This window comes from Acetobacter sp. UBA5411 (assembly GCF_002409645.1).
In the GTDB taxonomy this organism is placed as follows: domain Bacteria; phylum Pseudomonadota; class Alphaproteobacteria; order Acetobacterales; family Acetobacteraceae; genus Acetobacter.
Window position 1 is genome coordinate 29409 of the sequence record NZ_DHNR01000028.1, and the last position, 57671, is coordinate 87079.

46 protein-coding genes and 2 tRNA genes (1 of these 48 only partly in view) are annotated in these 57671 nt (G+C 58.1%); 13 read left to right on the forward strand and 35 right to left on the reverse strand.

The window, feature by feature from the left end; genetic code table 11:
• Positions 1-223 precede the first annotated feature (223 nt).
• The 24 genes from B3759_RS08740 to B3759_RS08855 form a co-directional block, all read right to left on the reverse strand.
• A complete protein-coding gene (locus B3759_RS08740; protein WP_291365573.1) occupies positions 224-1873 on the reverse strand; it encodes a ribonuclease J in 1650 nt (549 codons plus the stop codon).
• Between the two features lie 9 nt (positions 1874-1882).
• On the reverse strand, positions 1883-2698 hold the full coding sequence (locus tag B3759_RS08745; RefSeq protein ID WP_010667116.1) for a type III pantothenate kinase: 816 nt from the start codon (positions 2696-2698) through the stop codon (positions 1883-1885).
• The gene (locus B3759_RS08750; RefSeq protein ID WP_291365574.1) at positions 2682-3488 is read right to left on the reverse strand and encodes a biotin--[acetyl-CoA-carboxylase] ligase; all 807 of its coding nucleotides are present in this window, start codon (positions 3486-3488) and stop codon (positions 2682-2684) included. Before B3759_RS08750 ends, B3759_RS08745 begins: the two co-directional genes overlap by 17 nt.
• Positions 3481-4905 carry an NADH-quinone oxidoreductase subunit NuoN gene (nuoN, locus tag B3759_RS08755; RefSeq protein ID WP_291365575.1) on the reverse strand — a complete coding sequence of 475 codons (1425 nt, stop codon included), beginning with the start codon at positions 4903-4905 and terminating at the stop codon, positions 3481-3483. Before nuoN ends, B3759_RS08750 begins: the two co-directional genes overlap by 8 nt.
• A 46-nt stretch (positions 4906-4951) precedes the next feature.
• Positions 4952-6895: an NADH-quinone oxidoreductase subunit L gene (nuoL, locus tag B3759_RS08760; protein ID WP_291365576.1), complete on the reverse strand. Its 1944-nt coding sequence runs from the start codon at positions 6893-6895 to the stop codon at positions 4952-4954.
• A 5-nt stretch (positions 6896-6900) separates the two neighbouring features.
• Entirely contained in the window at positions 6901-7224 is a 324-nt protein-coding gene (nuoK, locus tag B3759_RS08765; RefSeq protein WP_010667120.1) for an NADH-quinone oxidoreductase subunit NuoK, read from the reverse strand.
• Positions 7221-7946: an NADH-quinone oxidoreductase subunit J gene (locus B3759_RS08770; RefSeq protein WP_099347277.1), complete on the reverse strand. Its 726-nt coding sequence runs from the start codon at positions 7944-7946 to the stop codon at positions 7221-7223. Before B3759_RS08770 ends, nuoK begins: the two co-directional genes overlap by 4 nt.
• A 60-nt stretch (positions 7947-8006) precedes the next feature.
• The gene (gene nuoI, locus B3759_RS08775; RefSeq protein WP_010667122.1) at positions 8007-8495 is read right to left on the reverse strand and encodes an NADH-quinone oxidoreductase subunit NuoI; all 489 of its coding nucleotides are present in this window, start codon (positions 8493-8495) and stop codon (positions 8007-8009) included.
• Positions 8495-9517: an NADH-quinone oxidoreductase subunit NuoH gene (gene nuoH / locus B3759_RS08780; RefSeq protein WP_010667123.1), complete on the reverse strand. Its 1023-nt coding sequence runs from the start codon at positions 9515-9517 to the stop codon at positions 8495-8497. The genes nuoI and nuoH overlap by 1 nt, the downstream gene beginning before the upstream one ends.
• Before the next feature lie 4 nt (positions 9518-9521).
• A complete protein-coding gene (nuoG, locus tag B3759_RS08785) occupies positions 9522-11558 on the reverse strand; it encodes an NADH-quinone oxidoreductase subunit NuoG (protein WP_291365577.1) in 2037 nt (678 codons plus the stop codon).
• Between the two features lie 5 nt (positions 11559-11563).
• Positions 11564-12898, reverse strand: coding sequence for an NADH-quinone oxidoreductase subunit NuoF (gene nuoF / locus B3759_RS08790; RefSeq protein ID WP_291365578.1), 1335 nt, complete (start codon positions 12896-12898; stop codon positions 11564-11566).
• Between the two features lie 15 nt (positions 12899-12913).
• Positions 12914-13543: a complex I 24 kDa subunit family protein gene (locus B3759_RS08795; protein ID WP_099347275.1), complete on the reverse strand. Its 630-nt coding sequence runs from the start codon at positions 13541-13543 to the stop codon at positions 12914-12916.
• Positions 13540-14832, reverse strand: coding sequence for an NADH-quinone oxidoreductase subunit D (locus B3759_RS08800; protein WP_291365579.1), 1293 nt, complete (start codon positions 14830-14832; stop codon positions 13540-13542). The genes B3759_RS08795 and B3759_RS08800 overlap by 4 nt, the downstream gene beginning before the upstream one ends.
• Positions 14833-14845: 13 nt before the next feature.
• A complete protein-coding gene (locus B3759_RS08805; protein ID WP_099347274.1) occupies positions 14846-15502 on the reverse strand; it encodes an NADH-quinone oxidoreductase subunit C in 657 nt (218 codons plus the stop codon).
• Entirely contained in the window at positions 15495-16067 is a 573-nt protein-coding gene (locus B3759_RS08810) for a NuoB/complex I 20 kDa subunit family protein (RefSeq protein WP_010668904.1), read from the reverse strand. Before B3759_RS08810 ends, B3759_RS08805 begins: the two co-directional genes overlap by 8 nt.
• Positions 16068-16120: 53 nt before the next feature.
• On the reverse strand, positions 16121-16486 hold the full coding sequence (locus tag B3759_RS08815) for an NADH-quinone oxidoreductase subunit A (protein WP_010668905.1): 366 nt from the start codon (positions 16484-16486) through the stop codon (positions 16121-16123).
• 361 nt (positions 16487-16847) lie between these two features.
• Positions 16848-16922, reverse strand: a tRNA-Val gene (locus B3759_RS08820).
• Positions 16923-17058: 136 nt separating this feature from the next.
• Positions 17059-17343 carry an HU family DNA-binding protein gene (locus B3759_RS08825; RefSeq protein WP_010668906.1) on the reverse strand — a complete coding sequence of 95 codons (285 nt, stop codon included), beginning with the start codon at positions 17341-17343 and terminating at the stop codon, positions 17059-17061.
• Positions 17344-17495: 152 nt separating this feature from the next.
• Positions 17496-19988 carry an endopeptidase La gene (lon, locus tag B3759_RS08830; protein WP_291365580.1) on the reverse strand — a complete coding sequence of 831 codons (2493 nt, stop codon included), beginning with the start codon at positions 19986-19988 and terminating at the stop codon, positions 17496-17498.
• Between the two features lie 243 nt (positions 19989-20231).
• Positions 20232-21497, reverse strand: coding sequence for an ATP-dependent Clp protease ATP-binding subunit ClpX (gene clpX, locus B3759_RS08835; RefSeq protein WP_018308322.1), 1266 nt, complete (start codon positions 21495-21497; stop codon positions 20232-20234).
• Between the two features lie 123 nt (positions 21498-21620).
• The gene (gene clpP, locus B3759_RS08840; RefSeq protein ID WP_010666849.1) at positions 21621-22259 is read right to left on the reverse strand and encodes an ATP-dependent Clp endopeptidase proteolytic subunit ClpP; all 639 of its coding nucleotides are present in this window, start codon (positions 22257-22259) and stop codon (positions 21621-21623) included.
• A gap of 257 nt (positions 22260-22516) precedes the next feature.
• Positions 22517-23848 (reverse strand): trigger factor, encoded by a 1332-nt coding sequence (gene tig / locus B3759_RS08845; RefSeq protein ID WP_291365581.1) that lies wholly within the window; start codon positions 23846-23848, stop codon positions 22517-22519.
• 120 nt (positions 23849-23968) lie between these two features.
• A tRNA-Leu gene (locus tag B3759_RS08850) sits at positions 23969-24053 on the reverse strand.
• Between the two features lie 159 nt (positions 24054-24212).
• Positions 24213-25646, reverse strand: a complete 1434-nt coding sequence (locus B3759_RS08855; protein ID WP_291365582.1) for an NAD(P)H-hydrate dehydratase — start codon at positions 25644-25646, stop codon at positions 24213-24215.
• Positions 25647-25785: 139 nt separating this feature from the next.
• On the opposite strand from B3759_RS08855, the gene B3759_RS08860 reads away from it, so the two are divergent.
• The 5 genes from B3759_RS08860 to B3759_RS08880 all read left to right on the forward strand — a co-directional run bounded on the left by B3759_RS08860 (position 25786) and on the right by B3759_RS08880 (position 31980).
• Positions 25786-26235, forward strand: coding sequence for a hypothetical protein (locus B3759_RS08860; RefSeq protein WP_291365583.1), 450 nt, complete (start codon positions 25786-25788; stop codon positions 26233-26235).
• Positions 26236-26408: 173 nt separating this feature from the next.
• A complete protein-coding gene (locus B3759_RS08865) occupies positions 26409-28619 on the forward strand; it encodes a DEAD/DEAH box helicase (RefSeq protein ID WP_349679296.1) in 2211 nt (736 codons plus the stop codon).
• Positions 28603-29979, forward strand: coding sequence for a class I SAM-dependent RNA methyltransferase (locus tag B3759_RS08870; protein ID WP_291365584.1), 1377 nt, complete (start codon positions 28603-28605; stop codon positions 29977-29979). Before B3759_RS08865 ends, B3759_RS08870 begins: the two co-directional genes overlap by 17 nt.
• Before the next feature lie 185 nt (positions 29980-30164).
• Positions 30165-30479 carry a hypothetical protein gene (locus B3759_RS08875; protein ID WP_291365585.1) on the forward strand — a complete coding sequence of 105 codons (315 nt, stop codon included), beginning with the start codon at positions 30165-30167 and terminating at the stop codon, positions 30477-30479.
• Between the two features lie 166 nt (positions 30480-30645).
• Complete coding sequence (locus tag B3759_RS08880; protein ID WP_291365586.1) at positions 30646-31980, forward strand: hypothetical protein; 1335 nt, start codon at positions 30646-30648, stop codon at positions 31978-31980.
• 222 nt (positions 31981-32202) lie between these two features.
• On the opposite strand, the gene B3759_RS08885 is transcribed toward B3759_RS08880, so the two are convergent.
• From B3759_RS08885 to B3759_RS08895, 3 genes are read right to left on the reverse strand one after another with little or no spacing between them, the layout of a single operon-like run.
• A complete protein-coding gene (locus B3759_RS08885) occupies positions 32203-33573 on the reverse strand; it encodes a c-type cytochrome (protein ID WP_291365587.1) in 1371 nt (456 codons plus the stop codon).
• Positions 33566-35200, reverse strand: coding sequence for a GMC family oxidoreductase (locus B3759_RS08890; RefSeq protein ID WP_291365588.1), 1635 nt, complete (start codon positions 35198-35200; stop codon positions 33566-33568). Before B3759_RS08890 ends, B3759_RS08885 begins: the two co-directional genes overlap by 8 nt.
• A 21-nt stretch (positions 35201-35221) precedes the next feature.
• Positions 35222-35866, reverse strand: a complete 645-nt coding sequence (locus B3759_RS08895) for a sorbitol dehydrogenase family protein (protein ID WP_291365589.1) — start codon at positions 35864-35866, stop codon at positions 35222-35224.
• A 354-nt stretch (positions 35867-36220) separates the two neighbouring features.
• Here B3759_RS08895 and B3759_RS08900 point away from each other — a divergent pair, with 354 nt between their 5' ends.
• From B3759_RS08900 to B3759_RS08935, 8 genes are all read left to right on the forward strand, one after another.
• Positions 36221-37453: a multidrug effflux MFS transporter gene (locus B3759_RS08900; protein WP_291365590.1), complete on the forward strand. Its 1233-nt coding sequence runs from the start codon at positions 36221-36223 to the stop codon at positions 37451-37453.
• Between the two features lie 126 nt (positions 37454-37579).
• Positions 37580-38275 (forward strand): 2OG-Fe(II) oxygenase, encoded by a 696-nt coding sequence (locus B3759_RS08905; protein ID WP_291365591.1) that lies wholly within the window; start codon positions 37580-37582, stop codon positions 38273-38275.
• Between the two features lie 243 nt (positions 38276-38518).
• Positions 38519-40150, forward strand: coding sequence for an electron transfer flavoprotein-ubiquinone oxidoreductase (locus tag B3759_RS08910; RefSeq protein ID WP_291365592.1), 1632 nt, complete (start codon positions 38519-38521; stop codon positions 40148-40150).
• 116 nt (positions 40151-40266) lie between these two features.
• Complete coding sequence (locus B3759_RS08915) at positions 40267-41016, forward strand: electron transfer flavoprotein subunit beta/FixA family protein (protein WP_291365593.1); 750 nt, start codon at positions 40267-40269, stop codon at positions 41014-41016.
• 2 nt (positions 41017-41018) lie between these two features.
• Positions 41019-41954, forward strand: coding sequence for an FAD-binding protein (locus B3759_RS08920; RefSeq protein ID WP_291365594.1), 936 nt, complete (start codon positions 41019-41021; stop codon positions 41952-41954).
• 200 nt (positions 41955-42154) lie between these two features.
• The gene (locus B3759_RS08925; protein WP_291365595.1) at positions 42155-44512 is read left to right on the forward strand and encodes an EAL domain-containing protein; all 2358 of its coding nucleotides are present in this window, start codon (positions 42155-42157) and stop codon (positions 44510-44512) included.
• Between the two features lie 254 nt (positions 44513-44766).
• Positions 44767-45990 carry an S-methyl-5-thioribose kinase gene (gene mtnK / locus B3759_RS08930; RefSeq protein ID WP_291365596.1) on the forward strand — a complete coding sequence of 408 codons (1224 nt, stop codon included), beginning with the start codon at positions 44767-44769 and terminating at the stop codon, positions 45988-45990.
• Between the two features lie 81 nt (positions 45991-46071).
• Positions 46072-47802, forward strand: coding sequence for a tetratricopeptide repeat protein (locus tag B3759_RS08935; RefSeq protein ID WP_291365597.1), 1731 nt, complete (start codon positions 46072-46074; stop codon positions 47800-47802).
• 393 nt (positions 47803-48195) lie between these two features.
• On the opposite strand, the gene B3759_RS08940 is transcribed toward B3759_RS08935, so the two are convergent.
• The 8 genes from B3759_RS08940 to purD form a co-directional block, all read right to left on the reverse strand.
• Positions 48196-48741: a gluconokinase gene (locus tag B3759_RS08940; RefSeq protein ID WP_291365598.1), complete on the reverse strand. Its 546-nt coding sequence runs from the start codon at positions 48739-48741 to the stop codon at positions 48196-48198.
• A gap of 92 nt (positions 48742-48833) precedes the next feature.
• On the reverse strand, positions 48834-49523 hold the full coding sequence (gene rpiA / locus B3759_RS08945) for a ribose-5-phosphate isomerase RpiA (protein WP_291365599.1): 690 nt from the start codon (positions 49521-49523) through the stop codon (positions 48834-48836).
• Positions 49520-50275, reverse strand: coding sequence for a 6-phosphogluconolactonase (pgl, locus tag B3759_RS08950; RefSeq protein ID WP_291365600.1), 756 nt, complete (start codon positions 50273-50275; stop codon positions 49520-49522). Before pgl ends, rpiA begins: the two co-directional genes overlap by 4 nt.
• 148 nt (positions 50276-50423) lie before the next feature.
• Entirely contained in the window at positions 50424-51290 is an 867-nt protein-coding gene (locus B3759_RS08955) for an HAD family hydrolase (RefSeq protein WP_291365601.1), read from the reverse strand.
• A 29-nt stretch (positions 51291-51319) separates the two neighbouring features.
• Entirely contained in the window at positions 51320-52315 is a 996-nt protein-coding gene (gene gnd, locus B3759_RS08960) for a phosphogluconate dehydrogenase (NAD(+)-dependent, decarboxylating) (protein ID WP_291365602.1), read from the reverse strand.
• A gap of 22 nt (positions 52316-52337) precedes the next feature.
• A complete protein-coding gene (locus B3759_RS08965) occupies positions 52338-55193 on the reverse strand; it encodes a bifunctional transaldolase/phosoglucose isomerase (protein ID WP_291365603.1) in 2856 nt (951 codons plus the stop codon).
• Between the two features lie 93 nt (positions 55194-55286).
• Positions 55287-57377, reverse strand: a complete 2091-nt coding sequence (tkt, locus tag B3759_RS08970) for a transketolase (protein ID WP_291365655.1) — start codon at positions 57375-57377, stop codon at positions 55287-55289.
• A gap of 244 nt (positions 57378-57621) precedes the next feature.
• Positions 57622-57671, reverse strand: partial view of a phosphoribosylamine--glycine ligase gene (gene purD, locus B3759_RS08975; RefSeq protein WP_291365604.1) — the final stretch only. Its footprint extends 1231 nt past the window's final position; the window shows 50 of its 1281 coding nt (coding positions 1232-1281); its start codon lies beyond the right edge, outside the window; its stop codon occupies positions 57622-57624.

A 57671-nucleotide genomic window follows, 5' to 3' on the forward strand; every position in this document is an offset into this window, starting at 1 on the left:
GCATCCAGAATATGACCTGTCATATTCTGCCGCAAAGACCCCGCGGTCCGGTTTCCGTCTTTCTGCCGCATTGAATTTTCTGTCTCTTGAACCCTGTGACTTTCGCCCGACGATTATGTCACCCGGTCATTGACCGCACATGACCACGGCATTTCGAAACGTATCATCTGCCACGTTCAGGAACAGGCAGGCACTCTCATGATGGTGCCTGCCGACCTGTGCATCAGACGCGAAGGACGTGAACGTCCACGAGCGGACGCTTCTGAAGCTTGCGCCCCAGAGCGCGACGCAGCGCCGTCTTGGCAGCTTCCCGGAAGGAAACATCGTCCATGCGCAGCTCGTCCGGAATCTCGTCGATCGCGTTGGAAAACTCTTCCTGCACGCGGATGCTTTCCGGCTCGCCTGCTTCCAGCAGACCGGGCGCGCTGATCTTCGGCTCACCGATGACGTAACCTTCATCATCCACCGCGACACTGGCGATGATGATGCCATTGAACAGCATCTTGCGACGAGCGGACAGAACATCACCATCCATCGCCAGCAGACGATTGCCGTCCACAGCCAGACGTCCCGTCGGCGCTGTGTCCACCACCTGCACCGCACCGGGAGCGAGGTTCAGGATATCGCCGTCTTCCAGCAGGATGGAGGCGATGCCCTTCTCCTGAGCCAGTGCGGCATGGGCTGTCAGGTGACGCCATTCACCATGCGTCGGCACGGCATATTGCGGACGGATCAGGTCATACATCATCCGCACGTCATCAGCCGTGGCATGGCCGGAACAGTGGATCATGTACCCTTCCTTGTCCGTGATCACACGGACACCGTTACGGGTCAGATTGTCCTGCACCTGCATGATCGCGCGCTCGTTGCCGGGGATCATGCGGCTTGAATAGATGACCGTATCCCCTTCTCCGAGCGCCACGCTCTGATGCGTGTCCGAGGCGATCCGCGACAGCGCCGAGCGGGGCTCGCCCTGGCTGCCGGTGATGATCATGACGATCTTGTCGTCCTCGACATTGTTGATCTCATATTCCGGCAGGAACGGCAGCACGCCCGAGAGGTAGCCGCACTCACGCGCTGCCACATCGAGATTGCGCAGGGAGCGTCCGACCAGCACCACAACGCGACCGGCAGCCTGCGCCGCCATGGCGATGGTTTCCACACGGGCAACGTTGGACGCAAAACAGGTGACGGCGATGCGGCCCTTGAGCGTTCCCATCAGTTCCGTCAGGCCCTGACGCACTTCCGCTTCAGAACGCGAAGCTCCGGGTGTCATCACGTTGGTGCTGTCACACACCAGCGCCAGCACGCCTTCGTCGCCGATCTGCTTCAGACGCTCGATATCGGTCGGCGGCCCAACCAGCGGCGTCGGGTCGATCTTCCAATCACCGGTATGCACCACCACGCCCTGCGGCGTGCGGATGGCCATCGCCTGCGCTTCCGGCACTGAATGGGTCACCGGGATGAACTCGATGTCGAACGGGCCGACATTGAAGCGTCCACCGCAGGGGATCACATGGATCTTCACCTGCTGGTCGAGGCGCGCCTCACCGAGCTTGCGACGCAGAACTGTCGCAGCGAAAGGCGTCGCGTAGATCGGGCAGCCAAGGCGCGTCCAGAGATGCGCGACTGCGCCGATATGGTCTTCATGGGCGTGCGTGATGACCAGACCAGCCAGCTTGTCCCGACGTTCCATAATGTAGGTCGGATCCGGCACCAGAATTTCCGCTTCCGGCGTATCGTTGCCGGAGAACCCGATTCCGCAATCCACTGCGAGCCACGTCTCCCCCAACCTGTAAAGGTTGAGGTTCATACCGATCTCGCCCGTTCCGCCGAGTGGCAGAAAGGCCAGACCGCTATCCTTTTCTGTCATGTCGTATTGTTATCCTTCTTCCTGTGTACTGTCTGTGATGGTGTGTAATGGCGGCTCCGGGTTTCGTTCGAACAGGAACCGCAATCCGTTGATGGTCAATTCAGGGTCGATATGGTCGAAGACCTGTGTTCCTTCAGAAAAGAGCGGCGCGAGACCACCGGTCGCGAGCACCTTCATGGGTGCTCCGAATTCCCGTTTGATCCGCTCGACAAGCCCTTCGAGCAATCCGACATATCCCCAGAACACGCCTGACCGCATGGCCATGTTTGTGTTCTTGCCAATAACAAGGCCGCCTTCCGGGCGACCAATTCCAATCCGCGGCAGGCGCGCCGCGGCCATATGCAGGGCTTCAACCGAAAGGTTGATGCCGGGGGCAATGACGCCCCCAAGATAGGTTCCGTCTGCCGCCACGACGTCGAACGTGGTGGCTGTGCCAAAATCGATAACCACCAGAGGGCCGCCATAAAGCCGCTGGGCCGCAAGCCCGTTCAGGAGACGGTCAACACCCACTTCCGTCGGGTTGTCCAGAGCGATCTGAAAACCCCAGTCCAGACGCGGCGAGGCCACCAGAGGCTCGACATTGAAATACTGACGACAAAGCTGGCGAAGATGGTAGAAGGCAGCAGGCACAACCGTGCCAATAGCCGCACCGGTAATGTCTTCTGGCGCAATTCCCTCATTCTGCAGCAGTGTCAGCAGCCAGACGGCGTATTCATCGCTGGTGCGCTGCGTCTGCATGGAAATGCGCCACGTCCCACGCCATTTTTCTCCGTCATCGACAGCAAAAACAGCGTTGGTGTTGCCTGCGTCAATGACCAGCAGCACGACCGGTTTCCAGCGCGTTCACCTTGGGATCACCATAAAGCACTTCACCCGTAATCACTCTCTCGACCCTCCCATTACAGTCGAGGAGCAACTCACCATCCTCACCAATCCCTGCAAATCTACCTTCAGAATAGTGTCCGCCGCCGTTTACTACAAGGGGCGCTCCCAAAGGCAGCGATCGGTCAAGCCATGCGCGCCTTATTGCAGCAAAGCCCCCATCCCTGAAAACCTGCCGCCAATGCGTCAGAGCAGCGAGCACACGCTCCGCGACAGCACGTGGCTGACAGGAGGCTGTCCATTCCGCCAGACAGGCCAGTTTCCGGCCGGGAATAGCAGGAGAGGCCACAAGATTGGCCCCGAAACCAATGACCAGCCAGGGATCGCCACCCCCTCCGGCTTCAACAAGAATACCGCCCATCTTGCGACCATCGAGCACGATGTCATTCGGCCATTTGATCCGCAGCCGGGAGCTTGTCCGCCCCGCAGCAACGCCATCATGAAACGCCAGAGCTGCTATAAACGCCCATGCACCGGGCTGTTTTCGTTCGGTTTCATCGGGTCGCAAAAGCACTGAAAGAGCCAGACTGTCGCCGGGGTCGGACCAGAGACGCCCGCGACTACCGCGCGGGCTGGTCTGATGAAAGGCTAGAGCAGCGAAACCATCTGCCTCACCTGCCTCCGCTTTTTCAAGACAGAGGTCAGATGTGGAAGGCAGTTGATCGAAGCATGAAAGACGCCAGCCAGCGGGCTGATCCGGGACGTGACCCTGCGGCGCGACCGGCTCAGCCAATGAGAGCCTGCGCCGCAGCCTGAGCAGCTTCACTGATCGGACCCAGACCAATCAGGAACAGCACCGTCGCCAGTCCCATCGCGATGGACACGAACGACACAGACGGAGCCGGACGATCAAACGCCGGAGCCGCTGGATCAAAATATGCCACTTTCACGATGCGCAGGTAATAGAACGCACCGACCACAGCCGAGACCACACCAATGGCGATCAGCGGATACAGACCCGCATTCCAGGCAGCGGCGAACACCATGAATTTACCGAAGAACCCGGCCAGTGGCGGCACGCCGATCATGCTGAACATGCAGACCGCCAGCACCAGAGCCAGTCCCGGATTGGTGCGACCGAGCCCGGCGATGTCGGAGATTTCCGTGACCTCACGTCCCTTGCGACGCATGGCGGTGATCACGCCAAACGTGCCTGCGTTCATGATCAGATAGGTCGTTAGATAGACCAGTGTGCCGGTCGTGCCTGCCGGAGAAGCAGCGGCAAGGCCCATCATCGCGTAACCCATATGACCGATTGAGGAATAGGCCATCAGACGCTTGATGTTACGCTGGGGAATAGCGGCAAAGGAACCGAACAGCATGGACAGAGCTGCAATCACCTCGATCAGCAGCTGCCAGCGCGGCGACATCGCACCAAATGGACCGGCCATCACGCGCAGGATCAGAGCGAAAGCTGCGAATTTCGGCGCGCCGGCCATATAGGCTGTTACCGGTGTTGGCGCACCCTGATAAACATCCGGCGTCCACATGTGGAACGGCACAGCCGACAGTTTGAACGCCAGTCCGACGAGAACGAACACCATGCCAATGACAAGGCCAATCGGAAGGATACCGGCACCGTTGATCTCGGCCGCGATGGGGGCGTATTCCATCGTACCCGCATAGCCATAGACCAGCGACACGCCATAGAGCAGCAGGCCAGACGCCAGCGAGCCAAGGATGAAGTATTTCAGACCGGCTTCAGCAGACCCCAGACGATCCCGCTCCATGGCGCACAGCACATAGATGGCCAGAGAGGACAGCTCCAGCCCGACAAACAAGGTCATCAGGTTGGCGGACGACGCCATGACCATTGCGCCGAGCGTCGAGAACAGGACGAGAATGGGCATTTCGAACGGCAGTTCGCGGTGCTCGTTGGTGTAGCCCACCGAAAGCGCAATCGCGACTACGCCACCGACAATAGCCAGCAGCTTGATGAAGCGGGCGAACGCATCGACCACGAACAGCCCGTCATACCCCACGCCACCCTGTGACGTCGCCACAAAGAAGCCCGTGACCACGAACGCCGCGATACTCAGCGTCGCCGACGGCAGGAAGGCATGGCCCTTCTTCGTGAGCACGCCCACCGATAGGATAAGGAGACCGCTGACTGCCAGAACGATTTCCGGCAACGCAATAACCCAGTTCATCGTCCATTCTCCCCGGCGATGACGTGCAGGATTTCAGAAAAGCCGCTCATTGGAAAAACACCACAGTGGTGACGAACACAACGAGCCCGACGAGCATGGTGAACGCATAGATCGCGATGGACCCCGTCTGCGTGCGGGTAGCAGTGACCGCCGTGCCGCGTGTCGCCTCGGCAAGACCGACGGGGATCTTCTCGATCACACCCTCGTCCACGCCATGCCACAGGGCACGGGCAATGGCGCGATAAGGCTTCACGAAGATCACGTCATACAGCTCGTCGAAATACCATTTGTTGAGCAGGAACTGATAAACCGGACGGAAAGACGTGGCGATCTGTCCCGGCAGCTCCGGCTTGGCGATATAGAGAACATAGGCCAGCGCGATCCCCAGCAGACCAACAATGCTCGGCATCAGGCCGATCAGTGTCGGAACATCCTCAAGCGAGGCCATAACCGTGTTACCCGGCGCATTGAAGATCGCCCCGCCCCAGAAGCCTTCCTGCTTGCCGCCGATATAAAGCGGAGCCAGCACTGCACCAGCGACCAGAGCACCGACCGACAGGATCAGCACCGGACCCAGCATGACAGCCGGGCTTTCATGCGCGTGATCGAACGCATGCTGGTCACGGGGCTTCCCGTGGAACACGAGGAAAATCAGACGCCAGCTATACAGCGCCGTAATGAAGGCCGTGACCGTGCCGAGGATCCAGCCATAGGTCCCCATACCGGAGTGGGAGACCCATGCCGCGTTCAGGATGGCGTCCTTTGACCAGTAACCGGCGAAGGGGAACACGCCCGCCAGCGCCAGACTTCCAATCCACATCATGGCGTAGGTCACCGGAATCTTCTTCCACAGACCGCCCATGCGGAACATGTCCTGCTCGTCATGCATGGCGTGGATCACGCAGCCTGCGCCAAGGAACAGCATCGCCTTGAAGAAAGCGTGGGTCGTCAGGTGGAACACAGCCGCCTGATAAGCCCCGACACCAATGGCCATGAACATGTAGCCAAGCTGCGAGCAGGTGGAATAGGCAATCGTGCGCTTGATATCCGGCTGCACCAGACCAACGGTTGCAGCGAAGAAGCAGGTCGTCGCCCCGATCAGCACGATGAAGATGCGTGTGTCAGGTGCGAACTCGACCAGCGGTGACATGCGCGCCATCAGGAAAACACCCGCCGTGACCATTGTGGCGGCGTGAATGAGCGCTGAAACCGGCGTCGGGCCTTCCATCGCGTCCGGCAGCCAGGTGTGCAGGAACAGCTGCGCCGACTTGCCCATCGCGCCGATGAACAGCAGCGTGGCGATCACCTCAAGCACGGAATGGGTCGAACCGAACAGGTAATAACCCGTCTGAACGTGATCCGGGACTGTGGCGAAGATGTCGTCATACTGAACCGTGCCGAACACCACGAAGATCAGGCCGATGCCGACAAGGAAGAACAGATCGGCAATACGGTTGACCACGAAAGCCTTGATCGCGGCGGCGCAGGCGCTGGGCTTCTGATACCAGTAGCCAATCAACAGATAACTCGCGAGACCGACGCCTTCCCAGCCGAAGAAGAGCTGGATCAGGTCATTGGATGTGACCAGCATCAGCATGGCGAAGGTAAACAGCGAGAGATACGAGAAGAACCGGTAACGCGGCATCGTATCGTGCGCCATGTAGCCAATGCTGTAGATATGCACGAGCGTCGAGACAGTCAGCACCATCGCCACCATGGTGGCCGACAGCGTATCGAACCGCAGCGCCCAGTTTACATGGAAGGAACCGGCATCGACCCAGTGCGCCAGCAGGGCCACGCTCGGCATACCGCCGCCCATGAAGCCGCCCATCAGCGCGCCATAACTGCACAGTGTAGCGATGAGCATGCACAAGACCGTCACAGCCTGCGCCGCACCGTCACCGGTGCGACGTCCGAACAGTCCCGCAATAGCCGAGCCGCACAGTGGAGCCAGCGTTGCGACCGAAAAGAGGATGAGTGCTGCCTGCATGATGCTCAGCCCTTCATCGTCGCAACGTCCTCGACCTGAATCGAGCCACGGTTGCGGAAATAGACAGTGAGGATAGCCAGACCGATGGCAGCTTCAGCAGCCGCGATGGTCAGCACGAACAGCGTCAGAACCTGCCCCGAGAAATCACCCAGAACAGAGGAGAACGCCACCAGATTGAGGTTGGCGGCCAGCAGGATCAGCTCCATCGACATCATGATGATGATGATGTTCTTCCGGTTCAGGAAGATCCCGAACACGCCGAGCACCAGCAGCGCCGCGCTGACCGTCAGGTAGGGACCAAGCCCGATCTGGGCGATTGCCGTGTTCATTCTGCGTCTCCTTCACCCGGCTCGCGCTTTTCTGCGGCAGGGACTCCGTAAGAGCCCGGAACGGCTGTCACGTAATAGGAATCGTTGGGGCGGATAAAGCCGCCGTTGGCATCCGTGCCCTGCCCCAGCGGCACGTTCATCATCTCGAGCGTGTCGGCGCGCTTGCGCTCATGCTGACGGGAGATGATCTGACGACGGCCCATCGGACGGTCACGCAAGGTCAGGGTAATCGCGCCGATCATGGCGACGAGCAGCACGAGACCGCAGAGCTGGAACAGCAGGATGTAGTGTGTGTAGATCAGGTTACCGAGCGCGCCGGTGTTGGTCGCGGCCCCTCCGGGCTGGCCGAGGCCACCCGTGATCGGTGCGGGCATGACCGGGGACATGCCCCAGTGAACACCCGCCATCACCAGCTCAACGAACAGGATACAGCCGACGACACCGCCGATCGGTGCGTAACGCTGTAGGCCTTCCCGCATCTTGGTGAAGTCGATGTCGAGCATCATCACCACGAACAGGAACAGCACGGCGACCGCACCGACATAGACGATCACCAGGATCATCGCGAGGAATTCAGCCCCGGCAACAAGAAACAGACCCGCCGCGTTGAAGAACGCAAGGATCAGGAACAGAACCGAATGGACCGGATTGCGTGCGCTGATCACCATGGCGGCGGAACCGACCAGAATGGTGGCGAACACATAAAAGACGAGCTGGACCATCAGACACAGCCTCCCCTGAAACAGGCGGCGGACACGGCTACGGACATAGCGTAGGGCCGATCAGCGATAAGGCGCATCAAGCTCGAGCCTCCGTGCCAGCACGCTCTCCCAGCGGTCGCCGTTCGAGAGCAGCTTTTCCTTGTTGTACATAAGCTCTTCACGGGTTTCCGTGGCGAACTCGTAGTTCGGACCTTCGACAATCGCATCCACCGGGCAGGCTTCCTCGCACAGGCCGCAATAGATGCACTTCGTCATGTCGATGTCGTAGCGCGTGGTGCGGCGGGAGCCATCGTCACGCGGCTCGGCCTCAATCACGATCGCTTCCGCCGGGCAGGTCGCCTCGCACAGTTTGCAGGCAATGCAGCGTTCCTCGCCGTTCGGATAACGACGCAGCGCGTGCTCACCACGGAAACGCGGGGAAAGCGGCCCTTTTTCATAAGGATAGTTGATGGTGACTTTCGGCTTGAACATTGTCTTGAATGTCGAGGCCATGCCGGAGATGATCTCCGTCAGCAGAAAAGCCTTCAGCGCACGATCCATGCCAGCCATCAGCTTACTCCCTGCGGCAGAAGACCCGTTGCAAGCAGGAACCCAGCGGTCGCAATCATCCAGAGCAGCGAGAACGGCAGGAACACTTTCCAGCCAAGCCGCATGAGCTGGTCATAACGGAAACGGGGGAACGTTGCGCGGGTCCAGATAAAGACGAAAAGACAGAACAGGATCTTGGCAATCAGCCAGAGCGGGCCCGGAATCCATGTCAGCGGCGCGATGCCGAGCGGCGGCAGCCAGCCACCGAGGAACAGGATGCTGACCATGCCGGACATGAGAATCATGTTGGCATATTCGCCAAGAAAGAAGAGACCGAAGGAGAGCGAGGAATATTCGACGAAGAAGCCCGCTACCAGCTCACTCTCGCCTTCCGGAAGATCGAATGGTGCGCGGTTCGTCTCGGCCAGAGCCGAGATAAAGAACAGGATGAACATCGGGAACATCGGCACGCAGAACCAGACATGACGCTGCGCCAGCACGATGTCGTTCAGGTTCAGGCTTCCCACCGCCAGCAGCACGGAGACAATCACCAGACCGATGGAAACCTCGTAGGACACCATCTGGGCGGCGGATCGCAGGCTGCCGAGGAAGGCGTATTTGGAGTTCGACGCCCAGCCCGCGATGAGCATGCCGTAAACACCAAGCGAAGAGATCGCCAGCAGGTAGAGGATACCCACATTGATGTTGGCGACCGCCAGTCCGTTGCCCGTGGGGATGACTGCCCATGCTGTCATGGCCAGTGAGAAAGTCAGGAACGGTGCGAACAAGAACAGAAAACGGTTGGCCCCGGCAGGGATGATCGTTTCCTTGGTGATCATCTTGATCGCGTCGGCGAAAGCCTGAAGCAGACCGAAGATGCCGTTCACGTTCGGACCACGACGCAACTGCATCGCCGCCATCACCTTACGTTCCATAAGCGTAAGGTAAGCCACGGCGATCAGCAGCGGCACGAGAACCGCCAGCGTCTCCAGCACCATCAGAATGAGCTGGCCAGCAAGCGTATGGAAGAAAAAGTCAGCCACGTTCCTACTCCGCCGCTACAGCCACACTCGGCGCGTAGACTTCCGCGCACTCGACCATGGTCGGACTGGACCGGCTGATCGGGTTTGTCAGGTAATAACTCCGGGAGGACGCCAGCAGCGGCTTGGCCTGAATGGCGTCGACGCCCGGCTCGTCCGCCGTTTCACCTGCTGCCGAGGACACGCCAAGTTGAAGTCGCTCACGCAGCGCTTCGATCGTGTCGTAAGGCAGCTTCGCGCCCAGCACTTCCGAGGCGGCGCGGATGATCTTCCAGTCTTCCTTCGCCTCGCCCGGCGGGAAAACTGCCTGGAAACTGCGCTGGATGCGGCCTTCCGTGTTGACCCATGTGCCCGATTTCTCGGTGTAGGCCGAACCCGGCAGGATCACGTCGGCACGGGCCGCTCCCGCATCGCCGTGATGGCCCTGATAGATCACAAATGTTTCGGGGCTGATGGCGTTCACGGAGAACTCGTCCGCTCCCAGCAGCCACAGCACATCCACGCCACTGCTCAGCATCCCGCGCAGGCTGCGGCCACCGTTCCGTGGCACAAAGCCCAAGTCGAGCGCCGCAACGCGTGAGGCCGCCGTGTGCAGGATGTTCAGGCCGTTCCAGCCCTCCGTCAGCGCGCCGACCGATTCCGCCAGAGCGCGACAGGCTTTCAGAATTGCGTCAGAATCCTCGCGGGTCAGCGCTTCCTGACCAACGATGATCATCGGCTTCTTGGCGGCCTTAAGCTTTTCGACAAACTCGACTGTGCCGCTCAACAGACCGTTCACCGAGACCGGGTTGCTGCCCAGATCCTCGTAAGCCCATGTAGGGTCGGAAGTCAGCGTGCCGATGACACCAATCGGCAGACCGCCACGTCCCAGCGATAGATAGCGCTTGCGGATACGGGCGTTCAGAACCGGGGCATCCAGACGCGGATTGGCTCCGACCACGAGGATCGCGTCCGCCTCGTCAATGCCGACGATACCGCTGGCGAATGTATAGCGCGAACGATCCGACAGATCGTATTTCGCGCCATCCTGACGACAGTCGAGATTGAGCGAACCGAGCGACCACATCAGGTCACGCAGCGCCATGATGCTCTCGGCGTCACACAGATCGCCGACAATCGCGCCAATCCGGCTGCCCTGCACGCCTTCAAGCCGCTTGGCGATGGCGACAAAAGCATCCTGCCAGCTTGCCGGATGCAGCTTGCCATGCACCCGCACCCACGGACGATCGAGGCGACGACGCTTCAGCCCATCGACGGAGAAACGGCCCTTGTCGGACAGCCATTCCTCATTCACCTCGTCATTCACGCGGGGAACGATGCGTTTCACCTCGCCGCCACGCGCCTGGATCTGGATGTTAGTGCCGACCGCATCCATCACGTCGATGGCGTCGGTCTTCCGCAGTTCCCACGGACGAGCCTGAAAGGCGGACGGCTTGGAGGTCAGCGCGCCGACCGGGCAGATATCGATCAGATTACCGGACAGTTCCGACGTCAGCGCTTTCTCGACATAGGTGGTGATCTCAAGGTTCTCACCACGCGAGATACCACCCAGTTCCGGCGTGCCCGCCACTTCCGCGCTGAAACGGACACAGCGCGTGCACTGGATGCAGCGCGTCATCACCGTCTTTACCAGCGGACCAAGGTTCTTGTCGGTAACGGCGCGCTTTTCCTCGTGATAACGGGAAATGCCGCTGCCATAACCGTAAGCCTGATCCTGCAGATCACACTCACCGCCCTGATCGCAGATCGGGCAGTCGAGCGGATGGTTGATGAGCAGGAACTCCATCACCGCACGACGCGCCTTGCGGACCGTTTCCGTGTCCGTGAAGATCTGCATTCCCTCGTTTACGGGGAAACCACACGAGGCGACCGGCTTCGGAGCGCGTGCGACCTCAACGAGGCACATGCGGCAGTTACCCGCGACAGACAGGCGTTCATGATAGCAGAAGCGAGGAATTTCCTTACCCGCCGCCTCACACGCCTGAAGTGCTGAGGAACCGGGAGCGACATCGACAGGCGTGCCGTCAACAATGACTCTGACCATCAGCCTTACTCCGCCGCAATCGCTGCTGCGGGCGTTCCCGCAGGCACCTGCACCTGCTGGGAGCCGCCATGCCGCCGCTTGTAGTCGCGAATACGTTCTTCCATGACCGGGCGGAAATGCCGGATCAGCCCCTGAATAGGCCAGGCCGCCGCATCGCCGAGCGCACAGATTGTGTGACCCTCGACCTGCCGGGTGACCTGCTCCAGCATGTCGATTTCCTCGATTTCGGCACGTCCTTCGACCATGCGGTTCATGACGCGCATCATCCAGCCGGTGCCTTCACGGCATGGCGTGCACTGACCGCAGCTTTCATGTTTGAAGAACTGTGAGAACCGGGCGATCGCCTTGATGATGTCGGTGGACTTGTCCATGACAATCATGCAGCCCGTGCCGAGGCCGGACCGCTCCGCCCGCAGGCTGTCATAGTCCATCAGCACCGTCTCGCAGATATCCTTCGGCAGCAGCGGCACCGAGCAGCCGCCCGGAATGACCGCCAGCAGATTGTCCCAGCCGCCACGAACACCGCCACCGTGCTTCTCGATGATTTCCTTCATCGGAACACCGAGCTCTTCTTCGAACACGCACGGTGTATTCACATGGCCGGAAATGGCCATCAGCTTGGTGCCAGCATTGTTCGGACGACCAAGGCCGGAGAACCATGCCGCCCCGCGTCGCAGGATTGTGGACGCCGACGCGATCGACTCAACATTGTTCACCGTCGTCGGGCAGCCATACAGACCCGCGCCAGCCGGGAATGGCGGCTTCATGCGCGGCTGCCCCTTCTTGCCTTCGAGGCTTTCCAGCAGAGCCGTTTCCTCGCCGCAGATGTAAGCGCCTGCTCCGCGATGCAGATAGAAGTCGAAATCCCAGCCCGTGCCTGCGGCGTTCTTGCCGAGTAGCCCGGCTTCGTACGCTTCATCGATGGCGATCTGGAGATGGCGGGCCTCGTTATAGAACTCGCCGCGCACGTAAATGTAGGACGCATGCGCCCCCATCGCGAAAGAGGCGATCAGTGCGCTCTCGATCAGCTTGTGCGGCTCATGACGCAGGATCTCACGATCCTTGCAGGTACCCGGCTCGGACTCGTCGCCATTGATGACGAGGTAACGCGGCGCTGGTCCATCACCTTTCGGCATGAAGGACCACTTCACACCGGTCGGGAAGCCTGCCCCACCACGACCGCGCAGGGCGGACGCCTTCATCTCGCTGACGATCCAGTCCCGCCCCTTGTCGGTGATCGCCTTCGTATCATTCCAGTCACCACGGGCGCGGGCACCAGCCAGTCGCCAATCATTCTGACCATACAGGTTGGTGTAGATCCGGTCCTTATCGCTCAGCATCGTCGCAGATCTCCCTCAACCCTGACCGGAACCGGTCTCTTCGAGCAGCACCCGACGGCCACCCTCCGGTTCCGCACCATGACGCCCGTTGGTCGGACCGGGCTCCGGATACTCTCCACGCTTCAGCGCCTCGATCAGCGCTTCCGTGCGCGGGCCGTCGAGATCTTCGAAAAAGTCATTATCCACCTGAAGGATCGGCGCATTGGAGCACGCCCCAAGGCACTCGACCTCACTCAGTGTGAACAGGCCGTCCTCGCTGGTCTCGCCAACATTGTGGATGCCGGCCGCCTTCTTGCAGGCGGACAGCACATCATCGGAGCCACGCAGCCAGCAGGATGTCGTCGTGCAGACCTGAAGGTGATACTTCCCGATCGGCTTGGTGTTGAACATGAAGTAGAAGGTCGCGACCTCGTAGATACGGATCGGAGCGACTTCCAGCCTTTCAGCCACAGCATCCATCGCCACGGTCGGCACCCAGGCACTGCCTGTCTGACGCTTCATCTGATTCTGCGCGACATAGAGCAGCGGCAGGGCCCCACTCGCCTTCCGCTCCGGCGGATACTTGGCGAGGATCGTCGCGATTTCGCCTTCGCTGATCTCATCAAATTCGAAGTGATCAGGCTGCACGTTTGAAACAGTGCTCATCGGTCCACCTCACCAAAGACGAGATCCAGCGAGCCTATGATCGCCACGGCGTCAGCCAGCATGCCTCGTCGAGAGAGTTCATCAATCGCCTGCAGATGCGCGAAACCGGTCGGCCTGATCTTGCAGCGATACGGACGGTTGCTGCCGTCAGCCACGAGATAGACGCCGAATTCACCTTTCGGCGTCTCAACCGCCGTGTAGGTCGCACCCGGCGGCACATGATAGCTCTCGGTAAACAGCTTAAAGTGATGGATCAGTGCTTCCATCGACCGCTTCATCTCGGCACGTGGTGGCGGCGAGAATTTGGGGTCCTGCACCTTGATCGCACCAGGTTTGATCTGTGCCAGACTCTGCTTGATAATCTTCACGCTCTCGCGCATTTCGGCCACGCGGACGAGATAGCGATCATAACAATCGCCATGCCGTGCCACGGGAATTTCGAAATCGACCTTGTCGTAATTGTCATACGGCTGCGAGCGACGCAGATCCCACGGCACGCCAGAGCCACGCAGACACGGCCCGCTCCAGCCCCAGGCAAGCGCCTGTTCGCTGGTGAACACGCCGATACCCACCGTGCGCTGTTTCCAGATACGGTTTTCCGTCAACAAGCTTTCGAGATCATCGATCCAGGCCGGGAACTCTTCGGCCCATGCCGCGATTTTCTCTTCCATCCCGGCAGGCATGTCGCGTGCGACACCGCCTGGACGGAAGTAATTGGCATGGAAACGCGCGCCGGAAACCGCCTCATGAAACTCAAGCAGCTTTTCGCGCTCTTCATATCCCCAGAGAGCCGGTGTCACTGCGCCGCAGTCCAGCCCCATCGCCGTGAGGTTAAGGATATGATTTAGAACGCGGGTGATTTCTGCAAAGATCACCCGGATCCACTTGGCGCGATCCGGCGCTTCAATGCCCAGAAGCTTCTCGGTCGCCAGCGCGAAAGCGTGTTCCTCGCACATCGGCGACGCGTAATCGAGCCGATCAAAATACGGCAGCGCCTTGGGATAGGTCTTGTATTCGATCAGCTTTTCCGTGCCGCGATGCAGCAGACCGATATGCGGCACGGCACGCGCCACAACCTCGCCTTCCATTTCCAACACAAGACGCAAAACGCCGTGGGCTGACGGATGCTGCGGACCGAAATTCAGCGCGTGACTGTCAATTTCGACAGTCCGACGCTCCACTTCCTCCTCAGCTACCGGCTCCGGCAGCAGGGTCTCAGGCAGCGGACCTTCACCCAGACTGTCATGCAGACCGAGAAGGTTTACGTCCTGTTTCAGGGCCTCTGTCATGCTCCGGCTCCTGTCACTGTATCTTTTTCATGATCTGGCGCAGCTCATGCGCCCGCTCGTCACCCGGCAGCGTCAGAACGCCCTCCCAAGGAGACACAAAGTCGAAATCACGGAAATCCTGCGTCAATGTCACTGGCTCGCGCACGATCTGACGACGCTCCGGATCGTAGCGAACCTCCGTGTAACCGGTCAGAGGGAAGTCCTTGCGGAGAGGATGCCCCTCAAATCCGTAGTCGCTGAGGATGCGGCGGAGGTCCGGCTGACCTGAGAACAGAACGCCATACATGTCGTAACACTCGCGCTCCCACCATGTGGCGCAGGGCCAGATCTGATGCACGGAAGCGACTGGCGTCAGCTCATCCGTCGTCACGATCACCCTGACACGCTGGTTCAGGCTTACGGACAGAAGATTGTAGACCACATCGAACCGTTCGGGACGTTGAGGGAAATCAACCCCACACAGATCCATGAGCTGTTCGAACCGAAACCGCGGGTCATCACGCAGAAGCATCATCAGCGGGATCAGACGATCACGATCCGCCCGCACCACAAGCTCCCCGCCCTCAATGGCAGCGGACGAGATACCCGGCAGTGACGTGGAAAGCGTAAAGGCGAGAAAAGAGAGGCAGGAATTGCCTCTGGCGACGGGTGCAGTGGATTGATCAGCCACGGAGAATCGTCCCTGTCCGACGGATTTTCTTTTGCAGCAGCATGATGCCGTAAATCAGCGCTTCGGCGGTCGGCGGACAGCCCGGCACATAGACATCAACCGGCACGACACGGTCACAGCCACGCACAACCGAATAGGAATAATGATAGTAGCCACCGCCATTCGCGCAGGAGCCCATTGAGATCACCCAGCGCGGTTCAGCCATCTGGTCGTAAACACGGCGCAGGGCCGGAGCCATCTTGTTGGTGAGCGTTCCGGCGACGATCATCACATCGGACTGACGCGGCGAACCACGCGGGATGATGCCCATCCGGTCGAGATCGTAACGCGGCATATAGGCATGAATCATTTCAACAGCGCAGCAGGCGAGACCGAATGTCATCGGCCAGAGACTGCCTGTGCGTCCCCAGTTCACGAGCTTGTCGAGACTGGCGACCACAAAGCCTTTTTCACTGATCTCGCCCGTGATGCCACGAACGATAGCGTCCTGTTCCGGCCCCGCCGGCACCGCATCACGGTTCCAGACGATATTGGCGTCCGAACCCACAGCATTATCACCGCTCATTGCGTGTTCTCCACCCTTACTGCCGTTGCAGTCACGTCCGTCAGCACCACGGATCAATCCCAGTCCAGCGCACCCTTGCGCCATTCATAGAGGAAGCCGATCCCCAGCACGCCAAGGAACCCCATCATCGACAGGAAGCCATAGAAGCCTATCCGTGACAGGCTCACTGCCCACGGGAACAGAAAGGCCACCTCAAGGTCGAAGATGATGAACAGGATCGAAACGAGATAGAAACGGACATCAAAACGACGCCGCGCATCGTCGAATGCCTCAAAACCGCACTCATAGGCTGTCAGTTTTTCCGCATAGGGCTTCTGATGCCCACACACGAGGGACGCGCCGAGCATGGCTCCCGCGATCACCACGGCGAGAATGCCGAAGATGAGAACCGGAAGATAATCGTTGATCACCGACGGCATCGCGCCCTCCGTAATGATTTTCCGGATCCGTGCCGTTACGCCCGAACCGAGAGATAATGCGGCCAAACTATGCCCGGAATGTTCCTGTGGCCACCCTCATACCGGCGCGACTCAGAAACTTTCCCGTGAGGAGTTCAGTATATTGAACAGGATTCATCGAAATGAATTTCATGTCGCAGACGCCTTATCCGGACAGCATACCTTCTGCTGACAAACGTTTCCGAAGCATATCTATATACAAACCAATATAGATATACGCGTCAAACGCATAGCCAGACATTCGCTGACCGCATGACAACAGCCGCAAGGGAATGACAGGCAAGGACCAGCCACACATTACGCGATTAAATTGTAAGGAAAATGGTGGGCGATGACGGGATCGAACCGCCGACCCTCTCGGTGTAAACGAGATGCTCTACCGCTAAGCTAATCGCCCGCCGCATTGGATAGACAAAACCCGGCGATCAATCAAGCCCCGATATGCAGGAATATTGAAAAAGCCCACATAAAAAAACAGGCAAGACGGTGAAAACCATCTTGCCTGTCTGCAAAGCACTCAGTGATGCAGTGTCTTAGCTGACTGCGTCCTTGAGGGTCTTGCCGGGCTTGAAACGTACAGACGTTGAAGCCGGAATGTCGATTTCTTCGCCTGTGCGCGGGTTACGACCCTTGGTGGCCTTACGGTGAGCCGTAACGAACGAGCCGAACCCGACGAGACGGACTTCCTGTCCACCCTTCAGAGCCTTCTCGATGGCTGAGAACACAGCGTCAACCACTTCGCCAGCCTTCGCCTTGGGCAGGTCTACATCATCTGCAACAACCGAGACGAGTTCCTGCTTGTTAAGCGGCTTGTCCATACATACGCCTTTCTATGTTCAAGTCTCCCGTACGGCTCGGTGCCGCCAGAGACATTCCGCGGCGCACTATGAAGCCGTTTTCGGCCACGTCAACAGCCAGTGACGGCGGCAGGGGCGCAAAAATCGCCTCCCCTGCCTTTTCGTCACATCTGTCAGTGAGCGACCGCGATGGTTGTTCCCGAAGCCGCAATCGGCGCAACCAGATCGCTTTCGTCTTCCCATTCAATCGGCTGCGGGACCCTGACAAGGGCGCGGCCAATCACCTCATCCACATGGGAAACAGGGATCAGTTCCAGATTCTTCTTCACAGTTTCTGGAAGTTCCGCAATGTCCTTCTCATTGTCCTTGGGCAGGAAGACTGTCTTGATACCGGCCCGCAGGGCCGCAAGCAGCTTCTCCTTCAGACCTCCGATCGCGAGCACACGGCCACGCAGGGTGATCTCACCCGTCATCGCCACGTCACGCCGAACAGGAATGCCTGTCAGAACGCTGACAAGCGACGTCGCCATGGCGATACCAGCCGATGGACCGTCCTTCGGAGTCGCCCCTTCGGGCACGTGAACATGGATGTCACGCTTCTCGAAGAGTGTTGGTTTGATCCCGAAATAGGGCGCTCTGCTCCGCACGTAGGACAGTGCTGCGGACACACTTTCCTGCATGACATCGCCGAGTTTGCCAGTCTGCTTGATGTTGCCCTTACCCGGCACCATCACGCTTTCAATCGTCAGGATCTCACCGCCGACTTCCGTCCATGCCAGACCTGTCACCATACCGACCATATCGGTGGCTTCGGTCTCGCCATGCGAGAAACGGCGCACACCAGCGAACTTCCCAAGATTCTTCTCGGTGATGGCCACCTTCTTCGCCTTGCCGGTGACAATCTCCTTCACGACCTTTCGGGCCAGATTGGCGATCTCACGCTCAAGATTACGAACACCTGCCTCACGGGTATAGAAGCGGATAAGGTCCATCAACGCCGCATCGGAAATCGACCATTCCTCAGGCTTGAGGTTATGCGCCTCACCCTGCTTGGCGATCAGATGCCGCTTGGCGATGTTGAGCTTTTCCTCTTCCGTGTAACCGGACAGACGGATGATCTCCATACGATCCAGCAGAGGCTGGGGCATGTTGAGGCTGTTTGCCGTTGTGACGAACATCACATCCGACAGGTCGTAATCGACCTCCAGATAATGATCCGAGAAGGTGCTGTTCTGTTCCGGATCCAGCACTTCAAGCAGCGCTGAAGCCGGATCGCCACGCCAGTCGACGCCAAGCTTGTCGATCTCATCAAGCAGGAAGAGCGGATTGGAGACCTTCGCCTTCTTCATGCCCTGAATGATCTTGCCTGGCATTGCGCCGATATAGGTCCGGCGATGGCCGCGAATCTCGGACTCGTCGCGCACGCCACCGAGCGACATGCGGACATAATGCCGTCCCGTGGCCTTGGCGATGGCGCGCGCCAGCGTGGTCTTGCCAACGCCCGGAGGCCCGACAAGGCACAGGATCGGTCCCTTCACCTTCTTTGAACGGCTCTGGACTGCGAGATACTCAAGGATACGCTCCTTGACCTTCTCCAGCGCGTAATGATCCTCGTCGAGCACCTTTTCGGCCGCATCAAGGTCGTTCTTTACCTTGGTGGTCTTTTTCCAAGGCACGCCCAGCAGCCAGTCGAGATAGTTGCGCACAACCGTCGATTCGGCGGACATGGGGCTCATGCCGCGCAGCTTCTTCAGCTCGCCAACGGCCTTTTCCCGCGCTTCCTTGCTCAGCTTGGTCTTGACGATCTTTTCTTCGATTTCGGCGGTTTCATCCTTGCCGTCCTCGCCCTCGCCAAGCTCCTTCTGAATCGCCTTGAGTTGCTCGTTCAGATAGTACTCGCGCTGCGTCTTCTCCATCTGCCGCTTCACGCGGTTACGGATGCGCTTCTCGACCTGCAGAACACCAATCTCGGCTTCCATGTGAGCCAGAATCTTCTCAAGCTGCTTCGTCACGGACGGCAGTTCGAGAATTTCCTGCTTCTCGGAAATTTTCAGGCTGAGATGGCTGGCAATCGTGTCGGCAAGCTTGGACAGATCACTGATCTGGTTCAGCGACACCAGCACTTCTGCGGCGATCTTCTTGTTGAGCTTTACATACTGCTCGAACTGTCCGACCACGGCGCGCGCCAGCGCTTCCGCTTCTTCCGTCTCAACCGGCGCATCCGTCACGAATTCGACATCGGCTTCGAAATGCCCGTCAATATCGTGAAGCGCGACCACACGGGCACGCTGGTTCCCCTCGACCAGCACTTTCACCGTGCCGTCTGGCAGTTTCAAAAGCTGCAGAATGGTTGAGGTCGTGCCGAAACGGTAAATGTCGTCCGGGCCCGGATCATCCACCGTCGCCTCTTTCTGCGCGACCAGAAGGATTTTCTTGTCATCCTTGGTGACGGATTCAAGCGCCTTCACAGATTTCTCGCGGCCAACAAACAGCGGCACGATCATGTGAGGGAACACAACGATGTCACGCAGCGGCAGAACCGCCACACGCTCTGTCGTCGGAGCGGCAACCTTTTTCGTTGCGGTCTTCTTTGCCGGCACAGTTGTCGTATCGGCAGTCTTGGTGCGCTTGCGGCGCGGCGTCGGTGTTTTGGTTTTTTCTGTCATGATGCCGATCTCCTGAATGGACGATCCAGCGATGCGCGCCCATTCAATGGCACACACATCACCCATCCGCCCCGGCAACGGGTGGATTTCTCCGGATAGCGCCTTAAGGCACCCATTCCGGAGCGGTCGTTTCTTATGATGAATATCGGAATGATTTTCGGCACTATCAAGAGCCGGTCGCATGAATCAGGTGGCACCGCTCAAACGGAGCCACCTGCATGTCATGGTTTCGTGCGAAAGCGGTCAGGCTGACTGCTCCGCTGGTTTTTCCTTGGCCTTCCCGTAAACAAAGACCGGTGAGGCTTTTCCTTCAGCCACATCCTTGTTCACGACAACCTCGTCCACGTTTTCGAGACCGGGAAGCTCGAACATGGTTGTCAGCAGAATGCTTTCCATGATCGAGCGCAGCCCACGGGCACCGGTTTTCCGTTCAATCGCCCGATGAGCGATCGCCTTGAGCGCATCTTCCGTGAAGGTCAGCTTCACGTCTTCCATCTGGAACAGCTTGGCGTACTGCTTGACCAGCGCGTTCTTCGGCTCGGACAGAATCTGCACCAACGCTGTCTCGTCGAGATCACCCAACGTAGCAACGACAGGCAGACGACCAATGAATTCGGGGATCAGACCAAACTTGATCAGATCTTCCGGCTCGACGCCTTTCAGAATCTCACCTGTCCGACGATCTTCCGGAGCCTGAACGTCTGCTCCAAAGCCGATACCCGAACCCTTACCGCGTGCCGAAATGACTTTTTCCAGCCCGGCGAACGCGCCACCGCAGATGAAGAGCATGTTGGTCGTATCGACCTGCAGGAACTCCTGCTGTGGATGCTTGCGTCCACCCTGTGGCGGAACGGAAGCAACCGTGCCTTCCATCAGCTTCAGAAGCGCCTGCTGGACACCTTCACCACTGACATCACGCGTGATGGACGGGTTGTCCGACTTGCGAGAAATCTTGTCGATTTCATCGATATAGACGATGCCGCGCTGTGCCCGTTCGACATTGTAATCGGCAGCCTGCAACAGCTTGAGAATGATGTTCTCGACATCCTCACCGACATAGCCCGCCTCGGTCAGAGTCGTGGCATCTGCCATCGTGAACGGCACGTCGATAATGCGGGCGAGGGTCTGCGCAAGCAGTGTCTTACCCGAACCGGTCGGACCGATCAGAAGGATGTTCGACTTCGAGATTTCGACATCATTGTTCTTCTGGGCGTAGGCGAGGCGCTTGTAGTGGTTGTGCACCGCTACCGAGAGCACCTTTTTCGCTTCGAACTGACCGATGACATAATCGTCGAGAATCTTGCAGATCTCTTTCGGTGTCGGCACGCCATCACGAGACTTCACCAGAGTCGTCTTGTGCTCTTCACGGATGATATCCATGCAGAGCTCAACGCACTCATCACAGATGAACACCGTCGGTCCCGCAATCAGCTTGCGGACTTCATGCTGTGACTTTCCGCAGAACGAGCAATACAGCGTGTTCTTGGAATCGCCGGACTTTGCGTTCATCTGCAGTCCCCTAATCTTGGCTCCATCCGGAGCCGCCCGGTCATATTACCGGGCAAAGCGAAAATCGTAACCGGACCAGCAAGACGCATCAAGTGATAGTCAGGCATGACGTTGTCTGAAGGCTCAGGCCTTCTCGCCGGACTGGGCCGGATGTTTCTTGATAACTTCATCCACAATCCCGAAGGCTTTCGCCTCATCGGCGGACATGTAGCTGTCGCGCTCAAGCTTCTGCTCGATATCTTCAAGCGTCTGACCTGTATGTTCGCGATAAATCTCGTTGAGACGCTGGCGAATCGTGAGGATCTCACGCGCCTGAATCTCGATATCGCTGGCCTGCCCCTGCGCACCGCCTGAAGGCTGATGCACCATCACGCGGGCGTTGGGCAGAGCGAAGCGCTTCCCCTCGGCGCCACCAGCCAGAAGCAGCGAGCCCATGGAAGCTGCCTGACCGATACAGACAGTGCTTACCGGACTGCGGATATACTGCATGGTGTCATAGATCGCGAGACCAGCAGAAACCACACCACCCGGGCTATTGATATAAAAGGAGATTTCCTTGTTCGGATTCACGCTCTCCAGATAGAGAAGCTGCGCCGATATAACGGAAGCCACCTGATCGTAAACCGGCCCGGTCAGGAAGATGATCCGCTCCTGCAGAAGACGCGAATAGATATCGAACGCGCGCTCCCCGCGGGAAGTCTGCTCGACCACCATCGGCACAAGAGCGTTGTTAAAAATCTCTACGGGGTTCGAATCCCTCATCACATCATTCCCGACTTGTATGCCGCTACGCCGTGTATCCTGCCCCGTCCCCTGCCCGCCGGACAGGATAGGTTCAACCCAGACAGAACGCCCGGTCTGCTTAAGATAGAGATAATCAGACCCAGCGCCACCCCATAGGGTGAAAATCCTGCATTTCCGACCCGCTCATCGCAGCAGGCCACATAGACAAACGGCACTTCCCTCCCGAAAAAGAAGAAAGTGCCGCATTATCGCTTACTGTAAAAACAGTGAGACTATCAGACGTTGGCCGCTGGCATGTCAGCCAGCTCTTCCGGCGTCACGTCCTTGTCTTCAACCTTCGCCAGCTCGGTGATGTAGTCGATTACCTTGTTTTCGAAGATCGGGCCACGAAGGGACTCGGCAGCCTGCGGGTTCTTCATGAAGAAGTCGAACACAGCCTGTTCCTGACCACGGTAGCGCATGGCTTCCGCACGGATGGCGCGGGCCATCTCATCCTGTGTGACCGTGATACCCTTCGCACGACCGATCTCGGCGAGCAACAGGCCCAGCTTCACGCGGCGCTCGGCGATCTTGCGATAATCGGCCTTGAGCGTCTCTTCGTCCTTGCCCTGATCTTCTTCATCCAGCTCGCCGGATTTGCGATCAGCTTCAACGCGCGCCCAAATCTGCTCGAACTCGGCCTCAACCATGCTTTCCGGAGCCGGGAAGTCGGTCTTCTCGGCAAGCTTGTCCAGCAGGTCACGCTTCAGACGCAGACGAGAAAGCTGCTCATACTCGTCCTCAACCTGCTTCGTGATGACTTCACGAATCTTGTCGAGGTTCTCGAAGCCGATCTTCTTGGCGAGATCGTCGTTGACCTCAACCTCGACCGGCTTCTTCAGCTCTTTCGCCTTGATGTCGAAGGTTGCGACCTGACCGGCCAGTTCCTTCGCGCCGTATTCCTCAGGGAAGGTCACCGTGATGATCTTCTCTTCGCCCGGCTTCATGCCTTCGAGCTGCTCGGCGAAACCGGGGATAAACCCTTCTCCACCGATCTCGACGCTTACGTCTTCAGCCGTGCCGCCCTCGAAAGGAACACCATCACGCTTACCAACAAAATCGACGACCAGAGCGTCGCCCTGAGCAGCAGGACGATCTTCTTCAACGACCACGAAATCGCGCTGGCGCTTCGCAATGTCGTTCAAGGCCTTGTCCACTGTCGCTGCATCAGGCGTTGCCTTCAGGCGAACCAGAGACACGTCGGACAGGTCCGGCTCCTTGATTTCAGGGAGAACTTCCGTCTCGACCTTCAGCTCAAGATCATCCTTGCCGTCGCCACCGGACACAACGTCCACCTTGGGCTGCTGCGCCGGACGCAGGTTACGTTCCTCAAAGAGGTTACGCAGCGCGTCATTGACAGCCTGCTCCAGCACTTCACCCTTTACGGATGCGCCGAAACGCTGACGGATCACGGACAGCGGCACCTTGCCCGGACGGAAACCGGGAAGATTGGCGGACGCGCCGACTTCCTTGAGGCGCGCCTCTTCCTTCTTCTCGAGTTCGGCCGACGGAACGACCACGGTGAAGGCGTGCTTCAGGCCCTCGGAAAGCGTCTCAGTAACCTGCATATGCCCAGGCCATCCTCTCGTGCGAACTCTTCAATACACAGCGGTCTTCACCGACCGCCAAAACTCTTCCGGCAGAATAATTATGGGATGCAAACCCAGCCGCTGTCGCAGTGACAGGGCTGGTACGGGTGGAGGGACTTGAACCCCCACGACTCTCGTCACCAGAACCTAAATCTGGCGTGTCTACCAATTCCACCACACCCGCGTGGCCTATCAGCGCAACCCATAACGCCGAGGGCGCACCGATTACCGCAGTCTCAACCTTACGGCAAGGTCACTCCGGCCCGCATCCTGCAATTAAGGTGATTTCCGACGCCTTCGAGAGTGACTTCACCGGAATGTCACAGAACTTCACCCACTGCTTTCACGGTTCGGCCTGAAGCCGTGTCGCCTTGTCCCGCGCCTTCCCGAGATACCGGTCAAGATCTTCCGCAACCAGCCAGTTTCCAGCCTGAAGGGCTGCCTCCCCATGCAGCCACACACCTGCGCATGCGGCATCCCACGGCTCCATACCCGCCGCTAGCAAGGCTCCGATAATGCCAGTCAGCGTATCGCCCGAACCTGCGGTGCCAAGCGCCGATGTGGCGTGCGTATTCAACGCCACTTTTCCATCGGGCGACGCAATCACGCTGGTCGCACCTTTCAGAACCACCACCGCATTCACCTGTTTGGCTGCGGCCCGCACCGCCGCCAGAGGGTCTGAGCCCGGCGCACCAAAGACCCGGGCAAATTCTCCGCCATGCGGCGTCAGGACAGCCGCCCCCCGCAGACGGTCCGGTGCGCCCGCCGCCCATGAGAAGGCACCCGCGTCGGCAAGAATCTGCCGATCCGCTGCAACCAGTTGCGGGAACACCTGCTCCACCTCTTCCGGGAGAAGACCCGGACCACAAATCCACGTCCGACGCCGATGATCTTTCAGCAGATCCGCCAGCGGCTCCTCATCGATAATGAGCCCTGGCTCGCCCAACCGGAACGCAGGAGCCGCCTTGCCCGCCGCGATCCGGACAAGCCCTGCTCCTGTGCGCCGCGCCGAGGCCGCCGCCAGACGTGCAGCACCGGGCATCGCCTCCCCAGCACACAGACTGACGACACCACGGGAATATTTATGCGCTTCAAGACCAAGAACAGGCAGCTTCCAGAGACCGGGTTCATTCTGCCAGCTGGTAACGGTAATTTCTTTCAGGGTCTCAGCAGGAATCCCGATATCCCTCACCTCGAACTGTCCGAGATATTCACGTCCCGGCAGCAGCAGATGACCGGGTTTGGCCCGAAAAAAAGTCACCGTCAGGTCGGCAGCGCGGGCGTATCCACGCACCAACCCGGTCGCCCCATCAATGCCGCTAGGCATGTCGATGGCGACGACGCGCTTTGCAGCAGCCAGCACAGACGGAACCGGCTCCTGCACATCCCGACTAAGCCCCGCCCCGAAGACGGCGTCGATCACCAGATCAACTCGCGCAGCCTCCTCGGGAGAAAACGGCACACGCGGACCGTGAAACCTTGCCGCGACAGAGGCCGCATCACTTCCCTCGCGCGGCTCGGTCAGCGCGGCAACGGCGACTGGCCATCCCATGTCAGCGAGATGACGCGCCGCGACATAACCATCGCCGCCGTTGTTGCCGGGACCGCACAGCACCAGCACACGGCAAGGTTTCGTAAAATGTTTTATGGCCAGCGCCACTGCCCGACCGGCGTTCTCCATCAGGGTCGCCACAGGAATGGTGCGGGATGCAATATGATCAATACTGCCCATCTCCTTCGAGGAGAGGACGGCAAATCTGTCGGACTGGCCGGACATGACGAGTGCCTCCGTTATGACAATGCGGCGAAACGAGTCCGCCTGAAACTGGCTCCAGAAAACAGTGAGCCTTGCGTTCGACGCTCTGATTGGCGACACAGCTTACGACCGTACAGCCGATCTGTCCGATGGAGTTCGCATGCCACATATTCTCTGGAGTCTTGTTCTGACACTGCACATCGTCGGGATGGCGGTGTGGGTAGGTGGCGCAACCTATGCCGTAGCCATCCTGCGCCCGAGCCTGTCCCTGCTGGACAAGGCCCAACGCAGCGCCGTGCATCTGCTGACGCTGAAGCGTTTTCTGCGCGTCATCTGGCATATCATGCCGATCGTGCTGATTACCGGATGGCTCATGATCATGCATGAGGGCGGCTTTGCAGCGATCCCCTGGACCACCAACGTCATGCAGGTTCTCGGCCTGATCATGGCTGGCCTGTTCCTGCGCGTGTTTTACGGCCCCTATCAGAAAGCCCGCCGCGCCATTCGTCCGCAGCCACAGACATTCGATTCCATCCGCAGTCTGATGCTGGGTGTTGTCGCTTGCGGTGTGCTTGCCATCCTATGCGCGTCAATTGGACATGGTCTTTAAACTTTCTTGAGTGCCTGACGGTTATTCTGCCGGAAAACCCTTGTGATCAGTCCGAAACCAAAACGGCTGCCGCTTGATTTTTCGTGCAGGACGGCCTACCGACAGGCACCGGTTTTTTCCGGCCCCTTCTGTGCGCCCCGCCTTTGCGGCGACCGACCTAATCTGAGAGCGACTTGAGCCCCAAAGCTTCCGACACGACCGAGAAAAAGCCGCGTAAAGCGGCCCCCCGCACTCGCACCCGCAAGGCCGCGACGACCGGCGACGCGGTGACGACAGAGTCTGCCGTGGTTGAGGGCGAAGCCTCATCTGCGCCTGCTCCGAAGCGCGCGACAACACGACGGAAGAAAGCGGTCGAGGAAACTGTAGCAGCAGAAGTGACTCCCGTCGCCGAAACTGCAGCGCCGAAGAAGCCCACACGGACTCGCCGGAAAAAGGCTGAGACTGCTGAAGTGGAAACTCCGACTGCCACGAATGAGGTCGCAGAGGCCAAGCCAGCTGCGAAAACACCACGCCGCACAACGCGTAAAAAAGCTGAACCTGCCGTAGCGGATAAAGAGGAAGCCGCGCCGGCAGAGGTCGTCGCTGAGGAAAAGCCGGTCAAAAAGCCGCGCACGCGCAAGGCCGCTGCTGCGAAAAGTGTGGACACGGAAGCTGCTCCTGCGCCCGTAGCCAAAAAACCAACGCGCCGTCGCAGCACAAAAACGGAAGCCAAATCTCCGGATGAGGCTACAGTCGAAAATGCGCCTGAAGCCCACCCTCTTCATGTCGGTGGCGCTCTGGACGGCATCGTCGAGCCGGAAGCCGAGATTCATCCGCCAGTAGCTCCTGAGGCCGCCGCAGAGCCTGTCAAAAAGGATGCTGCTGAAGAAAGCAGTCAGATCACATTTGCGGATCTGGGACTTTCGGAACCAATTCTGCGTGCCGTAACCGAGATGGGCTACGTCCATCCGACTCCCATTCAGGCACAGGCCATCCCCGCCGTTCTGCATGGTCAGGATGTTCTGGGTGTTGCCCAGACCGGCACGGGCAAGACGGCGTCCTTCACGCTGCCCATGCTGGAAATTCTCTCCGGCTCCCGCGCCCGCGCTCGGATGCCACGCTCGCTGATCCTTGAGCCGACGCGTGAACTGGCGCTTCAGGTCGCCGAGAATTTCGTCAATTACGGCAAGCATCTGAAACTGACGCATGCCCTTCTGATCGGTGGCGAAAGCATGGCCGACCAGAAAGAGGTCCTGAACAAGGGCGTCGATGTTCTGATCGCCACGCCGGGCCGTCTGCTTGATCTGTTCGAACGCGGTGGCCTGCTGCTGACGCAGACGCGGATTCTCGTGATTGATGAAGCCGACCGCATGCTCGACATGGGTTTCATTCCGGACATTGAGAAGATTGTCGGCCTGCTACCGGCGAATCGTCAGACGTTGTTCTTCTCTGCAACGATGGCGCCTGAAATCCGTCGCCTCGCCGATGCGTTCCTTCATTCGCCCAAGCAGATAACGGTCAGCCGTCCTTCGACTGTAGCCACGACCATCGAAACAGGCCTGATTGTCGTTGACGAAGACGACAAACGGAAAGTCCTGCGTAAGCTGCTGCGGGCTGAAAACCTTCAGAATGCGATCGTTTTCTGTAATCGCAAGCGTGATGTCGATGTTCTGCTCAAGTCACTTCTGAAGCATGGTTTTTCAGCCGGCGCCCTGCACGGTGATCTGCCGCAGTCCGTCCGTTTCCAGACACTTGAAAAGTTCAAATCCGGCGAACTGAAGATTCTGGTCTGCTCTGATGTTGCCGCACGAGGCATCGATATCGGTGGACTGTCTCACGTCTTCAACTTCGATCTTCCCTTCCATGCCGAGGATTATGTCCATCGCATCGGTCGGACAGGACGCGCTGGAAAGGAAGGCAAGGCCTACAGTCTTGCTACGCCTTACGATCGTAAACTCGCGGAAGCGATCGAGACGCTGACAGGCAAGCCCATCCCCCGCTTGGAGCGTGACGGAATCACGCAGCTTGAATGGGTGAGCGAAGAAGAAGCGCGCGGTAATCGCGGAAAGAAAAAACGCAACAGCCGCGGATCTGACCGGGAGCGCGATTCTTCTGAACGACCGAAACAGCCAGAAGCACCTGCCCGCAAGAAAGAAGCCGAGAAAACACCGGCTCCTGTAGACGCTGCCCCTCAGGCCACAGTGCGTGAGGACCGTCGGGCACCGCGCAATGATCGGAACGACCGTAACCGGCGTGACGATAATCGCCGTCGCGGTTCGGAAATTGCCGATGCACCGAATGAGAATGTTCTCGGCTTTGGGGCGGACCTTCCCAACTTTATGAAGCTTCCCCGGCGTGTGCCGGTCGCAATCGAAGCAACGGGCGAGGATGGCACGGAAAACTGAAGGGAGAGGCCGTCGTCGGCCTCATTCTCGTCAGGCTCCCGCTCCTGCCATCGACCCGACACCCCGGCGCTATCGCATTAAAGCGCTCGGTGTCAGTGGTGATGGTATTGGCCGCCTGACAGATGCCGGAGGCCAGCAAGCGGCTCCCGTCTTTATCCCTTATACGGCACCCGGCGATGAGGTTCTTGCCCGAAGCACGGGTAAGGATCGGGCGACCATTCAGGAAATCTGCGTTGCTGCGCCAGAGCGTGTGACGCCGCCCTGCTCCCTGTTCGGAACCTGTGGGGGCTGCTCTCTTCAGCACCTCGGCCCAGAATGGATACTGAAGTGGAAAACGACTGAGGTTCTGACGGGATTACACCGTGCCGGTGCGGTTGATCTCCCTCCGGCTGCATCATTTCAGACGCCGCCCGCCTCACGTCGTCGTGCCGATCTTGCTGTAAAACGCAAGCATGATGGCGTCATCCTTGGCCTGCACCGACGTGGTGGCGATGTTGTCGATCTGACGGAATGCTCGCTGCTGCATCCGGATATCGTCAGGCTTCTCCCTGCGCTTCGTACAGCAATGGAACGTCTGGATCTTTTTCGCAGAGAAGCAGATCTGGTCATCAACCTCCTCGATTCCGGACCGGATCTCCTGCTGGCGTCTGACGCGCCGCCCAGCACGGCTGACCGCACAAAACTTGCCGCATTCTGTAAGAGCCACCGTATTTCGCGCCTGTGCTGGAAGGAAAAAGCCTCGCAGGAGAATCCGGAAATCCTCGTGCAGCTGGCACCTTCCGTCATCGCATTCGATGGCGTGACGACAGAGCCGCCTTCCGGCGCTTTTCTTCAGGCGAGTCGCGAAGGGGAAGTGGCAATCCGTACAGCTGTTCTTGACGCTCTTCCACCTTCAACAGGCCGAAAAGCAAAAATCATAGAATTGTATGCTGGCTGCGGCACTCTGACTTTTGGTCTATCCACGCATGCCCGTGTTGAGGCTTACGAAGGGCATCCGGGTGCCATAGAGGCCCTCACTCGCGCATCAGCCGGGCGCAATATCACGCCCCATCTCAGAGACCTGAACAAACAGCCTGTCGAAGCGAAAGAACTGTCTTCAGCGCTGGCCGTGGTTCTCGACCCACCCCATGCCGGTGCTGGTTTGCAGATGGATGGCATTCTCGACGCCCGGCCCGGGGTCATTATTTATGTCAGTTGCAACCCACGCATTCTTTACCGGGATACTGAGCGCCTTCTGAAAGCTGGCTATCGGATCGACGCCCTGACGATCATTGACCAGTTTCTCTGGTCAGCCGAGACAGAGGTCGTGTGCCGCTTTTCTCACAGTTTAAAGAAGCGTGAGAAAACAAATAATAAGTAATTATAGTACATCTATAATCGAAATTATTAACGACTTATTTCAAAAACAGTATCCAGTTGTGCTTTTAGAATCCTTTCAAAATAATTTAGATAAAGTTATTGTCGCTAGACGAGAAGCCTTTGAGTTTCTCCCATGCGGCTTTTTCTTGTGAGAGAGCATGCACCTTATCACGGAGAAATCTTACCATGCGTGAACTCACGATTTCTGAACTGAACGAAATTTCCGGGGGAGCCGGTCTGGACTCTCTGGTTGGCAATGCCCTGATCGGCGCAGCCAATACGTTTAACTCTTTTCTTGACGCCATCGGCCCGATCGGCGTTGCGCTGACCTATGCTGGCGGTCCTGTCGTTGCCGCACTGCACGAATTCAACGATTACGTTGTCTATGAAGGCTCGAAAGCCATCGATACCGTCGGCCAGGCACTCGGCGGCACGCTGACCCCGGACTACCATTATGTGAATGAGTGGACAGGCAATGGCGCTCTGAGCAAGTATTTCTGAATCTGAAGTAATAACTCAGATTCAGGCCGAGCCTATATAAACAGGGTTGTATCCACATCAGGATACAACCCGCCAAAATCAAAAAACCAATAAAGTAAAATGAGAGCATTCATTTTACTTTTAGTGCAACCATTCTGCACCGCAGAAAATTTTTCTGGATGAAAAAATGCTGGAGTCTTCGTCGACTTCTTCACCTCTGACTCTGACTGAAGAGCAGATCGAAAAGCTTCGTACCGACACGGATAACGGTACAGCCAATCCGCTGAAGGGCTATCAGGACATGATATCCTTTCTTGACGCCGCGAATGCTGCGGGCACGGATACGCTCGATGATGCAAGTCAGTTCTGGTATCAGCAGGCCATTACAGTAAACGGTGACGATCCCACCAGTTTCGGCAATATCTTTATCCATGCCGCCACAGCGTATGGCGCTGCCTGGGACGGAAAAACCGTTGATTTCCAGTCGCTGTCTGACAAGATCGGCCTTGCTGTCATCAACGGCACAATAGAAACCGGCACACTACAGAGCATCAATTCGATGCTTGAGGACGATATCGGAACATCGCTTTCCTATGGTGGCATGACAGTCGGCGGTTGGGGCGGCTCCTTCTATTACTGGAACACCCCGTTCGAAGGCACGGAGACTGTGGGTCAGGCCATCATGGCAGATCCGGAACATTACGATAAATTCATTGCCACAACCGCAAACGCCGTTGTTGTCACAGGCAATACAGCGATTGAAGAGCTGGGCCTGACCTTCAATTCCGGTTCGATCACCAATGAAGTCGATCAGTTCCTGAATATTCTTCAGGTTGGCGTGCCCACCATCGTCGATGCAAGCGTACAGACAACTGTGAAGGCAGAAGTCATCGCGCGCGCTTTTGAGGAAGACGTTCTGGGACAGAGCGCCGCCGGCAATCCCAATCTGATCAACGGCTATGAGTATGTCGGCAAAAGCTGGTTCGGCAACAGTGAGTGGATCGCCACTCCGAATGCCGGCATCAGCTCAGTCAATGTCACCAACTCCACGGAACTTGACGCTCTGCGCGCCACGCGTCTTGAAGAGCAGGACACAAAATCTGGTGATGCTGTCACCAATATTTATTCTGCACTTGCCAAAGCTGCGGACGCAGGCATCACCGGCAGCATGACGCTTCCTTCCGAGCTCCAGCTTCCGGCAGGATCAACGCTCACAGCAAGCGACATGACGGCTTCAAAAGTAACGCTGAGCCTTCCCGCTCTTCCGACGGATCTGGTGACAGACACCATCAAGGACGTCATGGCAGACATCGCTCCGGCGATTTCCGCTGACTTCCTTGCGCCTGTCGTCTCCATCGTCGGAACAGGTCTTACGGACGCCCTGAACTTTGCAGGCAATATCCTGACCGATCTGACAGGCGGCTCTTCCTCTGCATCGTCTTATGGCGCAAGCCTTGCGACAACGCAGACAAACACTGCTGCCAGCAGCCATCAGGATCTGTTTGCATCACTGTTTGCGTGATCTATACCGTCCTGACCTTTTTATAAGGTCAGGACAGAGCGCTCTCATTTACGCTTCGTCGTAACACGACGTATTTCAAAGACAATGAGCGCTTCCAAATGTCGTCTTTTCAAAAAGGGCGACATCTCCGAGGCTTTCCAAGCAAAGCCCTCTCAAAACTTCCCTACACGTGATCCGCAGCTAACGCCTCACACACTGGCAAGGCGTTAGATTCTCTGAGCGTCACTGCTTTCTGAATTCCGCAACCTTTTCAGGCGTGACATTCACGGAGCCCGAACCGAATTTTTCCATCAGGAAATTCACGAGACTGGCGATTTCCGCATCGCTCAGACGTTCAACCTTAGACTTGTCATCGAACCCATGCATGAACGCATGATGATCACCAGCTTTCCGGTCAACACCATTCAGGATCACCATAATCAGGTTATCCGGACGGGCTGTTCCCACCGCCGAATTGGAAAACAGCGACGGAACGGAATGATCAGCTGTTCCAGCGCCATTCCGCCCATGACAGGCGGCGCAGTTATCATCAAAGATCTGCAGAGCGCTCATCTGGTCCAGATTATCGATCCGTTTCGGAGCCTCTGTCCGGATGTCGGGATCGTTCATTGGCTGGCCGAAGCTGTCACGCGGCTTGTGATCCACATCGTCATCAAGAGCTGGAACCTGCTTGATGTAGGCAGCCAGCGCATGCAGATCCGGATCGCTCAGCTTGCTCGTGCTGAAAGAGACGACTTCTCCCATGGAACCGGCCGCCTGGGCGCGTCCATGAGCCTGACCGGTCTTCAGATAGGAGACGATATCGTCTTCGCTCCAGTCCCCGATGCCGCCTGTTTTGCTGGACGTGATATTGGGCGCATACCATCCGGCCAGCTCAGCGCCGCCAAGATAACGATCCGTCTTCTCACCCAGCATGAAGTTACGAGGTGTATGACAGGTTCCGCAATGCTCCAGTGCATTGGCGAGATATTTTCCGCGTCTCAGAGTGTCGAACGTCATGGAGTCACCCGTCTCGGGTGTTTCAGACGTCGCCAGCATGTTCCACACCTTCATGGCGGATCGCACGTTGGCTGGAAATGTCAGAGCTGTTTCGGGAGGCGTGCTCGCAACGGGCTGCACGCGGTGCATGAACCACGCATACAGCGCCTTCAGGTCCTGATCGGTCATTCCGGCATAGGACACATAAGGCATGACCGGGTAGAGATTGGCCCCATCAGCGCGAATACCGTGACGCACGGCTTCGTCGAACTGGGCCTCCGTATATTTCCCGATGCCATGCTCGGGGTCTGGCGTGATGTTGGTTGAGATGACATTCCCCATCGGGGTTGCAATCTTCAGGCCGCCAGCAAATGGCTTTCCATTCTTTGTCGTGTGACAGGCCATGCAGTCGGCACCAAGCGCGACGTCCGCACCGCGTTTGAGCAGAGCCTCATCATCCGCAGCCGGTGCGGCTGGGGCCGGAGCCGGAGAAGCGGCCGCAGCCTTGCTGTCCTCCGCCTTTTCATCTGCCGCCTGAACGGGTGCTGCATGCAATGCACCGAGAACACTGCCCGCAATCAGAAAAGAACGGAATGTCTTGAAAATATCAGGCATGGTTCAGCTCTTTTTTCAGCGTGTCGGCGACGCGCAGAGCCAGTGCCGCAACCGTCAGGGTAATGTTGCCGGTGCCCACCGTTGAAAAGACGGAAGAACTGGCGATGAACAGGTTTTCATGGTCGTGCGTGCGACAATGACCGTCCACAACGGAATCTTTCGGATCCACGCCCATAATGGTGCTGCCTGAGGGATGGTCCTGTGGAAAATAGCCGGGCGTCCACTGCTCATCCGTGCCGTGCATGAGCCCGATCAGCTCACGGAACACCTTGCGGGTATGCTCACAGCTACGCACCGTATATTCCGGCAGTTTGTAGTAAACGTCCGGATGCGGAATCCCGAGAACATCCTTGCGGGTTTTACTGAGCGTCAGACGGTTGTTCGGATCGGGCAACGCCTCGTTATGGCTGAACAGACGCACTGTGTGCGCGGCCAGATAACGGATACGCTCTTCGAGTTCACGTCCGACATAACCTTTGGCGATGGCCATCTGGGTCGCGAGATCGACCTGATTATCATCCACCATGTGCACCAGATAGGCACCACGCTCCTTCCGCCACTCACCATCGCGGAAGTTGTCGATCACATTGGTTTCCAGCGGACCACGGCCCGGCCACAAAGCCTTGTCGCCACTGATGAAGGTCACCTGCACGCCCGTGTGATCCATCATGTTGCGACCAACCTGATCGGAACTGTTGGCGACGCCTGTGGGGCTTTTTTCGTCAGCCGCCACAAGCAGGAGCTTGGCCGTCTCGATGCAGTGCGCCGCAATGACGAAGTATTTTCCGGTGACGCGATGGGAGCCCTTGTCCGGGTCGAGATAATGCACCGCGGTGACGAGCTTGTTCGCCTCGTCACGCTCAATCTTGTAGACAACAGCGTTGGGAATGAACTTCGCGCCAGCGGCCTCGGCATCGTAAACCGAATAACTGCCGTTATACATCGCCCCGATCGGACAGATCGGCATGCAGTTGTTGTGACCTTCACAGGTCGGACGGTTATCGTATGGGCGTGTGTTACGGGCCTGCGGCTCATGCACCACGCGCCACGGCGTCTTTTCATCAATCAGCTTGCGGAACTGCTGCGCGGCATAGGAAATAGGCAGCGCGTCCATCGGGTACGGCTGCTTGCGCGGCGAACCGAGATCCTCAACGGCGGGATCGGGGCCGCAGACACCCATCATCACTTCAGCCTGATAATAGAACGGCTCGAGATCGTCATATTTCAGAGCCCAGTCACGGCCCTGACCAAAGCGGGTTTTCAGCTCGAAATCCGAAGGCAGATAACGCCAGGCACACCCGGCCCAGTGCCAGGTCGTCCCACCGATCATCCGCAGGTAGACCTGCTGATAGGCTTCGGCGTCCGGCCCAGTCGTGTGCAGATATTCGTTGGGGGTACGCTGATCGGGCGGATGGGGCGCCCAAGGCACGGAGGGGAACGGCTCCTGATAGGACGGCTTGTTTTCCAGATTACGGAAATTTTCCACAAAATGCTGGCGGTCTACACGCGGGCCTGCTTCCAGCACGATGACGGAAATACCCGCACGCACCAGTTCGTTGGCGATCGAACTACCCGCAACACCGGACCCGACGATGACGACATCGGCGGAGAGATTTTCTGAAGACATAAGGATTATACTTTTCTGTTTTCAGGTCGGTTCGACGACGAATTTCGACGGAGACAGAGCGGGCTGACCTTTCGGCGGGTCAACTTCTGGCGGTTTCGACGTCCAGTAGAACGGTCCACCAGCAGCATATGTCTTCGGATAGACGGCATCCTTGGTGATATCGAACATCAGGGCCGAGCGATAAACCACGACCTTTCCGTTGGCGACGCCACGATACCAGCCCGCCATAATGTCATGGATCACGTCTTTGAACGCTGGATCGTGTTTTTCCGCAGCACGTGCAAAGTCGGACGCGGAGGCGAACTTGCCGCCTTCAAGCAGGGCATGCATTCCCTGAAGCTGCTCTTTCCGCTTTGCATCAGACTGCACGATGTTTGTGCAGAGCGCCGCAGCGATCCACTCATCCAGAGCGTCCCGATCCGTCAGGCGATGCGACAGGTCCAGAAACTGTTTCACCAGAGGATCATTGACCGAAAGCAGCGATGGCTGCCCCGGCACATTCGACCCGTGTGCATCCGGCTCCGCCGCTTGGGCGGAGACAAGGCCTCCCGCTGCGACCGTCCCCATACCGCCCAGCAGAACATCGCGCCGCGACATTCGCAGCAATCTGCTCAAACGCATTCTGTTGGGAGAAACCATCCAGAGCGATGAAGAGTTTTCTGCCATTCTCCTGAACAGCTCCTTGTCGATATTCGTTGCGCCACCAAAAGATCGCACAACATGAATTTGCCATTTCATAAGGTCGTAGGCCGTGAATTATGTTCACGCAACCATCAAAGATTGTAAAATAACATATTGGATGAATGAGATTTATTTGAAAATTCTTTTAAAACATCTTGTGAAACATTTCTGTGCTTCAAAAACATCTTTCTCACCCAACCTCGTCTCACATTCGTCATCTTGCGTTGGACGGATGCAAAACCCATCCCGTCAGATGCAGGACACCATTCACAATCCGGCATGGACAGCCCAGCCCCAAGACGGCATAGCCGTTCCTCCTTTTCAGGGCGGGTGCCAGACATGTCAGGCAAGATGTCAGTAGAGACGATGCAGGCCAGTCAGCGCCTGCCCTTTTACCTTGTGGCCCTGCTGGGACTGATTACAGCGCTCGGCCCCCTGTCCACCGACATGTACCTTCCCGCCTTCCCGATTCTGGATCAGGAACTGGGCGGCGGCCCCGGTTCGGCGCAGTTCACTCTTGCGACATGGTTCATCGGACTGGCGGTGGGACAGTTCTCTTGCGGTCCGTTGTCAGACCGTTTCGGCCGCCGCGGCCCGTTGGTCGCGGGGCTCGCACTCTACACGCTGGCCTCGATCGGCTGTGCGATGACATCCGACTACCGGCTGTTCTGCCTGTTCCGCTTTTTCGCCGCCCTCGGCGGTTCGGCTGGCGCTGTCATCCCCCGCGCCATGATCCGCGATATCGCAACTGGCAGAGCCGGGGCGCATATCATGACCCAACTGACCCTCGTCTTTGGCGTAATGCCGATCCTCGCCCCTTCCATCGGCGGCCTAATTCTGGAAATCGCGACATGGCGCTGGATGTTCTGGGTGGCCGCCCTTTACGGTGTCGCGGCCATTGCGGGCGTCTGGTTCGTGTTGCCGGAGACCCTGCCCCTCGCACGCCGACTGCGCCTGCCCGTCAGCACGATTCTCACGCGCTATGCGATGATTGTCCGGGAGCCGCACTTCTTTCTGAACGCGCTTATCGCCAGCGCCTCGACCTTTGTGATGTTCGCCTATCTCGGTGGCGCGCCCGTGGTGTTCGAGCACCTAATGGGATTTTCTCCACGGAACTTCGCCATTTTCTTCGGCGTCAACGCCGCCATCTTTATTCTCTGCACCCAGATCAGCGGCAGGCTGGTGCATCGCGTGCGTCTCGAGACCCTCATGCAGTTTGGTATCGGCTGGTGCGCCTTTGCCGGAGCCATGAACGTGCTGCTGACCACCACGCATGTCATCACGGCCCAGACACCCGTCTTCGTTGTCATGATGATCATGTTCATGACGGGCTCACTCGGATTTATCGGCGCGAACGCAACAGTGCTCGCCTTCCATCATCACGGCGCTCATGCGGGAAGCGCCTCCGCGCTGCTGGGCACGATGCAGTTCAGCATCGGCGCTGTCAGCGGCCTGATGATGGGCTATATGCCGACGGATTCGATCATCCCGACGGCCTGCGTGATGGCGGTCGGCGCAGCGATGATGGTGATCGCCAACATCTTCCGCATCCTCCGCTGCGCCGAAACCTGACGTCTCGCTCGCCATCCTCTCACCTTTTTGCTAGACAGGGCGTCCCTTGTCGCGAACGCCTCTCCTGCTGTCGCGTTACAGGGTCTGATCGCACCGGCCTTTCTTCCGCCGCGCGCGAAAAGGATGATGATGACACACAGCACACGGACATCGGCATTGGCTTCAGACCGCACAGCCTGTGAGGCCGCCATCGCGGGCCTGCGTAACTCTCTCGACACGGCGGAGTGTTCGACCACCCCGTTCCGGCACTGGACGCTGTCCAACATCCTGCCGCAGGAAGCGTGCGAGGCTCTCGTCGCGTGGGAACCGGAAGCTAATGCCGTTGCAGGCGATACCGGCGGTCGCCGTGAGACGCGCAACGGCTCCCGTGTTTTCGTAGAGCCGGAAGCCCGGGCGCGGGATGCACGACTGGATGTGCTGGCTCATATGTTCGACAGCCCGGAAGGACGTTCCGCCGTGGAAGCGCTCTGCGGCACGAAGCTTGATCACACGGCGCTTCGGCTGGAACTCAGTCTCGATACAGACGGTTTCTGGCTGGAACCGCATACCGACATCGGCGCGAAGAAACTGACGCTGCTCATTCCGCTGTCCACCCATGATGACGCCGAGCAATGGGGCACGGACCTGATGAACGCAGAGGGAAAAACCGTCGTCCGCAGCAGTGGCCGTTTCAATACCGGCACCCTGTTCGTGCCGGGCGACGACACCTGGCATGGCTTTCAGAAGCGGCCCATTAACGGCTTGCGACGGGGGCTGATCGTCAATTTCGTTGATTCAACGTGGCGCGCAACGCAGGAACTGGCTTTCGGCCCGGCGCAGTGAGGTGATGTCGCCTGACCAATAAAGCGCGAGACTTTCTGACCTGACACCAGACATCAGTGAACCAACAGTTTTTCTGCCACACTTACTTCTGAAACGCCCCTATTCAGGCCTTTCAGAAAGATAAACAGCCTTGGCAAACCGGGACGAACACCTTACCCGGACACTTCAATTCATAGACAGCCCGCGAGAAAGCGCCATTCTGCCTTCTCGCCCACGGCATTTGACGATGAGGAACGAGGACCGATGAGCGAACGCGAGGCGATGGAATTTGATGTCGTCATCGTGGGTGGCGGCCCGGCGGGTCTGGCAGCAGCCATCCGCCTGCGTCAGCTTAACCCCGAAGCCAATGTCTGCCTGATCGAGAAAGGCAGCGAGATAGGCGCACACATCGTCTCCGGTGCGGTGATCGAGCCGCGCGCTCTTGAGGAACTGTTCCCCGACTGGCTGGAGCGCGGCGCTCCCCTGAAGACCCCGGTGACCGAGGAGGAAATGTATTTCCTCACTGAGAAAAAGGGCTTCAGAATTCCGGCGCTCGACCGCGTGATGCCGCACCTCGCCAATCACGGGAACTATGTCGTCAGCCTCGGCGATGTCTGCCGCTGGCTGGCCGAACAGGCGGAAGCGCTCGGCGTCGAGATCTATCCCGGCTTCGCGGGCGCGGAAGTGCTGATCGAGAAAAACCGCGTGGTGGGCGTGGCGACCGGCGACATGGGCATCACCCGTGACGGCGAGAAAGGTCCGAACTACCAGCCCGGCATGGAGCTGCGCGCGAAATACACACTGTTCGCGGAAGGCTGCCGTGGCTCCCTCACCAAGCAGGTGATGGAACACTACAACCTGCGCAAAGGCGTCGATCCGCAGACCTACGGCCTCGGCATCAAGGAAGTGTGGGAAATCCCCGCCGAGAACCACCGCCCCGGTCTGGTCGTGCACAGCTTCGGCTGGCCGCTCGACGACAAGACCTATGGTGGCGCGTGGCTCTACCATTTCGGCGAGAATCTCGTCTCCTACGGCTTCGTCACGGGTCTCGATTACGAGAACACATGGCTGTCACCGTTCGACGAGATGCAGCGCACGAAGCTGCACCCGGTCTTCCGCAAGCATTTCGAAGGTGGCCGACGCCTGATCTACGGTGCACGCGCCCTGTCCGAGGGTGGTCTCCAGTCGATCCCGCGCCTCACCTTCCCCGGTGGCGCACTGCTCGGCGATTCGGCAGGTTTCCTCAACACGCCGAAGATCAAGGGCACGCATACCGCGATGAAGTCCGGTATGCTGGCCGCAGAAGCCGTGATCGACGCGATGAAGGCCGACCGGGTTGAACCGGCCGCCTATACGAGCCTTGTACGTCAGTCCTGGCTGTATGACGAGCTGAAATCCGCCCGCAATGTCCGTCCGGCCTTCGCCCGCTGGGGCTCCAAGCTGGGCGCGCTTTATGCCGGGTTCGACGCGATGGTTCTGCGTGGCAAAGCCCCGTGGACCCTGCATTTCAAACATGCGGATAACGAAACGCTGAAGCCGGCCTCTCTCTGCACGCCAATCGCCTATCCCAAGCCGGACAACAAGATCACCTTCGACAAGCTGTCGTCCGTGTTCCTGTCGAACACCAACCATGAGGAAGACCAGCCGGTTCATCTGAAGGTCCGGAACATGGGCCTGTGGAAGACAGTGAACTGGGACGTGTTCCGCTCACCTGAAAGCCGTTACTGCCCGGCGGCGGTCTATGAAGCGGTGGATACGGACACTGAAGCACGGCTGGTGATCAACTCCCAGAATTGCGTCCACTGCAAGACCTGCGACATCAAGGACCCGACGCAGAATATTGACTGGTGCACACCAGAAGGAGCCGGCGGTCCGAATTACCCTGCGGGTATGTGATTTTTGTCGATAGTACGTTAAGGCAGCCGTCAATTCCGGTGGCCCGATCGCCGGGCGTGGTTCCTGCGCCCACGTCCGCGCGCGCCACCACCTGCGGGTAGTATGCGAGAGAGACGATGAAGATACTTGTCCCGGTAAAGCGGGTTGTTGATTACAACATCAAGGTTCTCGTCAAATCGGACGGCACCGGCGTTGAGACGGCTGGCCTGAAGATGTCGATGAACCCCTTTGACGAGATTGCCGTCGAAGAGGCCGTCCGTCTGCGTGAAAAAGGCTCTGCGACCGAGGTGATCGCCGTGTCCATCGGTGTCCAGCAGGCGCAGGACACCCTCCGCACGGCCATGGCGATGGGTGCCGATCGCTCCATTCTCGTCCTCTCGGAAGAAAGCCCGGAGCCTCTGGCCGTCGCCAAGGTGCTGAAGGCGATCGTCGAGAAAGAGAAGCCGGACCTCGTCTTCCTCGGCAAGCAGGCCATCGACGACGACATGAATGCGACGGGCCAGATGCTCGCCGGTCTGCTCGGCTGGGGTCAGGGCACCTTCGCCAGCAAGGTCGAGATCGTGGACGGTCGTGCGGAAGTCACCCGTGAGGTCGATGGCGGCACGGAGACAGTGTCTCTCAGCGTTCCAGCCATTGTCACGGCTGACCTGCGCCTCAACGAGCCGCGTTATGCTTCGCTGCCTAACATCATGAAGGCCAAAAAGAAGCCGCTTGAGACGATTCAGGCTACGGACCTCGGCGTGGACATGACCCGTCGTCTGACGACGGTTTCCGTGGCTGAGCCGCCGACCCGCAAGGCTGGCATCAAGGTCGGCTCCGTGGCCGAACTGGTCGAGAAACTGCGCAACGAAGCGAAGGTGATCTGATCATGACCGTTCTTGTTCTTGTCGAGACCGAAGCCGGTCAGATCCGTCAGGCTTCCCGTTCCGCCATTACCGCTGCCACCAAGCTGGGCGATGTCCACGCTCTGGTCGTAGGCAATGCAGCCGACGCCGAAGCGGCAGCTACTCTCGCCGCCAAGGTGCCGGGCGTGGCCAAGGTGCTGAAGGCCGGTGCCGACGTGCTGGCCCATGAACTGGCCGAGCCTGTGGCCGACCTGATCGTCTCGCTGGCTGGCGATTACAGCCACATCGTCGCCGCTTCCACGGCTGTCGGTAAAAACGTCCTGCCCCGCGCGGCCGCGCTGCTCGACGTTCAGCCGATCCCTGACGTGATGGCTATCGTCGATGCCGATACGTTCGTTCGTCCGATCTATGCGGGCAACGCGCTGGCGACGGTAAAGTCCTCGGATGCGAAGAAGGTTCTGACCATCCGTGCGACCAACTTCGACCCGGCTCCGGCTGAAGGCGGTTCCGCTTCTGTCGATGCGGTCAATGTGACGGTTCAGGACACGGTTTCCCGCTTCGTTTCCGAACACACACCGACCAGTGACCGTCCGGAGCTCGAGTCGGCTCGCGTGATCGTTTCCGGTGGTCGTGGTCTGGGTAGCGCCGAGAATTTCCAGTCCGTGCTCACGCCGCTGGCCGACAAGCTCGGAGCCGCCATTGGCGCTTCCCGCGTGGCGGTCGATTCCGGTTACGCCGAGAACGACTGTCAGGTCGGTCAGACCGGCAAGATCGTCGCTCCTGAGCTGTACATTGCTGTCGGCATTTCCGGTGCGATCCAGCATCTCGCCGGTATGAAGGACAGCAAGGTAATCGTGGCGATCAACAAGGATGCTGAGGCGCCGATGCTTCAGGTTGCGGACTACGCCCTTGTTGGCGACCTGTTCGAGGTCGTGCCGGAGCTGGCCAAGGCTCTCTGAAAGCCGGTCAACTTCCTGATATTTTATGAAAGCCCCATCCTTTGTCCGGTGGGGCTTTTTTTATGGGCGTATGAACCAGAGCGAGGGGAAACAGTCGATAAAAACCGGCTCTTCCCGGCCAAAATCAGAGCAACTTGTTAACGGGTGATTGACTTCGACAAGGCAGACTGACGGCAGTTCCACAGGATCAGCCCGGCGTCATGTCTGAGAATCTTCCAGAATTTACTGGCTACAATTTCACCTTCGCGGTTGGTGCGTTAATTCTCTGCACCCTTACCATGCTGATCGCAGTGCGGATGATCTGTCGCGCCGCTATGGTGAAAGGCCGCTCGCATCAGAAAAGGCTGCTTTTCAGCGCCTGCATAGCCGGAAACGGTGTATGGGCCACGCATTTCGTGGCCATGCTGGGCTGCGCCAACAGTCTGGCGACAGCCTATAATGTACCGCTGACGATACTCTCCATGTTCGTCGCTACGGGACTGTTTCTCCCGACATGGTGGAGTGAATGCCGGACGCTTAACCAGTCACGCTCCCCCCGGACGGCGCTTCTCATGACCATAACGGTCGGAAGCATGCATTATATCGGCATAGCCGCCATGGGAGGCGCAGAGGTGGAGTCTATTCCGCCCCTCAGGATTATTCTCTCCCTGACAGTCGGTTTCGTCTTTTTCTACGCGGGAACCCTTCTGCTGCGCCGGCAGCGTGGACGTAGAAGATCCCTTGCTGCGATCGCATGGGTTCTCGGCATATGCTCGCTGCATTTCATGGGCATGCCACATGCGTCTCTCGCCCATGAAGCAATGAGAGGCATGCCACAGCATATCGCCTCTCTTTCCCTTGCTGGAATGGTGGGCGCAGGCGCGTCGACTTTTCTTGCTCTCGCCAGCATTTTTCTTCTGCTTGAATATCAGGCGGCAAAGCGGAAAATCGAGGACAGCACACGCGCCCGCAGCTTTGCCGATGCTGCTTTGGAAGGACTCGTCGTCACAACGGGGAACGTGATCCTTGATGCCAACAGCGCCTTCTGGAACCTTGCCGGAACAAAATCCAGAAGCACATATCAGCTGAAAACCTTTTTTCCTGTTCTGGTGACAGAAGACATCATTCAGAAGCTGATCAAAGAAGAAACTCCTCGTGAAATCCAGATGATACGACACGATGGAGAACGCATTCCCGTTGAAATTTATGCTCGGGAAAGCTCCTGGCGCGGCAAGGCACGCACTATTCTCGCGATTATCGATCTCCGCGCACGCAAGGAAACTGAAGCGACCATCAAAGAGTTGGCCATCACGGATATGCTGACCGGGATCGGCAACCGTTCCTTCTTTGTCGCCAGCCTTACTGACCTCCTGCAGGATAAGACAAGAAATTATCCGGTCGTTGTCTTTCTCATTGATATTGATCGTTTCAAGAGCATCAATGAGACCTGTGGGCATGCCATGGGCGACAAGGTTCTTTCCCATATCGCCAAACGCCTCCAGCTTCTCGTGCCGCAGGACGCCATCATGGCGCGTATTGCCGGTGACGAATTTGCCGTGGCCTGTGTGCTCAGCCCGGACGACGTGACGGATTTTGCTTCCTACCTTGCTCTGGAACTGAAAATTCCATTGCCGGATGGCCATGATGAACTGCCGGTTTCCGTCAGTGTTGGCTTTGCCGTATCCGACGACGACATGCAGGATGGAGGGCAGCTTCTGCATTGTTCAGGCATTGCGCTCTTGGCTGCAAAACAATCTGGCCGCGGAAATGTTCGCGAGTATGACAGCTCCTTTGACAGCGCGATTCAGGATCGCATCCGTCTTGAGCGCGAAATTCAGCTCGGCCTCGAACGCAATGAATTCTTTCTTGAATATCAGCCGATCATGTCCACCCATGATCGTAGACTGGTCGGATATGAAGCTCTGGTTCGCTGGCAGCATCCTGAGCGGGGACGGGTCCCACCTGACCAGTTTATCGGCATTGCAGAAGAGTGCGGGTTGATCGCACAACTGGGCGGCTGGGTCGTGCGCAAAGCCTGCCGCGATGCCGCCGGATGGAAAAATGGACTGAATGTCTCGGTCAATGTTTCTCCCATTCAGTTTACAACCTCAGATCTGCCTGATGTCATCAAGTCCGCTCTTGACGACGCCGGACTTGAACCGCACCGCCTCAGTATTGAAATCACGGAAAGCACATTCCTTATCGGCAATCAGATCATTGATATTCTAAAGAGGCTGCGGGCTCTTGGTGTCGGTATCGTCATGGATGATTTCGGCACGGGATACTCCAGCCTCAGCCACATCCGCGATTTCCAGTTCGACAAAGTGAAAATCGATCGTTCCTTTATCTGGGATATGATCAAGCGTCCCCACTCGGCTGCTATCGTGGACGCAATTCTTTCTCTTGGTCGCGGTCTCGGTATGGATATTGTCGCTGAAGGCATTGAGACAGCGGAACAACTTGCCTATCTGGAACAGCGCTCGTGCTCACTCGTGCAGGGATATTTCATTGGCAAACCAAGCCAGACGATTGCCGAGCAGCCCAGAACCGAAGTTCTGGAATCCCCTGTTGCAGCCTAATTTTTCCAGTCGATATTCTGGAGAGAGATGCGGTCTTTCTCATTGCTCTACTATTTTCTCAACGACGCGAGGGCAAAGAGTGCCTGCCCGAGAAAGCATCCTCTGAAAAGCGCATGATATTCTTCTATTCCTGCCTCAGAAGTCCTTTCTCAAGGCAGGGCGTGGGGAACATCATCCGGCCAAACAATAGGAATTCGACTCAACAGAGTCTTTGCGTAGTATGATGGCTAGTGTGGATCACACAGACCAGAGACATGACTTTGATCAAAGACACGCAGTATCGCACCCTGAACCTCGATAGTCTTCGGCAGGTTCTGGCGGATTTACCTTCTCTGGAATCGCGCCTCGGTGGAGATGCATCTGACTGGCGTATTCGCGAAGTCAGCGATGGCAATCTCAATAGTGTCTGGCTTGTCCACGGTCCTTCTGGTTCTCTCTGCGCCAAGCAGTCTCTCCCCCATGTGCGGGTCGATCCTTCATGGAAAATGCCGCTTGACCGAACGACTTTCGAAGCCCGATGGCTACAGGCTGTTGCACCATTAGTACCGGAAATGGTTCCGGAATTCCTTCATTTTGATCCTCAGCTTTTCCTGCTGGTGACAGCCTGTCTCGATGATCACGTCACTTTTACCGAAGCTCTTGCGAAAGGCGTAGACCCGGCCCCAATAGCGAGTCAGATCGGTCGTTTTGTTGCTCAAACTACTTTTCATACCTCATGGCGCGGTGGGCCTTTTGAGAATATGGCGCGTCTCGAAGGGGTTTTCTCGGGCAATACAACGCTGACCCGTATTACAGTCGATCTGGTGCTGACAGATCCCTATCACGATCACCCTCGAAACCATTATCACCCAGCGCTAAAACCACTGGTGGAGCAGCTTCATACCGATCCAGCCATTCATCGCTCAGTCTGCCACATGCAGTCGCGGTTTTTCACAGCCCGTGAGGCTCTGCTTCATGGTGATCTGCACAGTGGCTCCGTCATGGTCGACCGCAACGATGCGTCCGTGATTGATGGTGAATTTTCCTGCATCGGACCGATCGGCTTTGATTGCGGTATGTTTGTCGCCAGCCTGATACTCGCTTCTTTTGCTGCCCCGACCGAAGCACGATGTGACCAAATCCGTCAGGCAGCCTCCATCTTCCATCAAAGTTTTCTCAAAGACTACTGTGACGATTGGCTTCACAGTGACACAAAAACCGACCTCGCTCCGGCTTTTCTAACTCGTGATGATGCTGCTGAAATCCAACGCCAGCAACGAGAAGAATGTGATCGCATCACCACTGATATGGCCGGGTTTGCAGCTATGGAAATCATTCGCAGGCTGACCGGATATGCTCACACTTCTCATTTCGACAATCTGCCGGAAATAGAAAAAGGTCAGAAGCAATATCAGGCTCTTTCTTTTGCAATACAGCTTCTTTCCGATTTGAAGGCAGCGCCAGAAAACCTTTTTCCGAGCGAACAGACAACCCTTTGAAGAAAGGCAGGGCAATCTCTCCTGTCGCAACAGGCTTTTAACCAGCTTTCGGTAAGAGAAGACTCATAAAAGGAGTCTGCCATGCCCGCTCTCGATGCCCCTATGCCAGCGATGTCTCAGGAACTCGCGGCCTGCCTTGCTGAAGCGCGCGCATTCGAGAAACTGGGCGATATGGCAGGAGTGAGAAAAACTGCCCTGACACATCTGGCGCGCTTTCCACGCGAACCGGCTGTTCTAGCTCTTCTGGGACGCGCTGAATTACTACTTGGTCGTCCCGCACGCGCGTTGGCTCCTTTAGCTCGTAGCGCCCGTCTGACCAACCATTTCATTTTCTACCTTCTGCAAGCAGACTGTTTAAAAAAACTCGGCCGCCTTCAGGAACAGCAGGAAACTCTTGAGCGAGCTGCCCTGTGGATGCCTCAGACTGGCACCGCCTATTTTATGGCAGGCATCGCATTTGAAGGTATTAAAGAAACAGACCGCGCCATCCGTTTTTACAGACAGGCTTTAACAACACTCCCCAATGAAGCGGCCCTTCAACACCGCCTTGGCCGTGCATTAGTAGAAAAAGGGGAAACCATCGGAGCGCTCCATTATCTCGAGCAGGCTCTGGCAACACGTCCGGACGATCCAAATTATCTTGTCGATTTCAGTGTCGCTCTTGAACATGCCGGAAGGCTTGAAGAAGCTCTGACGACAATTGAAAAAGCTATTGCCCTTCAGCCGGAAAATCCGGAAGCCATCCACAACCGGGGACACCTGCTTTTCAATCTGAATCGTTCTGCCGAAGCTCTCGCTGTATTTGATGAAGCGCTGGCGACAGGACGCGACTGTTCCAAAACCCGTTTTTCCCGAGGCGTCAGTCTGCTCAAGCTTGGACGCTTCAAGGAAGGATGGGCTGATTACGAAAGCAGATGGAAAACCTCGCAGACGCTTCCATCCAACCTCCCGGCCCCATTATGGCAAGGAGAATCTCTTAAGGGATGTCACATCCTGCTTCATGCAGAACAGGGTTTTGGAGATTCACTTCAATTTATCCGTTTTGCACCGCAACTTGCGGCACAGGGCGCTATTGTAACCGTTCTGGTGCCTCCGCCTTTGCAGAGGCTTTTCACGACAGTTGTCGGTGTAAGCCACAGTGTGACGGACCTGCCAGCCGACGCGTATTTCGACTACCACTGTCCGCTTGCCAGTCTGCCGCATCGCCTAGGGCTTACGGAGGAAACCATTCCCTCTGCCCCTTACTTTTCTGTTCCGCCGGAAGAGGCCTCGCGACAGGGCGGACCCATCCGGCGTCTCATGTGGGCAGGCAAGCACCCCGCCCGGCGTGTCGTTGGGCTTGTCTGGTCGGGCGCTCCCCGTCCATCGCATGTCGAAGCCCATGCTATCGATCAGCGACGCTCCATGCCTCTCACCGAACTGGCCCCGCTATTTGAAGTGCCTGATACGGTTTTTGTCAGCTTCCAGTTGAACGGAACTGAGCAAATCGCGGAGGCAGCCCTACCCATTCATGATGGCACCAACGACATCAGGGATTTTGCCGACACGGCTGCCCGTCTTCTTGGCATTGATCTCCTGATTTGCGTGGACACATCAATTGCGCATCTTGCGGGTGGCCTCGGTCTGCCGGTGTGGATGATGTCCCGCTTTGACGGCTGTTGGCGCTGGCTGGAACAGCGTAGCGATACGCCCTGGTATCCCACCATGAAGATTTTCCGTCAGCCCAGACCGGGAGACTGGGCCGGTCTCGTCAACGTGCTGAAAGAGGATCTGAAAGCTTACACACCGCCTTCACTGGCAGCGGTATCGTAATGCGTTACGCAATAGACTGTGTCTGACGGGCGAAATATCGCCTAACGACATCAATCTATTTTATCCTCTCCGGAACAAATATTGTTGTGCAATCCATTCAACTTACACACATCAACATTCTTAAAACATACACATACTCAGAATCTAAATATATAATTAACTAATACCCACAAATAATTCACTGGAACAACATTATCATTCGAGGACATTCATGAGCTACTCCGGTGGACAGGAAGAGAAGGCAAAAACCTTCACTCGAACCGTTTCATTTTCCCTTGGAAATGGATTAAAATGTGTTTCCTGCGGCAGCTGGTTACGCTGGCAGGGTCAGCACGCCAGATGCCAGAACAAGTGCGAACACACGGTTGTCGCCATTCGTCGGAAGTAAAAAGATCAGCGTCGGCTTTCCTGATCCTGACAGAGAAGATCAACCGCTTTGGCAATCACCTCTGTCGGATGATCCACGGCATCCAGCACAAGAATATGTTCCTGCTCAGACGGCGCTTCCAATGTTTCCAACTGACTGTCCAGCAGAGTAACTGGCATGAAATGCCTCTTGCGACCTTTAAGGCGACGTTCAAGTTCATCGCGGGGCACCCTGAGAAAGAGGAATGTGACATCCACTCCCTCCTGTCTCAGAATGTCACGATAAACACTCTTGAGCGCCGAACAGGCGAGCAACCCTCCCCTGCCATCACGGGCACGCTCAGCAAGCCACTCCCGGCACTTTTCCAGCCAGGGCAACCGGTCTTCATCCGTGAGAGGTTCGCCTGACGACATCTTGGCGATGTTGTGTGCCGGATGGAGATCGTCGCCTTCCTTGAAAGGCCACCCAAGTTGGGAACACAGTCCTTCCGCCACCAAAGTCTTGCCGCTGCCGGAGACGCCCATGACGACCACCAGACGAGGCATGACGCCGTTTGGACATGACTGCGTCATAGCCTGCTCTCCCCAGCATTACAGTTGCAGCTCAGAAACATCACGGACAAGGAGCCAGAAATCCCCTGTCCGTTTTCATCGTTGAAGCGGATTCACGCACCAACAGTCAGATGCGCAATCCCTTCTCCACCGGCGACAATAGCGTCCGTGGCCATTCCGACAAACAGACCACTCTCCACTACACCGACAATTGAGCGAATCTCCTGTTCAAGTCGTCCGGCATCGGAAATCACTGGAAAACGGCAATCAAGAATCAGGTTGCCGCCATCACTGACAAAGAAGGCACCGTCCCGATTGCGACGAGGTGAAGCCTGCCCGCCCAGTTGTTCAATCTGGCGAGCGGTCGCTTCCCACCCGAACGACGTCACTTCCACGGGCAGAAGTGTTTTCATGCCCAGATGATCGACAAGCTTCGTGTCATCCGCCACGATCACCAGACGGTCGGATGAAGCCGCGACAATCTTTTCACGCAGAAGCGCGCCGCCGAGACCCTTGATAAGATTGAGTGTGCCACGCTGGATTTCATCAGCGCCATCAATGGTCAGATTGACCCGCGCATGTTCACCAAACGTCGTAAGATGGATGCCCAGCCCCAACGCCTGCTTTTCGGTCGCCACGGAAGTCGGGATCGCCACGAAACGCAGACCTTCCTTGTGCCGACGCCCCAGCGCCTCCACCACAAAAGCCGCCGTGCTGCCGGTGCCCAGACCGACAACCATGCCGTCTTCGACCATCGCAGCTGCAAACTCTGCTGCCTGACGCTTGTATTCGCTCGCGCTCATCGTCCCGTTTTCCCTTCGGCCTGCCCCGCAGCGCCTTTGTCGATAATCCACACAATCTCACCATCCGAGCGGATCTGGCTGGCTGGCTCAGCCGGGTCTCCTGCACGGACCCGACGGAGAACGTCCGCCTTGGATGTTCCCGTCACGAGAAACAGCACATGCTGACTGGATGCAATCGCTGGATAGGTCAGTGTCAACCGTGTATGGGGCGCATCGTCCGGCACGCAGGACGCAACCCACCGTGTCTTCTCTTCCAGAACCGGCTGTCGTGGAAAGAGAGAGGCTGTATGGCCGTTCTCGCCCAGACCGAGCAGCACCACATCAAAGAGCGGTTTGCCTGCAATGAGTATGTCTGCACCGTAGACCTGTTGAAGATCCGCTTCATACGCGCGAGCAGCTTCATCCGGCTCGCCACTATCCAGCATTGGATGAATGTTCTTCGCCGGAACAGAGACATGGTCGAACAGGATCGACTGCACCATGCCACGGTTGCTGTCAGGAGAGTCGGCTGGGACGAAACGGTCGTCCCCGTAAAAGAACTCTGTTCGTTCCCAAGGAAAGCGCTCGGCATAATCGGCTTTCGCCATGAGCGCGTAGAGCTTGCGCGGAGTGGAGCCACCGGAAAGCGCGATACGAAACACACCCTGTGCAGCACAGGCTTTTTCCAGAAGGAAGTCGGCCACATACTGCGCCACGGCATCGGGGGTTTCCAGCACGACTTCCTGTGCCGTCATCACATCATGTCCAGCCATCAGCCTCGTTCCCAACACACACTCACCATGACGCTTCTGCCGAAACTCCATAGTCGCCGCGAGGCGGATTTAATCCATCCGGAAACCGGAGACAACGTCGGGAACTGCAGCCTGTTTCCGACGCCCGAAGAACGTCGCTCTCCTCTTTTCAGGAAGCGTTACCGCCGACCCGTGGAAGGATCCACCGTTCAACTGCTTTCGCCCAGCCTTCGTTGTCGTTCGTATCCGTTGTGAAATGCGCGTGCGAGGCGACTTCGTCCGACGCATTACCCATGGCGATCGACAGACCGGCGATGTCAAACATTGGTACATCGTTCTGCATATCACCGAGGCAGGCAATCTCATGCGGCTCGACACCCAGCTGCCGTCCGATTTCACAAAGGGCATAACCTTTGTTGGCATTGAGCGGCGTGATATCCAGATAATACTGGGCCGAACAGGCGACGCTGGCCTGTCCTTCCAGCAACTGACCAATCTCTCCCTCAAGACGGCCTAGCAGATCATAATCGGCGCTGGAGCCAGTAATCTTGCCGACCTTGTCTTCCCACGGACCGAAGTCCTTGGTCACGATCGGAGCAAGACCCAGCACTTTCTGCTCATGAGGCACATAGCCCGCCGTCTCGTCCTTGACGATCCAGTCGGAGCCACAGAACAGCCAGCCATCGACTTCATGGACGTCCAGCATGTCGATGGTCGCTTTCACCGCCCCAACGGGCAAGGTGAGCGTCGAGAGGGTTTTACCCTGACCATCGCGCACGACAGCGCCATTCATGGCGGCGTAAGGCGTGTTGAGATTCAAAGCCTGATGATACCGCTCAATCCCCACAGGCGCACGACTGCTGACAAGACATACCGCCACACCGGCAGCGCGGAGCCTGTCGATCATCTCGACACTGCTGCGCGCCACCTGTTTCTCCGGCGTCAGAAGCGTGCCATCCATGTCCGTCACCACGAGACGGACGTGATCCGTCGGCGCAGGCTTCGCATCATGTCTGGCGATATCATCAACTTTCACAGCATACTCCCAGCGTCGCAGACAGGACGTTATTTCTTTTCGACATGACCGCCAAAGCCAAACCGCATCGCGGAAAGCACTTTTTCGCCATAGGTGTTTCCGCTGCGCGACCGGAAGCGCGTGAACAGCGCCGCCGTCATTACTGGCACGGGAACCGCTTCCTCAATGGCTGCTTCAATCGTCCAGCGACCCTCACCGGAATCCTGAACTTCGCCGCTGAACTCGGACAGTTCACCGTTTTTCGCCATTGCCTCGGCCGTCAGATCCAGCAGCCAGGAGGACACGACGCTGCCACGACGCCAGACCTCGGCAATGTCGGCCATGTTCAGGTCGAAGCGCTCGTCTTCCGGCAGCAGCGGCGAGTTCTTGCTTTTCATGACGTCAAAGCCCTCAGCGAAGGCCTGCATCATGCCGTACTCGATGCCGTTATGGACCATTTTCACAAAATGACCTGACCCTGCCGGGCCACAATGCAGATAGCCCTGCTCGGCGCGGGGATCGAGGCCGGCGCGATCACGGTCCGGTGTCGGGGGAATATCGCCCTTGCCGGGGGCAAGCGCGCTGAGGATCGGGTCGATATAAGCAGCAGCCTCTTTCGAGCCGCCGAACATCATGCAGTAGCCACGCTCCAGCCCCCACACGCCGCCGGACGTGCCGACATCGACGTAATCAACGCCTTTCGTTTTCAGAGCGGCGGCGCGACGCAGATCGTCCTTGTAATAGGTGTTGCCACCATCAATGAGGATATCACCCTTGCCGAGCAGACCACCGACGGACTGAACGGCAGCTTCGGTGATCTCACCGGCGGGCAGCATCAGCCAGACGACCTTTGTGTCGCCCGTCAGCTTAGATACCAGATCGGTCTCACTCACCGCGCCGACAGCACGACCACCCTCGGCACGCTCCACGACCTTCTGCACCGTGGCGGCATCACGGTCATATACCACCACATCGTGTCCATGACGGGTCAGACGGACCGCAATGTTGCCACCCATACGGCCGAGGCCAATGATTCCGATCTGCATGTTCTTCTTTTTCCTTCCTGCCTCAGATCGCAGCCTTGATGGCGGACGCGAGCGTCGCCAGACCCTTTTTCAGATCGCCCTTGATATGCACGCGCAGCGCACGCCGACCACGCTCGGCCAGCACGTCGAAGTCGCCCCGAGCCTGCGCTGCCTTTACCACACCGAAGCTGTAACGCTCACCCGGCACCGGTAGATCATGCGCATCATCCGCCGTAATCTGGAGGAACACGCCGCTGTCAGGACCACCCTTGTAAGCCTGTCCCGTGGAGTGCAGGAAGCGCGGGCCGAACTCGGCTGCCGTCGCCACCGTTTTGGCGTCGCGGATGGCCAGACGTGTGTGCTGGATCCACTCGATGCTGTTCCGGTCGCGCTCGATATAGGCCAGCAGACCGACATAATCGCCTGCCTTCACGCGATCGAAATGCACCTTGAGGATCGCCTGCGCCGTGTCGCCTTTCAGGGCTGAGGCATTTTTCTTGTCGGCGAAGAACTCCAGATCGCCATCCGTCGCGAACGGTGATTCAGCCGGAAGCGAACCCGTCTCGTTATAGGCGGCGGTCAGCTTTTTGGTCTCGATCTTGCTGGCCTCGACATCCGGCTGATCGAACGGATTGATACCAAGGAACGCACCGGCGACCGCCGTGGCGATCTCCCAGCGGAAAAACTCCTGCGCGATCTGACGACGATCATGCAGATTGACCGTCACAACCGGCTGCCCCGCGTCGATCAGCGTCTTCACGGCTTCGTCCTGCTCATGCGAATGCTCGCTGGCCAGACGGAAATAGACGAACAGACGGTCCTTGCCGTAATGCGTAGGTCCCGCCAGCGTCTCGTCGTCGATGGGGATCAGGCCCTTGCCGAGCTTGCCCGTGGACTCGGCGATCAGCTGTTCAGCCCATGCGCCGAAATCCATCACCTGCTTCGTAGCGATGATGGTGATCTTGTCGCGACCGAACTTCTCAGCGCCGATACCGAAAACCGTGCCGAGCAGCACGCCCGGATTGACGGCGGCTGGCACGCTACCGTCACACGCCTTCACGCCGTGAAGCGCATCCTCAAGGAACAGCTTCAGCGGCACACCGGAAGCGGCTGCCGGGACCATGCCGAAATTCGACAGCACGGAATAACGGCCACCGATCTGCTTGTCACCGTGGAAGACTTTCCAGAATCCATCGGCTGCCGCCTTCTTTTCCAGCGCCGAGCCCGGGTCCGTGACAGCAACAAAGTGCTCACCAGCTTTCTCGCCGAGCGCCTTTTTCGCGACATCGAGGAAGTAGGACAGCATGATGTTCGGCTCCAGCGTGGAACCGGACTTGGAGGAGACGATGAACAGCGTCTCTTTCGGGTCGATCTTGCCTTCGAACGTGCGGACCTGCTGCGGATCGGTGCTGTCCAGCACATAGAGATGACCGTAGCCCTCGTGCTTGCCGAAGGTCATGGCCAGCACTTCCGGACCAAGGCTTGAGCCGCCCATGCCCAGCAGCAGCACCTGCTTGAATCCGCGCGCCTTCACCTCTTTCTGGAAGGCTTCCAGCTCCGGAAGATGTTCCAGACGATCAGCGACAATCCCGAGCCAGTTGAGCCACTTCGCTTCCGGCCCATTGGTCCAGACCGAAGCGTCCTTCGCCCACAGGCGGCGGATGGTGCCGTCCTTGCGCCACGCTTCAAGACCGGCCTTCACGGCGTCATCGAAATCTTTCGGCAGCGAAAACTTCGTTTCCGTCAGCTTGTTGCCAAGAAGCTCGTTCTGCTTCTTCGCGACCGAACCGAGCAGTCCGTCAAAAGCCTCTTCGAACGAGACCACACCTTCGGAGACCAGCTTGGTCGTCATGCCGTCGAGGTCGAGGCCAAGGCGCTTCACCTCCGCCATGACGTGCTTTGCGGCATCGACATTTTCTTCCAGCGAATCACGGGGTTTACCGTGGTCGCGGAACGCATCCAGCGTCGCGGGCGGAATGGTGTTGACCGTCTCGGGACCAATCAGTTCATCGACATACAGCACGTCGCTGTACGCCTTGTCCTTGGTGCCGGTCGAAGCCCAGAGCAGACGCTGCGGCTGAGCGCCGGCTGCCTTCAGCTTTGCCCAGCGCTCGCTCTTCATAATTTCCTGCCAGTGCAGGTAAGCCATTTTCGCGTTGGCGATGGCAACCTTGCCGCGAATGGCTTTCAGCGCCTCGGCGTCCTTGTCACCCGCCTTCACGCGACGGTCGATCTCGCCATCGACCTTGCCGTCCACACGGCTAACGAAGAACGAAGCGACTGACGCGATCCCTGCGACGCTCTTGCCTTCCTTGTGGCGCGCTTCAAGACCGGAGATCCATGCCTCCACAACGGCCTTGTACATGTCCAGCGAGAACAGCAGCGTGACGTTGATGTTCACACCATCCGCGATCTTCTGATGGATGGCGGGGATGCCTTCCTTCGTCGCCGGGATCTTGATCATCAGGTTCGGCTCGGACACCGTCTCCCAGAGACGTCCAGCTTCCTCGACAGTAGCTGCCGTGTCCAGCGCCAGATAAGGCGAGACTTCGAGACTGACATAACCGTCAATGCCTTTGGTCTGATCAAAGACCGGCTTCAGCAGCTTGGCGACTTCCCGAATGTCTTCAACCGCGAGACGCTCATACAGCTCACCAGCGGAGACGATTTCCTTGCCGAGAATGTCATGGATCTGGGCATCGTAATCCGTGCCCTCGCCCATGGCCTTCTGGAAGATCGCCGGGTTGGACGTGACGCCCTTGACGCCATCCTGCTCGATGAGGGCCGCCATCGACCCGTCCCGTGTGTAGCCCCTGCGCACAAAATCCAGCCAAGGCGACTGCCCGAACTGTTCCAGAACACGTAAAGGACTTTTTCCGTTCACGGATGATGCGTTCATCGAGCAATTCTCCCCGGCAGCAGCAACGGAACCTGCCGATTTATTCATTCAACAAAAAGCCCTGCACCCGGACCCGGATGCAGGGCTGGTTTCTTAAAGCGTCAACTGCCGGCGGGCAGCTTCGAGCACAGCGTCAACCGTAAAGCCGAACTTCTTCATCAGGGCAGAAGCCGGAGCCGATGCACCGAAGCCGTTCATGCAAACGACTTCTCCTGTGAGACCGACATAACGATGCCAGCCGATGGGAGACGCCGCCTCGACAGCCACACGCGCCGTGACGGAAGGCGGTAGCACCTCATCACGGTAGGATTGTGGCTGCTCCTCGAACAGTTCCCACGACGGCATGGAGACGACACGCGCTGCAACATCCTCGGCGATCAGCTTCTCGTAGGCTTCGACGGCCAGAGAGAGTTCGCTGCCTGTTGCGATAAGGATGACCGCAGGCGTCTTGCCGCTGTCACCCAGAACGTAACCACCCTTCGCCACACCGGCTGCGGACGCATACTTGCTGCGGTCGAGCGTCGGCAGGTTCTGACGGCTTAGCGCCAGCACGGCGGGACGGTCACGGAACGGGATCAGCGTGCGCCATGCTTCGGCGACCTCATTGGCGTCACCCGGACGGAAGGTGACAATGCCCGGTGTCGCCCGAAGCTGCACAAGCTGCTCGATCGGCTGATGGGTCGGACCGTCCTCACCCACACCGATGGAATCGTGCGTGAAGATGTAGATGGCCGGCAGGTGCATGAGGGCCGACAGACGGATCGGGGCCTTCATGTAATCCGAGAAGATCAGGAAGCCCGCGCCATAAGAACGCAGTCCCGAGAGCGCCATACCGTTGACGATGGAACCCATCGCGTGTTCGCGCACACCGAAGTGGAAGTTGCGACCGTCATAGCTGCCGCCCCATGCTTCCGGCTGGAACGCGCCGCCATCCTTGATGAGCGTCTTGGTGGACGGTGCGAGGTCGGCGGAACCACCAACGAGCCAAGGGATGTGCTTCGCAATGGCGTTCTGCACTTCGCCAGAGCTGGCGCGGCTGGCGATGCCTTTTGCGTCTGTCGGATAGGTCGGGATATCGGCGTCCCAGCCCTTCGGCAGTCCACCCGACAGGATCAGATCGAGTTCCGCCGCCTCGTCCGGAAATTCCTTGCGATAGGACGCGAACAGATCGTCCCAAGCCTTGCTGGCGTTTGCACCGCGCACACCCAGCCCTTGCTGGAAATGCTCGGTCACACCTTCCGGTACATAGAACGACTTGTCTTCCGGCCAGCCATAGGCGCGCTTGGTCGCGGTGATTTCGTCAGCACCCAGCGGCTCACCATGTGCAGCGGCGGTACCGGCTTTCTTCGGTGAACCCCAGGCGATCACGGAGTGGACGATGATCATCGTCGGGCGGGTGGTGTCCGCTTTCGCTTCAGCCAGAAGCTTTTTGAATTCCGCCGTATCGTTGGCGTCCTTCAGCGTCAGAACCTGCCAGCCATAGGCCTCAAAGCGCTTGCCGACATTTTCCGTAAAGGCGAGTTCGGTAGAGCCTTCGATGGAAATCTGGTTGGCGTCATACATCCAGATCAGGTTGCCGAGCTTCAGATGACCAGCTGTGGAAGCCGCTTCGCTCGACACGCCTTCCATCATGTCGCCATCACCGCACAGGGTGTAGACGTGATAGTCGAACAGCGGGAAACCCGGCTTATTGAAGCGGGCGGCAAGCCATTTCTCGGCAATCGCCATACCGACGGAATTGCCACAGCCCTGTCCGAGCGGGCCGGTAGTCGTCTCGACGCCTGCCGTATGATGATATTCCGGATGACCCGGTGTCTTGGAATCAAGCTGACGGAACTGCTCGAGATCAGCGACTGTGAGCGACGGCGCGTTCAGCACCTTGCCATTCTTCACGTCGCGGATGCCACTGAGGCAGATCAGCGAATAAAGCAGCATGGACGCATGACCGACGGACAGCACGAAGCGGTCACGGGCGGGCCAGATCGGGTTGGCCGGATCGTAGCTCAGCACGTCCTGCCAGAGCGTATAGGCCACCGGAGCGAGCGCCATGGCCGTGCCGGGGTGACCGGAATTCGCCTTCTGTACCGCGTCCATCGCCAGCGTACGAATGGTGTCAATGCAGGTGCGGTCGATGTTGTGACCGGCTGCTCCGCCTGTTTCAGGTGCCCGGGTCGCACTGGCCATACCGTCTGTCGCCCCAGACGCGGCGGCGTGGAAAGAACGCATTATAACCGATCCTCTATCAATCAGGCCTGCAACGGATCATCTTCCGTTGCGGCGAACACCCTCCCGGCACCGAGAGGGCCATACCATCACACGCCCCTTTTGCCGCGACAAGGCAGGCACGCAGGGACACCACACACGGAAATCAGAAACTCAAGTCCACAAGGCTGCCCCGGTTTCCGTTATCACGAGTTTGTGAGAAATATCAGTGCGCTGTCGCCAGCGCTCGCGCGCCAATATCACGCCGCCAAACAG

Excerpts from the sequence above, each read along its gene's own strand:
- B3759_RS08740 (WP_291365573.1), bottom strand. The coding sequence starts at position 1,873 with ATGACAGAAAAGGATAGCGGTCTGGCCTTTCTGCCACTCGGCGGAACG.
- nuoN (WP_291365575.1), bottom strand. The coding sequence starts at position 4,905 with ATGAACTGGGTTATTGCGTTGCCGGAAATCGTTCTGGCAGTCAGCGGT.
- nuoL (WP_291365576.1), bottom strand. The coding sequence starts at position 6,895 with ATGCAGGCAGCACTCATCCTCTTTTCGGTCGCAACGCTGGCTCCACTG.
- nuoK (WP_010667120.1), bottom strand. The coding sequence starts at position 7,224 with ATGAACACGGCAATCGCCCAGATCGGGCTTGGTCCCTACCTGACGGTC.
- B3759_RS08770 (WP_099347277.1), bottom strand. The coding sequence starts at position 7,946 with ATGGTCCAGCTCGTCTTTTATGTGTTCGCCACCATTCTGGTCGGTTCC.
- nuoI (WP_010667122.1), bottom strand. The coding sequence starts at position 8,495 with ATGGCTGGCATGGATCGTGCGCTGAAGGCTTTTCTGCTGACGGAGATC.
- nuoG (WP_291365577.1), bottom strand. The coding sequence starts at position 11,558 with ATGGTCAGAGTCATTGTTGACGGCACGCCTGTCGATGTCGCTCCCGGT.
- nuoF (WP_291365578.1), bottom strand. The coding sequence starts at position 12,898 with ATGCTGAGCGATAAGGACCGGATCTACACCAACCTGTATGGTCAGAAT.
- B3759_RS08795 (WP_099347275.1), bottom strand. The coding sequence starts at position 13,543 with ATGAGCACTGTTTCAAACGTGCAGCCTGATCACTTCGAATTTGATGAG.
- B3759_RS08800 (WP_291365579.1), bottom strand. The coding sequence starts at position 14,832 with ATGACAGAGGCCCTGAAACAGGACGTAAACCTTCTCGGTCTGCATGAC.
- B3759_RS08810 (WP_010668904.1), bottom strand. The coding sequence starts at position 16,067 with ATGAGCGGTGATAATGCTGTGGGTTCGGACGCCAATATCGTCTGGAAC.
- B3759_RS08815 (WP_010668905.1), bottom strand. The coding sequence starts at position 16,486 with ATGCCGTCGGTGATCAACGATTATCTTCCGGTTCTCATCTTCGGCATT.
- B3759_RS08825 (WP_010668906.1), bottom strand. The coding sequence starts at position 17,343 with ATGGACAAGCCGCTTAACAAGCAGGAACTCGTCTCGGTTGTTGCAGAT.
- lon (WP_291365580.1), bottom strand. The coding sequence starts at position 19,988 with ATGACAGAAAAAACCAAAACACCGACGCCGCGCCGCAAGCGCACCAAG.
- clpX (WP_018308322.1), bottom strand. The coding sequence starts at position 21,497 with ATGAACGCAAAGTCCGGCGATTCCAAGAACACGCTGTATTGCTCGTTC.
- clpP (WP_010666849.1), bottom strand. The coding sequence starts at position 22,259 with ATGAGGGATTCGAACCCCGTAGAGATTTTTAACAACGCTCTTGTGCCG.
- tig (WP_291365581.1), bottom strand. The coding sequence starts at position 23,848 with ATGCAGGTTACTGAGACGCTTTCCGAGGGCCTGAAGCACGCCTTCACC.
- B3759_RS08855 (WP_291365582.1), bottom strand. The coding sequence starts at position 25,646 with ATGTCCGGCCAGTCCGACAGATTTGCCGTCCTCTCCTCGAAGGAGATG.
- B3759_RS08860 (WP_291365583.1), top strand. The coding sequence starts at position 25,786 with ATGCCACATATTCTCTGGAGTCTTGTTCTGACACTGCACATCGTCGGG.
- B3759_RS08870 (WP_291365584.1), top strand. The coding sequence starts at position 28,603 with ATGGCACGGAAAACTGAAGGGAGAGGCCGTCGTCGGCCTCATTCTCGT.
- B3759_RS08875 (WP_291365585.1), top strand. The coding sequence starts at position 30,165 with ATGCGTGAACTCACGATTTCTGAACTGAACGAAATTTCCGGGGGAGCC.
- B3759_RS08880 (WP_291365586.1), top strand. The coding sequence starts at position 30,646 with ATGCTGGAGTCTTCGTCGACTTCTTCACCTCTGACTCTGACTGAAGAG.
- B3759_RS08885 (WP_291365587.1), bottom strand. The coding sequence starts at position 33,573 with ATGCCTGATATTTTCAAGACATTCCGTTCTTTTCTGATTGCGGGCAGT.
- B3759_RS08890 (WP_291365588.1), bottom strand. The coding sequence starts at position 35,200 with ATGTCTTCAGAAAATCTCTCCGCCGATGTCGTCATCGTCGGGTCCGGT.
- B3759_RS08895 (WP_291365589.1), bottom strand. The coding sequence starts at position 35,866 with ATGGCAGAAAACTCTTCATCGCTCTGGATGGTTTCTCCCAACAGAATG.
- B3759_RS08900 (WP_291365590.1), top strand. The coding sequence starts at position 36,221 with ATGTCAGGCAAGATGTCAGTAGAGACGATGCAGGCCAGTCAGCGCCTG.
- B3759_RS08905 (WP_291365591.1), top strand. The coding sequence starts at position 37,580 with ATGATGACACACAGCACACGGACATCGGCATTGGCTTCAGACCGCACA.
- B3759_RS08910 (WP_291365592.1), top strand. The coding sequence starts at position 38,519 with ATGAGCGAACGCGAGGCGATGGAATTTGATGTCGTCATCGTGGGTGGC.
- B3759_RS08915 (WP_291365593.1), top strand. The coding sequence starts at position 40,267 with ATGAAGATACTTGTCCCGGTAAAGCGGGTTGTTGATTACAACATCAAG.
- B3759_RS08920 (WP_291365594.1), top strand. The coding sequence starts at position 41,019 with ATGACCGTTCTTGTTCTTGTCGAGACCGAAGCCGGTCAGATCCGTCAG.
- B3759_RS08925 (WP_291365595.1), top strand. The coding sequence starts at position 42,155 with ATGTCTGAGAATCTTCCAGAATTTACTGGCTACAATTTCACCTTCGCG.
- mtnK (WP_291365596.1), top strand. The coding sequence starts at position 44,767 with ATGACTTTGATCAAAGACACGCAGTATCGCACCCTGAACCTCGATAGT.
- B3759_RS08935 (WP_291365597.1), top strand. The coding sequence starts at position 46,072 with ATGCCCGCTCTCGATGCCCCTATGCCAGCGATGTCTCAGGAACTCGCG.
- B3759_RS08940 (WP_291365598.1), bottom strand. The coding sequence starts at position 48,741 with ATGACGCAGTCATGTCCAAACGGCGTCATGCCTCGTCTGGTGGTCGTC.
- rpiA (WP_291365599.1), bottom strand. The coding sequence starts at position 49,523 with ATGAGCGCGAGCGAATACAAGCGTCAGGCAGCAGAGTTTGCAGCTGCG.
- pgl (WP_291365600.1), bottom strand. The coding sequence starts at position 50,275 with ATGGCTGGACATGATGTGATGACGGCACAGGAAGTCGTGCTGGAAACC.
- gnd (WP_291365602.1), bottom strand. The coding sequence starts at position 52,315 with ATGCAGATCGGAATCATTGGCCTCGGCCGTATGGGTGGCAACATTGCG.
- B3759_RS08965 (WP_291365603.1), bottom strand. The coding sequence starts at position 55,193 with ATGAACGCATCATCCGTGAACGGAAAAAGTCCTTTACGTGTTCTGGAA.
- tkt (WP_291365655.1), bottom strand. The coding sequence starts at position 57,377 with ATGGCCAGTGCGACCCGGGCACCTGAAACAGGCGGAGCAGCCGGTCAC.